General features: G+C 70.8%; 50 protein-coding genes and 1 pseudogene (1 of these 51 cut by a window edge). 26 read left to right on the forward strand and 25 right to left on the reverse strand.

Annotated features, from left to right (window positions below; all coding sequences use genetic code 11):
* Positions 1 to 83: 83 nt before the first annotated feature.
* Positions 84 to 1,349, forward strand: coding sequence for a hypothetical protein (locus AC5L36_RS29945; RefSeq protein ID WP_441219736.1), 1,266 nt, complete (start codon positions 84 to 86; stop codon positions 1,347 to 1,349).
* A gap of 19 nt (positions 1,350 to 1,368) precedes the next feature.
* Positions 1,369 to 2,442: a glycosyltransferase family 4 protein gene (locus tag AC5L36_RS29950; RefSeq protein ID WP_441219737.1), complete on the forward strand. Its 1,074-nt coding sequence runs from the start codon at positions 1,369 to 1,371 to the stop codon at positions 2,440 to 2,442.
* On the opposite strand, the gene AC5L36_RS29955 is transcribed toward AC5L36_RS29950, so the two are convergent.
* The gene (locus AC5L36_RS29955) at positions 2,429 to 3,022 is read right to left on the reverse strand and encodes an acyltransferase (protein WP_441219738.1); all 594 of its coding nucleotides are present in this window, start codon (positions 3,020 to 3,022) and stop codon (positions 2,429 to 2,431) included. The genes AC5L36_RS29950 and AC5L36_RS29955 overlap by 14 nt on opposite strands.
* A 374-nt stretch (positions 3,023 to 3,396) precedes the next feature.
* Here AC5L36_RS29955 and AC5L36_RS29960 point away from each other — a divergent pair, with 374 nt between their 5' ends.
* The 7 genes from AC5L36_RS29960 to AC5L36_RS29990 are packed head-to-tail and all read left to right on the forward strand — an operon-like array spanning position 3,397 to position 10,584.
* Positions 3,397 to 4,428 carry a Gfo/Idh/MocA family protein gene (locus AC5L36_RS29960; RefSeq protein ID WP_441219739.1) on the forward strand — a complete coding sequence of 344 codons (1,032 nt, stop codon included), beginning with the start codon at positions 3,397 to 3,399 and terminating at the stop codon, positions 4,426 to 4,428.
* Positions 4,425 to 5,396, forward strand: a complete 972-nt coding sequence (locus AC5L36_RS29965; protein ID WP_441219740.1) for an NAD-dependent epimerase/dehydratase family protein — start codon at positions 4,425 to 4,427, stop codon at positions 5,394 to 5,396. Before AC5L36_RS29960 ends, AC5L36_RS29965 begins: the two co-directional genes overlap by 4 nt.
* A complete protein-coding gene (locus AC5L36_RS29970) occupies positions 5,393 to 6,526 on the forward strand; it encodes a DegT/DnrJ/EryC1/StrS family aminotransferase (protein ID WP_441219741.1) in 1,134 nt (377 codons plus the stop codon). The genes AC5L36_RS29965 and AC5L36_RS29970 overlap by 4 nt, the downstream gene beginning before the upstream one ends.
* Positions 6,523 to 7,200 carry a NeuD/PglB/VioB family sugar acetyltransferase gene (locus AC5L36_RS29975; protein WP_441219742.1) on the forward strand — a complete coding sequence of 226 codons (678 nt, stop codon included), beginning with the start codon at positions 6,523 to 6,525 and terminating at the stop codon, positions 7,198 to 7,200. Before AC5L36_RS29970 ends, AC5L36_RS29975 begins: the two co-directional genes overlap by 4 nt.
* Positions 7,197 to 8,297, forward strand: coding sequence for a DegT/DnrJ/EryC1/StrS family aminotransferase (locus AC5L36_RS29980; RefSeq protein WP_441219743.1), 1,101 nt, complete (start codon positions 7,197 to 7,199; stop codon positions 8,295 to 8,297). Before AC5L36_RS29975 ends, AC5L36_RS29980 begins: the two co-directional genes overlap by 4 nt.
* 11 nt (positions 8,298 to 8,308) lie before the next feature.
* Positions 8,309 to 9,571, forward strand: a complete 1,263-nt coding sequence (locus tag AC5L36_RS29985) for an MFS transporter (RefSeq protein ID WP_441219744.1) — start codon at positions 8,309 to 8,311, stop codon at positions 9,569 to 9,571.
* On the forward strand, positions 9,568 to 10,584 hold the full coding sequence (locus AC5L36_RS29990; RefSeq protein WP_441219745.1) for a TolB family protein: 1,017 nt from the start codon (positions 9,568 to 9,570) through the stop codon (positions 10,582 to 10,584). The genes AC5L36_RS29985 and AC5L36_RS29990 overlap by 4 nt, the downstream gene beginning before the upstream one ends.
* Before the next feature lie 12 nt (positions 10,585 to 10,596).
* Here the strand turns inward: AC5L36_RS29990 and AC5L36_RS29995 are convergent, their stop codons facing one another.
* From AC5L36_RS29995 to AC5L36_RS30015, 5 genes are all read right to left on the reverse strand, one after another.
* On the reverse strand, positions 10,597 to 12,051 hold the full coding sequence (locus AC5L36_RS29995; RefSeq protein WP_441219746.1) for a lipopolysaccharide biosynthesis protein: 1,455 nt from the start codon (positions 12,049 to 12,051) through the stop codon (positions 10,597 to 10,599).
* The gene (locus AC5L36_RS30000) at positions 12,048 to 13,268 is read right to left on the reverse strand and encodes a glycosyltransferase family 4 protein (protein WP_441219747.1); all 1,221 of its coding nucleotides are present in this window, start codon (positions 13,266 to 13,268) and stop codon (positions 12,048 to 12,050) included. The genes AC5L36_RS29995 and AC5L36_RS30000 overlap by 4 nt, the downstream gene beginning before the upstream one ends.
* A 12-nt stretch (positions 13,269 to 13,280) precedes the next feature.
* Positions 13,281 to 17,195 (reverse strand): DUF4082 domain-containing protein, encoded by a 3,915-nt coding sequence (locus tag AC5L36_RS30005; RefSeq protein WP_441219748.1) that lies wholly within the window; start codon positions 17,193 to 17,195, stop codon positions 13,281 to 13,283.
* A 281-nt stretch (positions 17,196 to 17,476) separates the two neighbouring features.
* On the reverse strand, positions 17,477 to 18,943 hold the full coding sequence (locus AC5L36_RS30010) for an O-antigen ligase family protein (RefSeq protein WP_441219749.1): 1,467 nt from the start codon (positions 18,941 to 18,943) through the stop codon (positions 17,477 to 17,479).
* Positions 18,940 to 19,995, reverse strand: coding sequence for a GumC domain-containing protein (locus AC5L36_RS30015; protein WP_441219750.1), 1,056 nt, complete (start codon positions 19,993 to 19,995; stop codon positions 18,940 to 18,942). Before AC5L36_RS30015 ends, AC5L36_RS30010 begins: the two co-directional genes overlap by 4 nt.
* 342 nt (positions 19,996 to 20,337) lie before the next feature.
* Here AC5L36_RS30015 and AC5L36_RS30020 point away from each other — a divergent pair, with 342 nt between their 5' ends.
* A complete protein-coding gene (locus tag AC5L36_RS30020; protein WP_441219751.1) occupies positions 20,338 to 22,185 on the forward strand; it encodes an asparagine synthetase B family protein in 1,848 nt (615 codons plus the stop codon).
* A gap of 63 nt (positions 22,186 to 22,248) precedes the next feature.
* Positions 22,249 to 24,150 (forward strand): asparagine synthase (glutamine-hydrolyzing), encoded by a 1,902-nt coding sequence (gene asnB / locus AC5L36_RS30025; RefSeq protein WP_441219752.1) that lies wholly within the window; start codon positions 22,249 to 22,251, stop codon positions 24,148 to 24,150.
* A 63-nt stretch (positions 24,151 to 24,213) separates the two neighbouring features.
* On the opposite strand, the gene AC5L36_RS30030 is transcribed toward asnB, so the two are convergent.
* Positions 24,214 to 25,263 (reverse strand): hypothetical protein, encoded by a 1,050-nt coding sequence (locus tag AC5L36_RS30030; protein ID WP_441219753.1) that lies wholly within the window; start codon positions 25,261 to 25,263, stop codon positions 24,214 to 24,216.
* Positions 25,264 to 25,418: 155 nt separating this feature from the next.
* Here AC5L36_RS30030 and AC5L36_RS30035 point away from each other — a divergent pair, with 155 nt between their 5' ends.
* From AC5L36_RS30035 to AC5L36_RS30060, 6 genes are all read left to right on the forward strand, one after another.
* The gene (locus AC5L36_RS30035) at positions 25,419 to 26,693 is read left to right on the forward strand and encodes an acyltransferase family protein (protein ID WP_441219754.1); all 1,275 of its coding nucleotides are present in this window, start codon (positions 25,419 to 25,421) and stop codon (positions 26,691 to 26,693) included.
* 133 nt (positions 26,694 to 26,826) lie between these two features.
* Entirely contained in the window at positions 26,827 to 28,110 is a 1,284-nt protein-coding gene (locus AC5L36_RS30040) for a glycosyltransferase family 4 protein (RefSeq protein ID WP_441219755.1), read from the forward strand.
* Positions 28,107 to 28,961 carry a glycosyltransferase family 2 protein gene (locus tag AC5L36_RS30045; RefSeq protein ID WP_441219756.1) on the forward strand — a complete coding sequence of 285 codons (855 nt, stop codon included), beginning with the start codon at positions 28,107 to 28,109 and terminating at the stop codon, positions 28,959 to 28,961. Before AC5L36_RS30040 ends, AC5L36_RS30045 begins: the two co-directional genes overlap by 4 nt.
* A 7-nt stretch (positions 28,962 to 28,968) precedes the next feature.
* Positions 28,969 to 29,637 carry a polysaccharide deacetylase family protein gene (locus tag AC5L36_RS30050; protein WP_441219757.1) on the forward strand — a complete coding sequence of 223 codons (669 nt, stop codon included), beginning with the start codon at positions 28,969 to 28,971 and terminating at the stop codon, positions 29,635 to 29,637.
* Positions 29,634 to 30,791: a hypothetical protein gene (locus AC5L36_RS30055; protein WP_441219758.1), complete on the forward strand. Its 1,158-nt coding sequence runs from the start codon at positions 29,634 to 29,636 to the stop codon at positions 30,789 to 30,791. The genes AC5L36_RS30050 and AC5L36_RS30055 overlap by 4 nt, the downstream gene beginning before the upstream one ends.
* Entirely contained in the window at positions 30,788 to 31,534 is a 747-nt protein-coding gene (locus tag AC5L36_RS30060) for a PHP domain-containing protein (protein WP_441219759.1), read from the forward strand. The genes AC5L36_RS30055 and AC5L36_RS30060 overlap by 4 nt, the downstream gene beginning before the upstream one ends.
* Here the strand turns inward: AC5L36_RS30060 and AC5L36_RS30065 are convergent.
* On the reverse strand, positions 31,523 to 32,458 hold the full coding sequence (locus AC5L36_RS30065; RefSeq protein WP_441219760.1) for a glycosyltransferase: 936 nt from the start codon (positions 32,456 to 32,458) through the stop codon (positions 31,523 to 31,525). The genes AC5L36_RS30060 and AC5L36_RS30065 overlap by 12 nt on opposite strands.
* A 172-nt stretch (positions 32,459 to 32,630) precedes the next feature.
* Between AC5L36_RS30065 and AC5L36_RS30070 the strand changes: the two genes are divergently transcribed.
* Together AC5L36_RS30070 and AC5L36_RS30075 are read left to right on the forward strand one after the other, a co-directional pair.
* Entirely contained in the window at positions 32,631 to 33,710 is a 1,080-nt protein-coding gene (locus AC5L36_RS30070; RefSeq protein WP_441219761.1) for an LCP family protein, read from the forward strand.
* 73 nt (positions 33,711 to 33,783) lie between these two features.
* A complete protein-coding gene (locus tag AC5L36_RS30075; RefSeq protein WP_441219762.1) occupies positions 33,784 to 34,440 on the forward strand; it encodes a class I SAM-dependent methyltransferase in 657 nt (218 codons plus the stop codon).
* A gap of 111 nt (positions 34,441 to 34,551) precedes the next feature.
* On the opposite strand, the gene AC5L36_RS30080 is transcribed toward AC5L36_RS30075, so the two are convergent.
* From AC5L36_RS30080 to AC5L36_RS30125, 10 genes are all read right to left on the reverse strand, one after another.
* Positions 34,552 to 35,361, reverse strand: coding sequence for an alpha/beta hydrolase (locus AC5L36_RS30080; protein WP_441219763.1), 810 nt, complete (start codon positions 35,359 to 35,361; stop codon positions 34,552 to 34,554).
* 48 nt (positions 35,362 to 35,409) lie between these two features.
* Entirely contained in the window at positions 35,410 to 35,691 is a 282-nt protein-coding gene (locus tag AC5L36_RS30085) for an Rv1322 family protein (protein ID WP_441219764.1), read from the reverse strand.
* Positions 35,692 to 35,696: 5 nt separating this feature from the next.
* Positions 35,697 to 36,440 (reverse strand): FkbM family methyltransferase, encoded by a 744-nt coding sequence (locus AC5L36_RS30090; protein ID WP_441219765.1) that lies wholly within the window; start codon positions 36,438 to 36,440, stop codon positions 35,697 to 35,699.
* 149 nt (positions 36,441 to 36,589) lie between these two features.
* Positions 36,590 to 37,732: a glycoside hydrolase family 113 gene (locus AC5L36_RS30095; protein ID WP_441219766.1), complete on the reverse strand. Its 1,143-nt coding sequence runs from the start codon at positions 37,730 to 37,732 to the stop codon at positions 36,590 to 36,592.
* Complete coding sequence (locus AC5L36_RS30100) at positions 37,729 to 39,267, reverse strand: glycosyltransferase family 2 protein (RefSeq protein ID WP_441219767.1); 1,539 nt, start codon at positions 39,265 to 39,267, stop codon at positions 37,729 to 37,731. The genes AC5L36_RS30095 and AC5L36_RS30100 overlap by 4 nt, the downstream gene beginning before the upstream one ends.
* Positions 39,264 to 40,850 carry a glycosyltransferase family 39 protein gene (locus AC5L36_RS30105; protein WP_441219768.1) on the reverse strand — a complete coding sequence of 529 codons (1,587 nt, stop codon included), beginning with the start codon at positions 40,848 to 40,850 and terminating at the stop codon, positions 39,264 to 39,266. Before AC5L36_RS30105 ends, AC5L36_RS30100 begins: the two co-directional genes overlap by 4 nt.
* A 53-nt stretch (positions 40,851 to 40,903) precedes the next feature.
* A complete protein-coding gene (locus AC5L36_RS30110; protein ID WP_441219769.1) occupies positions 40,904 to 41,437 on the reverse strand; it encodes a hypothetical protein in 534 nt (177 codons plus the stop codon).
* Positions 41,434 to 43,527, reverse strand: coding sequence for a galactose oxidase early set domain-containing protein (locus AC5L36_RS30115; RefSeq protein ID WP_441219770.1), 2,094 nt, complete (start codon positions 43,525 to 43,527; stop codon positions 41,434 to 41,436). Before AC5L36_RS30115 ends, AC5L36_RS30110 begins: the two co-directional genes overlap by 4 nt.
* Before the next feature lie 87 nt (positions 43,528 to 43,614).
* The gene (locus AC5L36_RS30120; RefSeq protein ID WP_441219771.1) at positions 43,615 to 44,475 is read right to left on the reverse strand and encodes a sigma-70 family RNA polymerase sigma factor; all 861 of its coding nucleotides are present in this window, start codon (positions 44,473 to 44,475) and stop codon (positions 43,615 to 43,617) included.
* Between the two features lie 97 nt (positions 44,476 to 44,572).
* Positions 44,573 to 46,318, reverse strand: coding sequence for a 3-hydroxyacyl-CoA dehydrogenase family protein (locus AC5L36_RS30125; RefSeq protein WP_441219980.1), 1,746 nt, complete (start codon positions 46,316 to 46,318; stop codon positions 44,573 to 44,575).
* Between the two features lie 205 nt (positions 46,319 to 46,523).
* Here AC5L36_RS30125 and AC5L36_RS30130 point away from each other — a divergent pair.
* Positions 46,524 to 46,707: pseudogene (locus tag AC5L36_RS30130) on the forward strand (TGS domain-containing protein); the annotation flags it as partial.
* On the opposite strand, the gene AC5L36_RS30135 reads toward AC5L36_RS30130, so the two are convergent.
* Positions 46,697 to 47,893 carry a GOLPH3/VPS74 family protein gene (locus AC5L36_RS30135; protein WP_441219772.1) on the reverse strand — a complete coding sequence of 399 codons (1,197 nt, stop codon included), beginning with the start codon at positions 47,891 to 47,893 and terminating at the stop codon, positions 46,697 to 46,699. The pseudogene AC5L36_RS30130 and the gene AC5L36_RS30135 sit on opposite strands and share 11 nt — an antisense overlap.
* 95 nt (positions 47,894 to 47,988) lie before the next feature.
* On the opposite strand from AC5L36_RS30135, the gene AC5L36_RS30140 reads away from it, so the two are divergent.
* Entirely contained in the window at positions 47,989 to 48,294 is a 306-nt protein-coding gene (locus tag AC5L36_RS30140) for a CPBP family intramembrane glutamic endopeptidase (RefSeq protein WP_441219773.1), read from the forward strand.
* 51 nt (positions 48,295 to 48,345) lie between these two features.
* On the opposite strand, the gene AC5L36_RS30145 is transcribed toward AC5L36_RS30140, so the two are convergent.
* Both AC5L36_RS30145 and AC5L36_RS30150 read right to left on the reverse strand, forming a co-directional pair.
* Positions 48,346 to 49,920, reverse strand: coding sequence for a DUF4142 domain-containing protein (locus AC5L36_RS30145; RefSeq protein ID WP_441219774.1), 1,575 nt, complete (start codon positions 49,918 to 49,920; stop codon positions 48,346 to 48,348).
* Between the two features lie 302 nt (positions 49,921 to 50,222).
* Entirely contained in the window at positions 50,223 to 50,723 is a 501-nt protein-coding gene (locus AC5L36_RS30150; RefSeq protein ID WP_441219775.1) for a MarR family winged helix-turn-helix transcriptional regulator, read from the reverse strand.
* 67 nt (positions 50,724 to 50,790) lie between these two features.
* Here AC5L36_RS30150 and AC5L36_RS30155 point away from each other — a divergent pair, with 67 nt between their 5' ends.
* Both AC5L36_RS30155 and AC5L36_RS30160 read left to right on the forward strand, forming a co-directional pair.
* Entirely contained in the window at positions 50,791 to 52,296 is a 1,506-nt protein-coding gene (locus AC5L36_RS30155) for an aldehyde dehydrogenase family protein (protein ID WP_441219776.1), read from the forward strand.
* A gap of 41 nt (positions 52,297 to 52,337) precedes the next feature.
* Complete coding sequence (locus tag AC5L36_RS30160) at positions 52,338 to 52,748, forward strand: DUF6174 domain-containing protein (protein ID WP_441219777.1); 411 nt, start codon at positions 52,338 to 52,340, stop codon at positions 52,746 to 52,748.
* Here the strand turns inward: AC5L36_RS30160 and AC5L36_RS30165 are convergent.
* The 3 genes from AC5L36_RS30165 to AC5L36_RS30175 are packed head-to-tail and all read right to left on the reverse strand — an operon-like array spanning position 52,745 to position 54,945.
* Complete coding sequence (locus AC5L36_RS30165) at positions 52,745 to 53,167, reverse strand: DUF5130 family protein (RefSeq protein WP_441219778.1); 423 nt, start codon at positions 53,165 to 53,167, stop codon at positions 52,745 to 52,747. The genes AC5L36_RS30160 and AC5L36_RS30165 overlap by 4 nt on opposite strands.
* A complete protein-coding gene (ctaJ, locus tag AC5L36_RS30170; protein ID WP_441219779.1) occupies positions 53,154 to 53,489 on the reverse strand; it encodes an aa3-type cytochrome oxidase subunit CtaJ in 336 nt (111 codons plus the stop codon). Before ctaJ ends, AC5L36_RS30165 begins: the two co-directional genes overlap by 14 nt.
* Before the next feature lie 16 nt (positions 53,490 to 53,505).
* Entirely contained in the window at positions 53,506 to 54,945 is a 1,440-nt protein-coding gene (locus AC5L36_RS30175) for an amidase (protein WP_441219780.1), read from the reverse strand.
* Between the two features lie 19 nt (positions 54,946 to 54,964).
* On the opposite strand from AC5L36_RS30175, the gene kynU reads away from it, so the two are divergent.
* Genes kynU through AC5L36_RS30190 form a run of 3 tightly spaced genes read left to right on the forward strand, consistent with a single transcriptional unit; the run spans position 54,965 to position 57,349 of the window.
* The gene (kynU, locus tag AC5L36_RS30180) at positions 54,965 to 56,203 is read left to right on the forward strand and encodes a kynureninase (protein WP_441219781.1); all 1,239 of its coding nucleotides are present in this window, start codon (positions 54,965 to 54,967) and stop codon (positions 56,201 to 56,203) included.
* 45 nt (positions 56,204 to 56,248) lie between these two features.
* Entirely contained in the window at positions 56,249 to 56,734 is a 486-nt protein-coding gene (locus AC5L36_RS30185; protein WP_441219782.1) for a GVDTG sorting domain-containing protein, read from the forward strand.
* A 15-nt stretch (positions 56,735 to 56,749) separates the two neighbouring features.
* Positions 56,750 to 57,349 (forward strand): class F sortase, encoded by a 600-nt coding sequence (locus AC5L36_RS30190; protein ID WP_441219783.1) that lies wholly within the window; start codon positions 56,750 to 56,752, stop codon positions 57,347 to 57,349.
* A gap of 29 nt (positions 57,350 to 57,378) precedes the next feature.
* Here AC5L36_RS30190 and AC5L36_RS30195 read toward each other — a convergent pair whose 3' ends face one another.
* Positions 57,379 to 57,484 carry the final stretch of an HNH endonuclease gene (locus AC5L36_RS30195; RefSeq protein ID WP_441219784.1) on the reverse strand. It continues 422 nt past the right edge of the window, so the window shows 106 of its 528 coding nt (coding positions 423–528); its start codon lies beyond the right edge, outside the window — the gene reads right to left on this strand; it ends in the stop codon at positions 57,379 to 57,381.

Below are 57,484 nucleotides of genomic sequence, written 5' to 3' on the forward strand. Positions count from 1 at the left end.
GGCTTCGAAGCGACCACCAGCCTGGACACGATGCTCGACGAGGTCGTCCCATGGGTGACCCAGGCCGTACACGACGGACGGCTGTGACGACCCTCTTCGCCGAGCCGGTGCGGGTCGCGCAGACCCGCACCGGCCGCTGGCGGACCGTCGCGCTCGGCGTCGCAGCCGTCGCCCTGGGCACCGCGCTCGGTCTCCTGCGCCAGCCCGGCGCCGGCGCGCTCGACACGATCTGGGCCGAAGACGGCGACGTCTTCCTCGGCGAGGCCGTACGCCAGGGCCCGCTCGACGCGCTCGTCACGTCGTATGCCGGCTACTTCCACGCCGTACCCCGCCTGATGGCCGCGGTCGCGTCGCTCTTCCCGGCCGGCGCCGCCTCGGCGGTCCTGGCGCTGGAGGCGGCGCTCGCGGTGTCCCTGCTGGCCCTGCTTGTGTACACGGCCAGCGGCAGCCACCTCACCGGGCAACTCTCCCGCGTGCTCGTCTCGGCCGTCGTCGTGGTCGTCCCGCTCGCGCAAGGCGACGTGCTCAACTCCATCGCCAACTTCCACTGGTACGGCCTGTACGCACTCTTCTGGGTGCTGATCTGGACACCGTCGCGGCCGGCCGGTCGCGCGGTGGCCGTGGCGGTGACGTTCCTCGTGGCGGCCAGCGACATCATCGCCGTCGTCTTCGTCCCGCTCGCCCTGTGGCGTGCGCTGCGCCGCTCACCCGGCCGCGACCGGCACGGCATCGCGCTGGCCGGCGGGCTCGCGGTGGGGCTGCTGGTCCAGTTCGCCGGCCTGCTGGGCGGTTCGAGCGAACGCGACCTCGCCCCCGACCCCGTGCTCGCGGTCACCGGCTTCCTGCTGCGCGCGGTGCCCGCGCCACTGATCGGCGAACGCTGGCTCGGCGACAGCGTCGACACCCGCTGGGTGGCCCTGGCCGCGGTCGCCTGGCTCGTCGTGGCGGCCGCGCTGCTCGTCGCATACACCCGGCGCACCCGCCCGGCCTGGACGCTCGCCGTCGTGGCCGGACTGCACGCCGCCGCGCTCTACATGGTGCCCGTGCTGCTGGCCGGCACGGCCACCCCGCGCTACGCCGTCGCGCCCGCGATGCTCGTGGTCACCGCGCTCGTGGCACTGCTACAGCCGGCCGGCTCACGGCTGCCGCTGTACGCGCTCACCGCCCTACTCACGCTGATCGCCGCGGTAAACCTCCGCGTCGACAACCTCCGTGCGGATGGTCCACAATGGAGTGACGAGCTGGACGTCGTCCGTCAGGAGTGCCAGCGGGTACCCGGGCAGAATGTCGAGGTGGCCATACCGCCCGACTGGACCACCTCGCTTCCGTGTTCGTACCTGTCCCGTTGACCACCGCACCGGAGATGTCGTGATCTCGCGCCTTGCTGGAAAAGCCAACCAAAGGCTGGAGGCCTTCCGGCTCCAGCGCGAGCTACGCCGCCGCCAGCCACCGGCGTTGCACACCGCACCCGAGTCCAGGACGCCCACCGTCTACTACCTCGGGCCCGACCTCGACCTGCCGATCGGCGGCATCCGGGTCATCTACCGGCATGTCGACGCGCTACGGCGGATGGGCGTCGAAGCCACCGTGCTGCACGGCACCGACGGCTTCCGCAGCACGTGGTTCGAAAACCAGACCCGCATCGAGTACACGTCGCAGACCCGGATCGGCCCGGAGGACCTGCTCGTGGTCCCGGAGTGGTACGGGCCGACCCTCGACCGGATCCCGCGCGACATCCGGGTCGTCATTTTCAACCAGCGGGCGTACGACACCTGGGACTACGTTCCGTACGGCGAGACCGGCCCGGGCGCCCCATACGCGGGGCACGACAACATCCGCGCGATCCTCACCGTCTCGCGGGACAACGCCGACCTCCTCGAGTATGCGTTTCCGCAACTGCCCGTGCACCTCACCCGCAACGCCATCGACCCGGCACTCTTCCACCCGGGTGAAGGCCCGCCCGGACGGCGGATCTCGTTCACCACGACCCGCCGGGCACGCGAGCGCGCGCAACTCCTGCACATCCTCCGCTCCCGCGACGCACTGCGCGGCTGGGAGGTCGTGCCGATCGAAAACCGCACCGAGCGGGAGACCGCGGAGATCATGCGGGGCAGCGCGATCCATCTCAGCTTCAGCGACCGCGAGGGCTTCGGCCTGCCGCCGGCCGAGGCGATGGCGAGCGGCGCCTACGTCGTCGGCTACCACGGGCTGGCCGGCCGCGAGTTCTTCGACCCGGATTACAGCACCGCGGTCGACGACGGTGACCTCGTCGGCTTCGCCCGTGCCACCACCGAGGCCTGCGCGTCGTACGACGCCGATCCGGAAGGGTTCAGCAAGCTCGGCCGGACCGCCTCCGAGCGGGTGCTGGCCCGATACTCCGCGGAAGGGCTGGCCGAAGACCTGCGCGCCTTCTACACCGCGATGGGCTTCAGCCCTCGGTGAGCGTGCCGTCGACCTCGGTATAAACGCTGCCGGAGCGGGGGCACACAAACTGGCCGTCGCCCTTGGCCACCAGCGGCTCGCCGGCTCGCCCGACCCAACCCACCCGCCGCGCCGGGACACCGACGACGAGCGCGAAGTCAGGCACGTCTTTGGTCACGACCGCACCGGCGGCGACGAGGGCCCACCGGCCGATCCGCACCGGCGCCACACACACCGCCCGGGCGCCGATCGCGGCGCCCTCGCCCACCACCACGCCGACCGCCGTCCAGTCGTCGCCCCCCTTGAGACGGCCCTCCGGAGTGACCGCCCGCGGGTACTCGTCGTTGGTCAGCACCGCTGCGGGCCCGATGAACACCCCGTCGGCGAGCTCTGCCGGCTCGTACACGAGCGCGTAGTTCTGAAGCTTGACGTTGTCGCCCAGCCGGACGCCGGGCCCCACGTACGCCCCCCGGCCGATGACGCAGCTCCGCCCCACGACCGCGTCTTCGCGCACCTGGGCCAGATGCCAGACCCGGGTGCCGGCCCCCACCTGGGACCGCGGGTCTACGTCCGCAGTCGGCGCGACGACGGCGTCGGTCATGTCGGATCCTCCCGTGCCTGCTGCTTGTCCGGCGTGAGCCTACTGTCGGAGGTGATATACGCGGAGTCGCCAACCCGACGCGGCGTCGGGACCGACCGGACCGGGCGCACTGCCGACCGCGCGGAAGCGCCGCCGAGTGTGCGAGTGGCATCGGCCGACAGGTTCGACCGAGCCGCCAAACATACCGGTGACCTGCTTTTCTCTGCCGGATTTCCGTCAGTGCGCTGGCCCGTGCGGGCGCCGGGACGATAGCTTGCCGGAGCGGATCACGGTCCGCCATGCCACGGCGCAGGTGGTTCGTGGCACAAATCCTTCTCACGGACCGAAACGGGACATCTGTGACCTCACCTGTCACGGCCACCGAGCCAATTGGCGTGGCTGTCATCGGCGCCGGCTACTGGGGGCCCAATCTCGTACGCAACTTCCAGTCCTCGAGTGCCTTCCGGCTGCGGTGGCTGTGCGACCTCGACGTGGAGCGGGCCCGCCGGGTCCTGGGTGGATACTCCACGATCCAGGCGACCGCCAACCTGACCGAGGTGCTCGCCGACGAGAGCGTCCAAGCGGTGGCGATCGCCACACCCGCCGCTACCCACCTCGACGTGGCGATGGCCGCGCTCCGCGCCGGCAAGCACGTGCTGGTGGAAAAGCCACTGGCCGCCAGCCACGCCGAGGGGCGCCAGCTGGTCACTGAGGCGGAGCAGCGCGGGCTCACGCTGATGTGCGACCACACCTACTGCTACACGCCGGCGGTCCTGCGCATCCGCGAGCTTGTGCACGGCGGCGAGCTGGGCGACGTGCACTTCCTCGACTCGGTCCGGATCAACCTGGGGCTCGTGCAGCGCGACATCGACGTGCTGTGGGATCTCGCGCCGCATGACCTTTCCATCCTCGACTTCGTGCTGCCGCCGGGCGTGCGCCCGGTGTCCGTCGCGGCACACGGTGCCGATGGGATCGGCGCCGGCCGGGCCTGCGTCGCCTACCTCACGCTGCACCTCAACACGGGCGCTATCGCGCACATCCACGTCAACTGGCTCTCGCCGGTCAAGGTGCGCACCACGATCGTCGGCGGCTCGAAGCGGACGCTGGTGTGGGACGACCTCAACCCGTCCCAGCGGCTCTCCCTCTACGACCGCGGGGTCGACGTGGCCGGGCCGGACGAGCTCGCCGACGACCAGCGGCGAGACATGCTGATCTCCTACCGCTCCGGCGACATGATCGCTCCGGCGCTCGGCGAGCGTGAGGCGCTGCGCACGATGGTCGAGGAGTACGCGCGGGCGATCCACAGCGGCACTCCGGCGTTGACCGACGGGCGGGCCGGCCTGCGGGTGCTGAGCATCCTCGAGGCCGCGTCGCGTAGCCTCGCCAGCGGCGGCACCATGATCGACCTTGACGAGGAGGACCTGTGACTTCCGCGGTGCAGATCGAGGGGACGCGGGCGCTGGTCACCGGCGGTGCCGGCACGATCGGCTCGCACGTGGTCGACGAGCTCGTGCGCGGTGGCGCGGCAGACGTGGTCGTGCTCGACAACTTCGTGCGCGGCCGCAAGGACAACCTCGCCTGGGCGCTGGAGCACGGCCCGGTGCGGATCGTCGAGGGCGACATCCGCGACGCCGCGCTGGTGCGCGAGCTGACCAAGGGCAACGACCTCGTCTTCCACCTCGCCGCGATCCGCATCACGCAGTGCGCCGAGGAGCCGCGCCTGGCCAACGAGGTGCTCGTCGACGGCACGTTCAACGTGCTGGAGGCGGCCGCGGCGGAGCAGGTGCGCAAGGTGATCGCCTCGTCGTCCGCCTCCGTGTACGGGCTGGCCGAGGAGTTTCCGACCACCGAGCGCCACCACCCGTACAACAACGACACGTTCTACGGCGCGGCGAAGGCGTTCAACGAGGGCACGCTGCGCAGCTTCCACAGCATGTACGGGCTGGACTACGTGGCGCTGCGCTACTTCAACGTGTACGGCCCGCGGATGGACATCTACGGCCTCTACACCGAGGTGCTGATCCGCTGGATGGAGCGGATCGAGTCGGGCACTCCCCCGCTGATCCTCGGCGACGGCCTCCAGACGATGGACTTCGTGCACGTGGCCGACATCGCCCGCGCCAACGTGCTCGCGGCCCGCGCCGACGTGACCGACACCGTGTACAACGTGGCCAGCGGCACCGAGACGAGCCTCAAGGAGCTGGCGGCGGCGCTGACCGAGGTGATGAAGTCCGACCTCGCGCCGGAGCACGGCCCGGCCCGCGCGGTCAACGGCGTGACCCGGCGGCTCGCGGACACCTCGGCGGCGCTGGACGAGATCGGCTTCAAGGCGGAGATCGGCCTGCGCGAGGGCCTTCAGGGCCTGGTCGACTGGTGGCGGGGGACGAAGTCGTGAGCGCGAAGATCCCCGTGATGATCCCCATGCTCGGCGAGGAGGAGGCGCAGGCGGCGGCCGAGGCCGTCCGTTCCGGCTGGGTCGCGCAGGGCCCGCGGGTCGCCGAGTTCGAGCGGCGGTTCGCCACGCTCGTCGGCGCCGAGCACGGCGTCGCGGTCAGCTCCTGCACCACCGCGCTGCACCTGGCGCTCGTGCTGCTGGAGATCGGCCCCGGCGACGAGGTGATCGTGCCGTCGCTGTCGTTCATCGCGACCGCCAACGCCGTGCGGTACGTCGGCGCCACCCCGGTCTTCGCGGACGTCGAGCTGGCCACCGGCAACCTCACCGTCGAGACCGTCGACGCGGCACGCACCCCGCGCACCCGGGCGGTCATCGCGGTACACCAGGGCGGCGTGCCGTTCGACGTCGAGGCGCTGCGGAGCGCGGCCGACTCGTGGGGCGTGGCGCTGGTGGAAGACGCGGCCTGCGCGGCCGGCTCCACGGCGTACGGCAAGCCGGTCGGCGCCGGCGCGAAGGTGGCCGCGTGGTCGTTCCACCCGCGCAAGGTGATCACCACCGGCGAGGGCGGCATGCTCACCGTCGACGACGGCGACTGGGCGGTCCGGCTGCGCCGGCTGCGCGAACACGGCATGAACGTCTCGGCCGCCGACCGCCACGCGAGCACACAGCCGGTCCTCGAGGCCTACCTGGAGACCGCCTACAACTACCGCATGACCGACATCCAGGCCGCCGTCGGGCTCGTACAGCTGGGCCGGCTGGCCGGTCTGGTCGCCCAGCGCCGCGAGCTCGCCGCGCGCTACCAGGAGCTGCTCGCCGACCTCGACGGCCTCGTGCCGGTGCGCGACCCGGCGTACGGCGAGACCAACTACCAGTCGTTCTGGGTGCTGCTGGAGTCGTTCCCGGTCGGGCGCGACGAGGTCCTGTCCGAGCTGGCCGCGGCCCGCGTATCGGCGCGGCGCGGCATCATGGCCGCTCACCTGGAGCCGGCGTACGCGGACGTCACCCCGGCGCCCCTGCCGGTGACCGAGCGGCTCACCCGCGACTCGCTGATCCTGCCCCTGCACCACGCGCTCACCGAAACCGACCAAGACCACGTCGTCAGCGTGCTGCGCAAGCTGGCCGGAAGATGAGGGATCTGGTCATCGTCGGCGCGGGCGGCTTCGCCCGTGAAACGGTGGCCGCCGTTCGCGCCATCAACGAGGTCCGGCCCGCGTGGCGGCTGCGCGGCCTGCTCGACGACAACCCGGCCCTGCACAGCACCACGCGCCTGGGGGTGCCCGTGCTCGGTCCCCTGGACGCCGCCGCGGAGACCGACGCCGCCGTCGTGGTGTGCGTCGGCAACCCGCGTGACCCCGGCGTGCGGGAGCGGGTGGTCGACCGGCTCGGGCTCGCCGCGGACCGGTACGCGACGCTGGTGCACCCGGCCGCACAGATTGGCGCCGGCAGCCTCATCGGGCCTGGCACCGTACTGCTGGCCGGGGTCGTGCTCACCGCCGATGTGACCGTCGACGCGCACGTCGCCGTCATGCCACACACCGTGCTCACCCACGACGACCGGGTGGCCGCCTTCGCCACCATCGCCTCCGGTGTGCGGGTCGGCGGCGGGGTCACCGTCGGCCGCGGCGCCTACCTCGGCGCCGGCGCGCTGATTCGGGAGTCCGTTACTGTCGGCGCGCACTCGCTTGTTGGCATGGGCTCGGTCGTGCTCGCCGACATCCCGCCTGGCGAGGTCTGGGTCGGCAACCCGGCCCGACACCTGCGCCCGGCGCATGCCGCATCGCTCTTCAAGGAGAAGACGCAATGAGCAACATCCCGCTGGTCGACCTGGCCGCCGCGCATGCCGAGGTCGCGGAGGAGGTCGAGGCCGGCTTCAAGCGGATCATCGGAGGCACCGCCTTCATCGGTGGCGCCGAGGTGGCCTCCTTCGAGGAGGAGTACGCGGCGTTCACCGGGGTGCCGCACTGTGTCGGCGTGGCAAACGGCACCGACGCGATCGAGCTAGCGCTGCGGGCGGTCGGGGCGGGCCCCGGCAGCGAGGTGATCCTGCCGGCCAACACGTTCATCGCGACGGCGGAGGCGGTGGCCCGGGCCGGCGCCCGCCCGGTGCTTGTCGACTGCGACCCGGACACTTACCTGATCGACGTCGACGCGGCGCTGGCGGCCGTCACTCCGGCGACCCGCGCGATCGTCCCGGTCCACCTGTACGGCCAGCTCGCGCCGGTCGAGCGGATCCGGGCCCGGCTCGGCGGCAGCGACGTGGCGATCGTGGAGGACGCGGCCCAGTCCCAGGGCGCGACCCGCTTCGGGCGCGGCGCCGGCGCGGACGGCATCGCCGCGACGAGCTTCTACCCGGGCAAGAACCTCGGCGCGTACGGTGACGCCGGCGCGGTTGTGGCGGCCGATGCGGAGCTCGCGAAGGCGGTGCGGACGATCGCCAACCACGGCGGGCTGGCCAAATACACGCACGACGTGGTCGGCGTCAACAGCCGGCTCGACGCGCTCCAGGCGGTGGTGCTGCGGGCCAAGCTGACCCGGCTGGCCAGTTGGAACGAGGCCCGGCGGGCGGCCGCCGCCCGGTACCACGCGCTGCTGGAAGGGCTCGACGTCGTGCGCCCCACGACGCTCGAGGGCAACGAGCACGTGTGGCACATCTACTGCGTGCGCGTACCCCGCCGGGAAGAGGTGCTGGCCAAGCTCCACGCGGCCGGCGTCGGCGCGGCGATCCACTACCCGGTGCCCGTGCACCGCACCGGCGCCTTCGCCGGGCTGGGCCTCGGCAAGGGCTCATTCCCGCACGCCGAGCGCATCGCGCCCGAGCTGCTCTCGCTGCCCATCTACCCGCAGATCACCCCGGCACAGCAGGAGCGCGTGGTCCGGGAGCTGGCCGCCGCACTCGGCTGAGGCAGGACTCCGTGTACGTATCGGTCCGGGATCGACCCGCCGGAGAGTCGCAGACAGGGGGCGCCGTCGCGCGTCGGGTCTCGTCGACCGTGATCCTGCTCGGCGTCGTCAGCCTCCTCACCGACGTCTCCTCGGAGATGGTCGCGTCGGTGATGCCGCTCTACCTGACGGCGGTGGTCGGGCTCAGCCCTGCCGCGTACGGCTTTTGGGACGGCATCTACCAGGGCGTGAGCGCGGTCGTCCGGATCGCCGGCGGATACGCGGCCGACCGGCGGGAGCACCCGAAGCTCGTCGCGCTGGTGGGGTACGGCGTCTCCGCGCTGAGCCGGATCGCGCTGCTGCCGGCGCAGGGGTTCGCCGCGATCACCGCCGTCACCAGTGCCGACCGGCTCGGCAAGGGTCTGCGTACCGCGCCCCGCGACGCGCTCATCGCCGCCTCGTCCGACCCGGCCACGCTCGGGCGCTCATTCGGCGTGCACCGGACGCTGGATACGCTCGGCGCGGCGCTCGGGCCCCTGCTCGCGTTCACGCTGCTCTGGCAGGTGGCCGACAGCTACGACTCGGTCTTCGTGGTCTCGTTCGGCTTCGCCACCGCGGGCGTCGCGGTACTCCTGCTCCTGGTCCCCAACCTCCGCACGGCGGCCAGCGCGACCCGGGTCGGGCTGCGGCGCGTGGCCCGCGAGCTGGCAGGGCGCTCGCTGCGCCGCCCGCTGATCGCCGCCGGCCTGCTCGGCCTGCTCACCGTCGGCGACGGCTTCATCTACCTCTCGCTTCAGGACCGGGACGACTTCGCCGCGCTCTACTTCCCGCTGCTTTACATCGGCACCAACGTCGCCTACCTCGCGCTGGCCGTGCCGTTCGGCCGCCTCGCCGACCGCGTGGGCCGCGCGCGCGTCTTCGTCGCCGGCCACCTCGCGCTGGTGGTCGGTTACCTGCTTGCCGCCCGCCCGGCCGGTGGGGTCGCCGCGACGCTGGCCGTGCTGGCGCTGCTCGGCACGTTTTACGCGGCTACCGACGGGGTGCTGCCCGCGCTGGTGAGCCGGCTCGTGGCAGCGGAAACCAGGGGCAGCGGCATCGCCGCCGCGCAGACCGTCGTGGCGCTCTCCCGCTTCGCGGCATCGCTCGGCTTCGGCATCCTGTGGCAGTTCGCGGGCCGCGGCGCCGCGCTGGTCATCGTCTCCGTCGCCCTGTCCGCCGCCATCCCGGCCGCCGTCATGCTGCTTCGCGGCATCGACCGGCGCCCACCGCTAGTGGATTCGATGGTGAAATCATGAGCCAGCGCTGGCGGATCGCCGTCCTGGTCGCCGTCCTCCTCGTCACCGCCGCTGGCGCGAGCGGCTTCGTGCTTAGCGAGCATCGCGCGCAGGAGCGGAAGGAGGCGGCCGCGCCGGATGTGGCAGTCCGCGACGACGTCGACGCCCTGCGCGGCGAGCCGCACCTGGTGTTCCGCAACACCGCGCTGGGCAACGGATACGGCGAGGTGGCGATGGTGCCGCTGCGGGCACCGGACGGGTCGCGCGCGCTCACCGGCGCCACCTGCGACCGGGTGTACGCGACGGCGGCAGAGGCGGTCTGTCTCACCGCCGACCGCGGGATCGTCACTACCTACCAGGCGAAGCTGCTCGGTCCGGACTGGAAGCCCACACAGGATCTCCCGCTGACCGGGATACCGAGCCGGGCCCGGCTGTCCCGGGACGGCAGCCTGGTCGCGACGACCGCTTTCGTTTTCGGCGACTCTTACGCCAACCCGGGCCAGTTCTCCACCCGGACCGTGGTCACCCGGGCCGGCGGAGACGTCGTAGGTGACATCGAGACGTTCCGGCTGACCGTCGGCGGGAAGACCGTCACGGCGATCGACAAGAACCTCTGGGGCGTCACGTTCGTCGACGACGACACCTTCTACGCCACCGCGGCCTCCGGCAAGAAGACCTGGCTCGTCCGCGGCAGCCTTTCCGCGCGTACGGTCACCGCGCTGCGCGAGGACGCCGAGTGTCCCTCCCTGTCGCCGGACGGCACCCGGATCGCGTTCAAGCGCCACGGCGACCTGCCCGCCGGGCAGTGGCGACTCGCGGTGTACGACCTCGCGAGCGGCCGCGAGACGGTGCTGGCCGAGACCCGGAGCGTCGACGACCAGGCCGAGTGGCTCGACGACAGGACGATCCTCTACGGCCTGCCCCGCGGCGGCGCGTCCTCGGCCAGTAGCGACATCTGGCAGGTGCCCGCGGACGGCACCGGCGCGCCGCGGCTGCTGGTCAAGGACGCCTGGTCACCGGCCGTCGTGCGCTGACGGCACCGCGCCTCAATCGGCCGTCGCGCCGACCGTGCGCAGGGATCGCAGCACGTGACGCATCCGGTAGCCGAGTAGCGCGATCGTCGCTACCGCAGCCACTCCGGCGATCGCCAGCACGACCACGTCGATCGAACTGAGCCGCCCGGCGACCAGCGACACCGCGGCCACCGCCAGCGCGCCGGCCACCGGCAGCGCCAGCCGCCAGGTGAACGCGCCAGGCGGTATGCCCACCCGGCGCATCTCGAACAGGTAGATCGGCAGCACGACGAGCAACGCGACCGCCACCTGGGCGGCGCCGGCGCCCCAGAGCCCGCCCGCATTCGCGCCCAGCCAAAGCGCTGGTACGAGCGCTACCAGCCAGATCACCTGGACGGTGAAGACAACCCGGGTGTTCGCGATGACGACGAAGTAGTCGTAGATCAGCTCGAACACGATGCGGGCGGCGGCCAGGACGGCCAGCCACACGAGCACGGGGGCGGACGGCTGCCACACACCGCCGTACACGAACCGGATGAGCGGGTCGGCGACCGCGGCGAGCAGCACGCACGCGGGCAACGTCACAGAGGCGAGGAGCCCGGCGGTGGAAAGGAACGCGGTGCGCATAGCGGGCGCGTCCCCTTGCAGCCGCGCCAGGGCCGCCGGCGCCACCGCGCGTACCGGCTGGGAGAAGATGCTGATCGGCCAGTTGGAGAGGTTGACGGCGAGCACGTAGTAACCAAGCGCCACCGGACCGAGCAGCGCACCGACCATGAGCCGGTCAACGTTGGTCGCGGCGAAGACCACGATGCTCGAACCCGCCAGCGGTAACCCGAAGCGCAGCAGCTCGCGTGCCTTGCGGCGGTCGAAGCCGAAGCGCAGCCCTTCCGGCGCGAAGCGGAAGAACAGGATCGCGCCGGCGATCGCGCCGGTGAGCTGGCCGATCGCCAGGCTCATCGCGCCGAGGCCGGCCAGTGCGCAGCCGATCGAGGTCAGCGCGCTCGACCAGTTGGTGGTCAGGTCGGCGACCGTCTTGCGGTCTTGCCGAAAGCCCCGCTGAAGCAGCGCCACCGGCGTCGCGACCAGCCCGCTCACGATCACGCTGAGCGCCAGTACGCGGACCACCGGGGTGGCGGTGGGGTCGCCCATCGCGGAGGCGAAGAATGGTGCGCCGAAGAAGCAGCCGGCGTACACGAGGCAGCTGGCCACCACCGAGACCGTGGCCACGGTCGGGGCGATCTCCTTGGGCTCCCCCGGCCACCGCACGATCGCGAGGCTCACGCCGAGCTCGTTGAAGCTGAGCACGGCGAGTAGCGCCACCATCGCGACCGCGAACGTGCCGAACGCCTCCGGACCCAGGATGCGGGCCAGCGCGATGCCGATGACCAGGGTGCTCAGCCGGCCGAACGCGGTGCTGGCGAAACTCCAGCCGAGCGCGCGACCAGCCTTGGCGAAAAGCGACGCGTCCTCGGCGACCTTGAGGCTCACCGCGCCCGCCGGAGCCGCTGACGGACCGACTCGGGCATCATGTCGGCGGCCGCCTTGTGCGCCGCGACCCGGGCCGCCTCACCGATCCGGCGAGTGGGCGGCTGATGCTGCGCCAGCGCCCGGGCGTACACCTCGGCGAGCTTGTCGGCCGCCGCCTTGAGGCTGAACCGCTCGAGCACAAGGCGCCGCGACCACCCACCGAGGCGACCGCGAAGCGTGGGATCGGCGGCCAGCACGCGGATCTGCTCGGCAAGCGGGCCGGCGTCGAGATCACCGTCGCCGATGCCCCAGAAGCCAGCGCTGAGGAAGTGGTCGAGCGTCTCCGGGGTGCACTCCCGGGAAAAGCCCTCGATGCCGAGCACGACCAGCGGGTGGCCGAACGACATGGCCCGCAGCGCCGAACCGCCCATGCCGAGCGCGATGTCCATCGCGGCGTACGCGGGTCGCGGGTCCTCCAGCGCGCCGGGCAGCAGCACGGCCGGGCGGCCGAGCGCTTCGTTGACCTTCGCCGCCTCGGCTCGCAGCTCGCCGGCGGACGGCCCGGTGCCGACCACCACCAGCCGCAGCCGCTCGTCGTCTAGCCGGCTCAGCGCGGCCATGGCCCGCAGGATGCCCTCGGCCTTCATGTCCGGCTCAAGCCGGGAGACGACGCCGAGCAGCAGCTCGTCATCGCGGATGCCGAGCGTGTCCCGGAAAGCCTGGCCGTCGACCGCTGTGACGTCGTCGGCGTCGGTGTTGACGGGTGGCTCGATCAGCGTCGGCCGCGCCCGGAACGCCGCCGCCTCGTCCACCAGCTCCTGGGTGCCGACGATCAGCTCGGGATAGCGGGGCAGCCAGCGCGGCACCGCCATGCCGTAGATGGTCACCACGACCGGGAGGCCGAGCCGCAGGTGTGGCCCGTCGAACGCGTCGAGGGCGAGCGGGAACTCATACACGTGCACCAGGTCCGCGCGGTGTGCCTTGGCCGCGGCGGTAAGGCCGCGGGAGACCGCCCGACGGTACGGCACCACGGCTCTGTGCCGCTCCACCGGATGCCGCACCAGGCTCAACGGCAGGCCGGCTGACCTGACCATCTCGGCCATCGGCCCGGGCACTCCGGTGTGGACGCCGAACACGGCCACATCGTGGCCGTGTTCGCGCATCGTGAGTGCGAAGTCGAGGGCGTTCAGCTGGCTGCCCCCCAGCTCGAGATGGTGCAAGCCGACGAGCAGCCGCATGTCACTCTCCCGCTAGGAACCGGTGGGTTTGAAGATGACGTCGACCCAGTAGTTGTGGTTGGAGGCGGCGCTCGGGTGACCGCCGCCGGAGCCGTACAGGTAACCTGCCGCCGTCATGGGCGCGTGCAACGGTACGTTGTCGACGCCACCGGCTTGGAATGTGTTGACGTCCACGGCGTACCAGCCGGATGGCGTGTAGTAGGACACCGTGTACGCGGTGTTGGGCGTGATCGTCACCGGCTCGTCGAAGATCAGGTTTTGCCAGCCGGAGGCGGTCTCGCCGACGAACGTCCCGGTGGCGCGCCGGGTGCCGGTGGCGTCCCACAGCGAACCGGTGTGGGTTCCGGTGTTCTGCGGGCCCTTGTAGAACCGTACGCCCAGCACCTGTCCCGCCACCTCCGACCGGAACGTCATCCCCAGCTCGATGGGGCTCCGGTCATCCCACTCCACGTTCTGCGGCGTGGCGTTGGTCGGGAAGAGCGTGAGCGCGCCTTCGGGCAGCGGCACCGGCGGCACGGTCGGCGTCGGGCTCGGCGAGGGCGTCGGGCTGCCGGTCGGGCTCGGGCTGGCCGTAGGGCTGGTGGTCGGGCTTGGCGACGGACTGCTCGTGGGAGAGGCGCTCGTGCTCGGGGTCGGCGTCGCCGACGGCGTCGGCTCGGGGTTGCCACCGCCCGAGGGCATGAACAGCGGGTCGACCCAGTAGTTCGACGAGTTGTACGAATTTTCCGGGAACGTGTCGCCGCCGTAGGCGTACACGCCGTTGGCGCCGCCGGGCGCGCTCAGCGGCCCGTTGGTCCATGTGGAGCCGAAGAAGTTTGTGTTGATCGCGTACCGGCCGTTCGGCGCGAAGTACGACACAACGTACTCCGTGCCGGCGGTGACGTTCAGCGGGTCGAAGAGCGCCGTTTGCCAGCCGGAGCCGCTCCCCTCCCCGAACGTCACCTGCCGTAGGCGGCTGCCCGTCGAACTCCAGATGCTGCCGGTGTGCGTGCCGGTGTTGCCCGGGCCCTGGTAGAACCGCAGGCCGATGAGCTGGCCGTTTTGCGACGGCGTGAACCGGACACCGAGCGTCACCGCCGAGCCGTCGCTCGCCGCCGCTGTGGCGGGCGTGGCGTCGGCCGCGAAGAGCCGCGCGACGCTCGGGTCCACGTCGGTCGTGAACGACCAGGTCTCACTGACGTCGTTGCTCTGGGTGTCGCTGGCGGAGACGGTCGCGGTGTACTCGGTCGCGTGCGCCAGCGGCGCCGACGGCGTGAACGTCACCGTCTTGGTGCTGTCGTTGTACGCCTTCGTGCCGGCGATCGTCTGGTTGGCCGGGTTTTTGAGCGTGAACTGGACCGACGCCGAGACCACCGACTTGGAGAACGTGGCGGACGGCTTGACGCTCGCCGCCACGCCGGAGGCGCCGCCGAGCGGGGTGGTCGACACCACGACCGGCGCCGAGCTGCCGCTGTCGGTGAAAAGCACGTCGACGTAGTAGTTGGTGTCCTGGTACGTCTCGGTCGGGAAGCCCGCGCCAAGGCCGTAGACGCCGTTGCCGCCCTCCACATCGGACGCCCGCGGGGCCACGAGCGGGCCGGCGGAGTGCGCGTTGAATGTGAAGAAGTACGGATCCGCCGCGTAGTGGCCGTTCGGCGCGTAGTACGAGGCGACGTAGGTGCGCCCCTCGATGACCGGCACCGCGGGCGAGAAGTTGAGCGTCTGCCAGCCGGTCGAGGTCTCGTTGCCGAACGTGCCGGTGGCGAGCAGCCCGCCGGTGGCGTTCCACAGCGTGCCGGTGTGCGTGCCGGTGTTACCGGCGCCCTTGTAGAAGCGGATGCCGGAAATGTAGCCGCTGGTCTGCGGCACGACCTTGACGCCTACCTCGACCGGCGAAGTGTCGCCGACCGCCGGGTTCTCCGGCACGCGGGCGCCGAAGAGCGTCGACTTGCCGGTCAGGTTGATCTGGCGGGTGGCCGGCACCGGCTGGATGTTGGCGCTGTCGTCGATCGCCCGGATCTTCAGGGTCTGGGTCGTCACACCGCTGGTGTAGAACGCGTACGACCACGAAGTGGTGCCGTTCGCCGGGTGCCAGGTCGTGCCGCCGTCGGTGGAGACCTCCACGCCGGCGACCCGCCCCCCGGTGTCGGCGGCGGTGCCCTGCACGGTCACCTGTGCGCCGTTGGCGAACGTGGCTCCCTGGGCCGGCGCGGATACCGTCACGGTCGGGGCGGTGGTGTCGGTGGAGGTGGTCGCCGCGTCCAGCTCAGGCATCCGGGTGGCGGGCAGCGCGCCCATGTCGGCGAGCAGGTTGACGGTCGCCTGCTGCATCCGCTCGTCGGGCGGCGACTGCACGCCGTCGTGCAGCTCGTCGAGGCCCCAGGCCCACTGGATGCTGCCGGCGGAGAAGACCAGAGCGCCGCTCTGCGCCCGGTACAGCGTCAGGTTGTGCGTCGTGGTGCCGGGCGTGACGACGCTGCCGAAGTCGCGCAGGTACTCCGGCGTCTCCCCCACCGTCTTGGAGAGCTTGACGAGACCCTCCGGACGGAAGCCGTTGTCGATGTCCTCATTGGACTCGTAGCCGACCGTGTTCGGCGCGAGCGTGGCCACCTGGTTGCCGGTGAGGGCGTCCAACCCGGTGTTGCGCCAGAGCCGCATGTCGCCCTGTTCGGCCGGCACCTGGAGCGACAGGCTGGCGTTGTTGGACTGGAACATCGTGCCGGTGAGCGCGTTTTCCGGCTTGCCACCGTTGGACGGCGGGCTGAACCGCGGGTCCCGCCACGTGCCGGTCCACTCGGACGACGGGTCGATCTTGTCGTTTGCCCATGTTTCCTTGTAGCAGACCAGCGTCCGGTACGCGTTGCCCGCGCCGTCCACACTGGACTCCCAACGGGTCTTCCAGTAAACCTCGTTACCGCTGAAGAACGCGAGGCTCACACCCGCGTCGCGGGCCGCCTCCACGTTGGCCCGCTGCTGGCCCGACCAGTACTCGTCGTGGCCCACGGACAGGAAGACCTGGTGGTTTTGGATCAGATTGCCGCGACGGTCGGAGTCGACGCCGGTGGTGTAGCTGATGTCGTACCCGTTGCGCTCGAGGAAGCGGATCATCGGATACTCGTTGCTGAACAGGTAGTCGCGCGAGGTCACGCCGCCCCGGGTCGCGAAGGGCCGGTTGTAGCTGAGCTTGTAGGCCCGCCCGTTGTCCCCACCGCTGTAGAAGTTGGCGCCGCCGTAGCTGTTGTAGGCCTGCCAAGTGGTGTCGGAGGTCTGGAAGAACAGCGCCGAGTTGCTCGCGTCGTTGCGCACCACGAAGGGGATGTGGCTGCCGTCGCTGGCGCCGGGCCGCTGGAGGCGCGCGACGTAGACGCCCGACACCATCGCCGCCGGAACGTCCCAGAACGCGGAGATCCCCCACGTGCCGCAGTCGTAGATCTCGGTCGTCGTGCTGGTCACGCAGGGCGGCTGGTTTTGCGGGAGCGATGCCGACACGGTGACGTTGTCCGCCACCTTGCGGGCGCCGTCGCCGTCATACCAACCGAGCCGGTAGATGTCGACCTCGTACGAGTTGGCAGTGGTCTTGATTTTGAAGTTGACCCGCTGGCCCGCGTTGACGCTGATGTCAGTGGCGAAGCCTTGGATGGCCGCGTCGCCGACACCGTCGACGTCCCACTGGTCGCGCGGCGTGCCGTCCTTGCTGTTTTCGCAGACGATCGGATTGACCACCGGGTTGCATGGGTCGGCGGCCGCGAATGCCGCCGGCATCGCGATGAGGCCACCGCCGGTGAGCACGAGCAGCGTCGCGCTGGCGGCGAGCACGATGCGGCGCGCGGTCGGCCGGAGCCCCGCGTACCAACGGAGTGCAATCGAAGCGATCGAGAGGCCGCGCTGGCCAATGCCGACCAAGCCCTTCACGACGGACCGCACGCGATCCGCCCACACCGCCGTCATCCGGATCTTTCCGGTCCCCCCAGACCGTATGTCCGTCCCATCACCGTGCTTGGTGCCCACGCAAGCTCACTCTCCACGATTTAGCTGGCAGCCGGATCATGATCCCCCGCGGCCTCTGCGGACGTTAACGGCGCGAAGGGGCATGGGGCAATGAGGCGACCACCCATAACGCGACACCAAGACGGCGTGGAGAACTCAACCTTAGAGACAGACCTGGGTGGGCGAGCGACAGGTTTCCGACAAACGCGGGCGCGCGGCTTTCTGACGATACCAATAAAGCGTTACGGCCGTCGATACACCGGCGCGATCCTGATCACAGCGTCAGCGACCCGCTCCGCATTGTGCGTGTCATCCCGCTCCGGCCGTTCGGTGAACGACACGACCGTCGAGGTCCGCACGGTGCGCGCGGGATGTGTGAGTCGCCACACGGCGCCACAGACGCCCATGAGGAGGAATACCGTCAAAGCGAATGTGGTGAACCACAGGGAGTCGACGGTGGCGGCCACGAGCAGCGAGACGACCTGCGCCGAGATCAGTGCCGCGCACAGGTGCCGGTCTTCCTCGATCGTTGAGCGCCGCCAAGCGATCGCGGCCAGGACGATGGCGGTCAGGTGCATCAGCGCGAAGACGGTGACACCGATCAGGCCGCCAGTGACGAGCGTGTAGAGCCACTGGTTGTCGAGGACGAGTCCGTCGTAGAGCTCCGGCACGAGGGTATTGGGCCCGCGCCCCAGCCAGGGCCGCTGGGAGAACCAGTGACCGACGAGCTCGTAGTCGTCGGTGCGGCCGGAGATGCTCGGGTCTTCCTCGGCGCCGGTGAACATGTAGCTGACCGTGCCGAGCAGGCCGGGCCGGACCACCATCATGCCGGCCATCGTCGCGACCGCAAGCAGGAGCATGTTGTATCGCACTCGCCAGTTCCAGGCGATCATCATGACGACGAGAACGGCGGCAAGCGCCACGACACCCGTGCGGGAAATCGACATCGGCACCGCGACCGCGGTCAGCAGAGCCACCAACCCGGCGAGGTAGCGGTGCCGCTTCAGCGCGGCGTACCGCGCGAAGTGGATGGCGAAGGGCAGGGCGACCGCCATGAGCGCGCTGAACTCGATGTAGTGCGCGGCGGTCGAGGCGACCCGGAAGAACTCGCCGGTGCCGCGCTGGGACAGGCCGATGATGCCGCCCTTGACCTCCAGGCCCGGCACCACAAGGTATTCGGCGATGTTGATTTGGGTGGTCGACTGGATGATCCCGATCGCCGCCATGTAGCCAGCACACCAGACGAAGACGCGGAGGACGCCTTTGAGCCGGTCCCAGTTGGGAATGCCGTCGGCGACGACGAGCGCCACGCCGAGAAACTGGAAGAGTTGGAGCATCGCGAAGTTTTGTGCGTTTGCCTCCAGCGCAGGCAGGCCGCGCAGCAGGCCGGCCAGATAGGAACCCATCGTGCCGGCCAGGTAGAAAAACGCGGCCCAGCGGATCGGCTGCGGTCCGGTCATCACCAGCCGACGGTTAAGCCGGGTCAGCGCCCACCACACGAAGAGGGCAAACGCTACGAGCAGGGCGGGACGCCCGGCGAACGACATGTTGGGCACGATCAGCGTGCCTGGAATCAGGTAGAGCAAGCAGATCATCACGCTGACCACGGCGGCCACGTCGATCCGGGCACGGCGCCGCCGCGTCGCGTATGTGCTTTCGGCGACCAGCGACGGCTCGAGGTCGACCGGGTGGAAAGCGTAAGCGGTCAACGTTCCTTGTTCTTGTCTTGACCGGTGCGCCACGAGACCTGGGACAGCGGAAGGACGATCGTGCTGTCGACCTCCTCAGCCGGCTGCTGGATGCGGACCGTCTCCCCGCCCACCGAGCCGTTGGGCACCTTCGCCCCATTGCTGCCATTGGTGCTGCCATTGGTGCCGTTGGTCCCGTTGAATACCTTCGCCCCCTTGGCGGCCGCGCTCTCCGCGGCGGCCGCGCTCTCGTGGGTGCGCCCAGTGCCGTTGCTCTGCCGCACGCGGGTGAACAGACTGCTCCGCGCGGCGCCTGACTCGCCAACTGTCGCGTTGCCCATCGAGATGACCATCGTGGAGTCACCGCCGGAGTCGACGGATCCGGGGCGGGCCGGACCGGCGCCGCTCGCCGAGTCGTCCGGCTTCCTGGTCTTGGCGCCATTCTTCGTACGGCGGCGCAGGAGCGCGTCGAGGCCGATCGAGACGCCGACACTGATCATCAGGGCGATGCCGAGGCCCACGATCATCACACGCTTCTTCTTCGACGTGATGGCCACGACCTTGTCGCCGTTGTCGAGCGGGAGGGTGGTGATGGACGTGGCGCGGGTCGCGCCGAACTGCTGCTGCTGTGCCACCACGAACTCGTCGAGGAGTTTCATCAGCCGCTGCACCGTCGCGGTCGCCTGGGCCGGCGTCGAACCGACCGCCTCGATGGTGAAGTAGGTCGTGCCGTACTCGACGGCGATGGTGAAACTGTCCGTATAGCCATCTTCCACAAGCTGTTCGAGCACAGGCTCGTCCTGCGCTTGGAGGATGACCGCGGAGCCCAGGGCGGCGAACCCGAGGTCGAGCCAAGGGTTGGTGGGCTTCTTCACCGCGCCTTCGCCGGTCGTCGAATTGGGCGGCGGGATCATCTGGAGGTGACCGACGGCACTGTAGTCCGGCTTGATGTTCTTCGTCATGAGGAAGACGGCCAGAAGCGAAACGACCAGCAGTGGGGTGAACACATACCAGCGCCGGAACAGCATCCTGGTCAGATCCCAGAGATCCACAGTGTCCTCTCGATTCGCCACAGCACACACATCTAGAGCCCGTAACCCTGCGCGAATGCACGATTACCCGGCCGCCTGGTCCGACAGGCTAGAGACAGGGTACGCGGCCAGGGAAGGGCTGCCCAGAGCCTCGATACGAGGGGGTCGGACACCCGACGCTTGGCTTGACCCGCCAGACCAGGCCCATAAGATAGATGCTCATCGTTGAGATCTGGTCGTCACCACCCGTACAGATATCCAACCAGATAGTCCGGTGCGGGCGGAACGTGTGTCGGTTAGCCGTCACCGCTTGGCCGGTCCCGCCGCTTGCCCACGCGTCTACAGTGAGCCCCATGTGCCTGAACCCGCCGCCGGCCTGCTGAGATGCGCGGCTTCCTGGCCGTCTCGGTGAGCCCCGGCGGGCCTGTGGCGGCGCGCGTCCCGCACCCCGGCGCGCTCGCCCTCATGGCCGGCCCGCACGCCGGCGCCACGACCGCTCCGACGCCAGACGGCTGGCTCGCGTTCACCGCCGCCGAGCCGGACGACCGCCTCGGCACCGATCCGGCATCCGGCTTCACCGTGCGGCTCACCCGCTCGATCCGCGACCGCGAGGGCGACCTCGACACCGGCCGTCTCGCCGCACTGCTCGGCGGCGAGGTCTCCACGACCGGCGAGGCGCTGGCCGCCATCCTGCCGCCGTTCGCGGGCGCGCACCTGGCCCACACCGGCGCGCCCGTGCGCCTGGCCGGCGACTGGCTCGGCCTCCGCCAGCTCTTCTGGTGGCAGGGCGAGGGCGTCGCCGCGGTCTCCACCAGCGCCCTGGCCTTGGGCGCGCTGGCCGGCGACGGCCTGCACGCCGGCGCGCTCGGCGTGCAGAGCCTGATGGGCTGGCAAGTCGGCCTGGAGACGGTTTTCACGGGCGTCACCAAGCTCGGCCCCGCCGCCGTCGCGGAGCTCCGCGACGGGCGGGTCACGGTCGAGCGGTACGCGACCGAAGACCTCGGTCTGGACGCCGCGCCCAGTCTCGACGCGGCGGTCGACGAGATGGCCGAGATCCTCCGCGCGTTCCACCGTGCCTACCTGACCGACCACCCCGATACGGTGCTACAGCTCAGCGGCGGCCAGGATTCCCGGCTTCTGCTCGGCGCTGTGCCGCCGGAGCTGCGCCGCGGGATGGCAGCGTTCACTTTGGACACCCGCGGCGGCGTCGAGTCTCGGGTGGCCGTCCGTCTCGCCGCGCAGTGCGGCCTCGCGCACACCGTCCACCGGACCGACGAGCGGCCACCGGTCGACGCGGCGGCCGGGCACCGCGCGGCACGGGCCGCCGCCGCCGCACTGGATGCCATGGCCAGCCCGATGGCCCTCGCCCCGCTCGCGCTCATCGAGGCTGACCTCGATCAGGGGCACCGGCTCTCCGGCGCCGGTGGCGAGCTGGCTCGCGGCTTCTACTACCCGGGCCAGCCCCGACACGCCGAGACCGACGAGCGGATGGTCCGGCGGCTCGCTGAGTGGCGACTGTTCACCAACGAGACCGCCGAGCCGGACGCGCTCGACCCCGACTTCGTCGCCGCCGCCCGGACCTACGCGCTGGCCGCCGTGACTCAGCGATTCACGGCGTACCACCGGGACTGGCTGCGTGCCACCGACGACTTCTACCTCTGGGACCGGATGGCGCGGTGGGCGGGCGCGCAGGGCACGCCGGCAGCGGTCGACCGTTTCTTCGTCAATCCCTTGCTGGACCGGCGCTTCGTGCAGCTGGCGCTGGCGGTCGCGCCGGATGACAAGCGCGACTCGCGGCTCACCGGGCGGCTCATGCACCGCCTCGACCCGGGGCTCGCGGCGGTGCCGCTCGACTCTGGGCTGGTGCCGGCGCGGCTGGGCCGGCCAGGGTTCGCCACCAGCGTGGCCGTCGCCCGGGTGACCGCCCGCAAGACGGTCGGCAAGGTACGGCAGCGGCTGGCCGGCGCGCGCCGCACCCAGCTCGGTGCCGCCGACGTCGCCGCGCGGGTGGTGGCGCACTGGCGTGCCGCGCCCGATGCCACCGCGCCGCTGCGCCGGGCCGGCATGGTGCGCGAGGCGTGGCTCGACGAGCTGCTCGACGGTCGCCGCGACGCCCTGCCGGCGACCGTCGCGTTCCTGATGAACACGCTCGTGGCGACGGAAGCCGTCGAGCTGAGCCGGGTCTCCGGCACCAATACGGCCGGTGACCCGGCGGTATCGCACTTCGGATAGTTCGCGCACGCCGGTGCGGCCCGGCGGGCGCGCGGTTGATGCCGCTCGATAGAGGGAGGACACGTGTGCGGTCTGGTGGGTAGATGCGCCCGGGCCACGGCCACCGTCTCCGCGGACGAGATCCTGCGCGCGCTCGCACCGATCCGGCACCGCGGCCCGGACGGCGACGGCGTGTGGACAGATCCGGGCATCGGGCTGGGGCATGTGCGCCTGTCGATCCTCGACCTGAGCACCGCGGCCTCGCAACCGATGGTCTCCTTCGACGGCCGGTACGCGCTCGCCTTCAACGGGGAGATCTACAACTTTCGCGAGCTGCGTGACGAGCTGATCGCGCAAGGTGTGGAGGTGCACTCCACCGGTGACACCGAGGTGCTGCTGTCGCACATCGCGCTGCACGGCTGCGCCACCACTTTCGCCAAGCTGGAGGGAGACTGGGCGGTCGCCGTCTGGGACACCCGCGACGAGTTGCTGACGCTCGGCCGGGACGTGCACGGCGTCAAGCCCCTCTACTACGCGCCGGGCCCGGACGGCAGCCTGCGCTTCGGCTCCGAGCTCAAGGCGCTCATCGAGGTCGGCTCGACCGCCAGCGAGCCGAGCCCTGCCGCGGTCAACGCCGCCCTGCTCGGCTATTCGGTCACCTGGGGCGACCGCACGCTCTACCGCGGTGTACGCGCCGTGCGCCCGGGCGAGCAGCTCACGTTCGACCGGTCCACGGGGCGGATCGAGCGGCGCTTCTTCGCCCGCGTGGTCGACTGGGTCGACGACGACCTGTACCGCGAGCTGCGCGCCGCGCCGGCATCCGAGGTGGTCCAGCGGGTCGAAGACGCGATCACCGCGGGCGTCCGCTCCCGCCTTGTCAGCGACGCCCCGCTCGCCTGCCTCGCCAGCGGTGGTGTCGACTCCAGCCTGATCGCCACGCTGGCTAGCCGGGAGCGGTCCGACCTGCCGCTTTACCACGCCGACGTAGCCAACGACAGTGAGCGACCGGCCGCTGAGGCGCTGGCCGCGGCCCTCGGGCTCAAGCTGCACACCGTGCGGGTCACCGACGCCGACATCATCACCGCGATCCCGGACGTGACCTGGTACAACGACGGGCCGCTCATCTACCACCTCAACGCGCTTCCCTTCTACGCGGTCTGCGAGCTCGCCGCCGCCGACGGGATCAAGGTGCTCCTGACCGGTGAGGGCAGCGACGAATATCTGATCGGCTACCCCAACGAGGCCCTCAAGCCCGTGCTCGACCTGATCGACCGGGTCAAGGCGGTGCCGCGCTCGTGGCTCAAGGCGCTCTCGCCGAAGGCTGCCCAGCTCTTCTGGCCGAAGTCGGACGACACCTTCGAACACCGCCTCCTCGAGCTCAACTCGGCCTTCGAGGCGGGCATCGTGGCCGATCGCAGCGCCGCCGCGCTGGGCACCGCTATGGGCCGCCGCGACCGCCGCTCGCGCATCACCTCGCTCAACCTCGCACAGTCACACCTGGTCTCGCTGCTGCACCGCAACGACCGGCTGGGCATGGCGTGGGGTCTGGAGGCGCGGTTCCCGTTCCTCGCACCGGAGTTCGCCAAGCTGGCCGTCAACCTGCCCGACCGGTACAAGCTGCGCCGCACGCTCCGCGCGCACGACAAGCGCCACCCGTTCATCATCGACAAATGGGCGATCCGCGAGGTGGCTGCCCGCCGCCTGCCATCGGCGCTCTCCGCCCGGCCCAAGCGCGGCTTCCCGGTTTCCATCAACCGCCGGCTCTCGGTCTCGCCGAAGTTCTTCGCCGACGGGTTTCTGGCCGACCTGTACGCGCTGGACGAGGACGCGATCGCCACCGCGATCAGCGACGGCCCGAGCGACTGGCTGACCCGGCTGATCCTGCTTGAGGTCTGGGGGCAGATCTTCTTCCGGGGCGCCAGCCGGGACGCGATGCGGGAGACGCTCCTCGCGCACACGCAGACCGCGGTGCCCGCGGGTCACTGAGCGGGTCACTCGGCGAAACAAGCCGGCCGGGCCTTCGCCCGGCCGGCTTTCCGCTGTGCGAGATCAGGACTGTGGCTTGACCGGGCCGGAGCCGTCCTGCCAGGAGTTGCCGCTCCACACGTTTCCCTGGTGGAACTCGAACGTGGCCACCGGCCCGTAGTAGCCGCACTTCGGACCGTACTTCTTCCCGAACAGATTGTTGACGTACCGGATGTCGGTGCCGATCGGGAACGGCTTGGCCGAGGTTGAGCCGCCGTAGGTGCAGTAGCCACCGTTGGTATTAAAAAGGTTGCGCTCGATCAGTGCGTTTTTGATCGGCTCGAAGTCGCCGTAGAGCGAGAGGGCGGCCGAGCAGCCCTCGCTGTCACAGACCAGGTTGTTGTGGATGATCTTGTAGTTGCTGCCACCATTGGAGCCGATCGCGGTCTGGTGGGCGCCGTCCACGTACACCCAGCCGTGCAGGTATGAGTCTTCTATATGCACGTTTTTGCGCATGTTTGCACCGCGACCGGTGCCGTGGATGTGACAACGTATGCACGTGTAGTCGTCGTTGCCGATGGCAGCCTCGCCGTTGGGGTCGACCTTCCCGCCACCGTCGATCTCGACGTCGATCAGCTTCAGCCCAACCAGGCTCCAGTCGGTCTTGTACGTGCCGCCGACCTTTCCCTTGACGAGCGAGCGGGTGATCGTAACGTTCTTACCTTCGATCGTCAGTCCATTGGTGAATCGGCAACCGTCCAACTTGATATTGCTTTTCGTCACGTTGTTGGCACAGTCGCGCAACTTTACGCCCGTGTGCTTGTAACCGGTGCAGTTTTCGTCTGGGAAACGCGGAAAGCGAGGACAGGCCGAATTGCCGCCGGACGACTCCGTCTTCCCGGCCGACGAGGCAGACGGGCTCGCTGACGCCGACGCGCTGGGGGCGGCGGCGAACCTTCCCTGACCGTCCGGCACCGGCGTGGCGGTGGAGACCTGCCCTTCCTCCTGCGGCGACGTCGCACCGGCCGTCGGCTCTCCACTGCTGGCGGGCGCCTCGAAAACCCTGACGGTCAAACGGACCAGGCCAAACGTGACCGCCAGCGCGATGACCGTGCCCAAAACCGCAAGCATCACGTTTCTGGACCTACTACGCGATGAGCGATGATTCGGTCGTGGGTCCGGCGCCATATGGCGCGTTTTGTCGGAGGGATCTGGCACTGGTGCTCCCTACTCGAACCTGCACCGCTCGGCATCACAGGCACGGCGGATCCCTGGTCGGGCGTCGCATTATGGTCATTCGCGATGAGCGCGCTAATGCTAGCACCGTAGGCAACGGTCATTTGGGCGTACGGACAGGAAGTGCGGCGCCTCGTCGGCGGTGTCGTGATCGCGACACCCCGGTCCGATCACGGCCCGCGTATGGTGACGCGGTGACCACGGTCCGACCGGCTGCCGCGCCTCCGGCCAGCCCAGATACCACCGCGGGCCGGCTTCCGTCGCTGACCGGGCTCCGCTTCGTCGCCGCCTTCTTGGTCTTCGGTTTCCACGTGCACATTGAGCATCTAATGGCGCCCGGGGCCGTACGGACCACAATGGAATGGCTGTTCGGCCAAGGCGCGGTCGGTGTGTCGTTTTTCTTTATCCTGAGCGGATTCGTCCTCACCTGGTCGGCACGCAAAGGCGACACAGCGGTGCGCTTCTGGCGCCGGCGCATCGCGAAGATCTATCCCAACCACGTCGCGACCTGGCTCGTGGCGCTCGCCGTCGCGGTGGTCACCGGCGCCGGCGTAAGCCTCGCCGTCGCCCTCCCCAACCTCGTTCTCGCTCAGGCCTGGTCGCCGGACATCGACGTCTTCTTCGGCCTCAACACCGTCAGCTGGTCGCTGGCCTGCGAGGCATTCTTCTACGCGGTGTTTCCGCTGCTCTTCGCCGGGCTCATACGCCTGCCCGGCCGCATGCTGTGGCCGGCGGCGACGATCGCGCTCCTCGCGGTGTGGGCCGTGCCGCTGCTGGCCCAGATCCTCCCCGCGGAGCACCGCTACTGGGCCATCTGGATATTTCCACTTGCCCGGACGCCCGAGTTCCTCGCCGGCATGCTGCTCGCCCGGATCGTCCGGGAGGGCCGGTGGCCCCGCCTCGGCGTCTGGCCGGCCACCGCGCTCGCCGTCGTGGCCTACCTGACCTCCCGCTTCCTCCCCGACGACTTCCGGCTCGTCGCCGGCACCGCGATTCCCCTGGCGCTGCTCGTGGCGGCGGTCGGCGCGGCCGACGCGGCCGGGCTGGCGACGCCGTGGCGCTCGCGCTGGATGATCTGGCTGGGCGAGATCTCGTTCGCGTTCTACCTGGTGCACCAGCTCGCGCTCCGCGTCGTACTCAAGGGCTCCGGGGTCGAGCACTCGTCGCTGGCCGCGATCGGCGTCGCCCTCGGCGCGCTGGTGTTCGCGGTGGCGGGCAGCTGGCTGCTCTACCGCTGCGTGGAGCTGCCCGGGATGCGCCTGCTGCGGCCGAAGTCTGCCGGCCGGATGGCGTACCCTGCCACGCCCGTCCGCCCGGAGCAGGTGTAAGACATTCGACACCCACTCCCACCACGTGGCCCATTGTCCGGGCCGAGGGATTCCAGGAAGGTTCGGTAGGCGTGTCCATACGCTCGGCATCGCCGAGGCGCATTCCGCACGGAGTCGACGAGGTAACCGCCTGATGAAGAACCGCCGGGCCCACATCACCATCCTCATCGCCAACCTCCCGGCCGAACGGGATCGCCGGGTCATCCGCGAGTGCCTGACCCTGGAGGAAGCGGGCTACGAGGTCACGGTCATCGCGCCCCGCGGCGACAAGAGCCTCAAAGTCCTGCCGGGCAGCCGGAGCACGCGGCTGCGGCCGTACCCGGTCTTCGTTTACGGCTCCGGGGTACTGTCGTTCGCGGCGGAGTTCGTCTGGTCGTTCCTCTGCATCGCGGTGCGCCTGCTCGGCGAGGTCTTCGCCGGCCGGGCCCAGGCGGTGCAGGTGTGCAACCCGCCAGACGTCTACTGGCCGCTCGCCCTGATGATGCGGGCGATGGGACGCCCGTGGGTCTTCGACCACCACGACCTGTGCCCCGAGGTCTACGCGACCCGCTCCGGCGGCCAGCCCAACCGGTGGGTCTACCGGGCGCTCGAGCTGATGGAGTGGCTCACGCTGCGCACCGCCTCCGCGGTGTTAGCGACCAACGAGTCGTTCCGCGACAACGCGGTGCGCCGGGGCGTACCGGAGGACAAGGTCACCGTGGTGCGAAACGGGCCGGCGCTTGACGAGGTCGCGCCGCCCGGTGACGATGACGGCGGCGAGGGGCGGCACGGCGAGCACCACCTCGTTTACCTGGGCGTGCTAGGCCCCCAGGACAACGTGGAGGGCACAGTGCTCGCCGCCGAGCAGCTGATCCGGATCCGTGGGCGCGCGGGCTGGCGGCTCAGCATCGCCGGCGACGGCGAGAGCCTGCCCGCCCTGCGCAAGCTGGTCGCTGACCGAGGGCTCGGCGACATGGTGGATTTCACCGGGTGGCTCGACGGCCCTGCGGTCGACGCGCTGCTGCGTTCGGCCACGGTGGCGATCCAGCCCGACCTGCCCACGACCATGAACAACCTGTCCACGATGGCCAAGACCGTGGAGTACGTGGCACGCGGTCTCCCGGTAGTCGCCGCCGACCTGGTCGAGACCCGGCGCACGGCGGGAGAGGCGGCCGTCTACGTGCCCAACGGCACCCCCTCGGAGTACGCGAACGCGATCGACGAGCTGCTCCGCGACCGGGAGCGGCGGGCGAAGATGCGCGAGGTGGGGCTGGCTCGGTTCACCGGCCAGCTGGCCTGGGACCACCAGGCCCGCGCGTACGTGCGGGTGTGGCACCAGCTTCTCGCCCGGCGGCGGCCTGCCGACCCGGCCGTGCCCCGGCCGCGCGCCGGCGGTCCGGGATCCTCAAAGATCGCTGAGCCGGCGGGCCGCGAATGACGAGTGTCGTCATCGCCGCGCACAACGAGGCGGCGGTCATCGGGCGCTGCCTGGACGCGCTGCTGGCCAGCGATCCAGGGCTCGACGTGACCGTGGTCGCCAACGGCTGCACCGACGACACGGCCGCGGTCGCGGCGGCTCGGCCGGGCGTGCGGGTGGTCGACCGGCCCGAGCCGGGCAAGGCCGGCGCGCTCAACGCCGGCGACGCGGTCGCGCGGGGCTTTCCCCGGCTCTATCTGGACGCCGACATCGTGCTGACGCCCGGTGGCGTGCACGCCCTGGCGGCGGCGGTGTCCGATGGCAGCCCAGCGCCGCTTGCCGCGGTGCCCCGGCGAAAGCTCGACCTGTCCGGGCGCCCACTGCTCGTGCGGGCCTTCTTCGCGGTCAACTCCCGCCTTCCGGCGTACGACCGCGCGCTTTTCGGGCGAGGGGCGATCGCGCTGTCGGCCGAGGGGCGCGCCCGGTTCGACGAGTTTCCGTCGGTGATCGCGGACGACCTCTACCTGGACTCGCTCTTCGCGTACGAGGAGAAGCGGGAGGTGGCCGCCGTGGTCTCCACGGTCGCGACGCCCCGGCGCACCCGCGACCTCGTGCGGCGCCTGGTCCGGGTGCGGGCCGGCAACGCCGCGATGCGGGCGGCGTCCGCGGCTGGCGACGCCCCGCCCGCGGTACGCTCCAGCGCGCGCTCCTCCTGGCTGCGCGACGTGGTGCTCCCGCGCCCATGGCTGTGGCCGGCCGGCGCGTGCTACGCCGCGATCACGGTCATCGCCGCCGTCACCGCCAAGCGGCGGCGGGGGACGGTCGCCTGGGGCCACGACGAGTCGAGCCGGCAGCCGGCCGCTCAGAAATAGGAGAAAGATGGCGACCGACGGTGTCGTGAACGTGTGCTTCCACGGGGTGGGCACGCCGCAGCGCGAGCTCGAGCCGGGCGAAGACGTTTACTGGGTCGACGTCGACCGCTTCCGGCGGATCCTCGACGAGGTCGCCACCTGGCCGGCGGTACGGATCAGCTTCGACGACGGCAACGCGTCCGATGTCGAGATCGGCTTGCCCGAGCTCGCCGAGCGCGGGCTGTCCGCCGACTTCTTCGTGGTGGCCGGTCGGCTCGACAAGCCCGGCTCGCTCGGCGCCGACCACGTACGCGAGCTGCGCGACCGCGGCATGGGGATCGGCACGCACGGCATGTGGCACCGCTCTTGGCGCGGCCTCGACACGACCGAGGCGCACGACGAGCTGGTAACCGCCCGCGTGCGGCTCGCCGAGGTGGTCGGCCGCCCGGTCGACACCGCGGCACTGCCGCTCGGTCAGTACGACCGCGCGGTGCTGAGTGCCTTGCGCCGCAACGGATACCGGCGTGTCTTCACCAGCGACCGGCGCACCGCGCGGCGCGGCTCCTGGCTACAGCCGCGCTACAGCGTGCGCCACCTGGACACCCCCGAGGGTCTGCGCGCCGAGATCCTCACCGCCCCGCCGCTGGCTCGCCGGGTCCGCGCCACCGCCGTGGGAGTGGTAAAGCGGTGGCGGTGAAGGTCCTCATCGGCTTCGCCGAGTCGCTCGCCGCGATCGAGTCGGCCTGGTGCCTACGCGACGCCGGATACGAGGTGGTCGCGTTCACACGGGCCGGGAGGCGGCCGCCGCTCGCCGCCGCGCGTGGTGTCACGGTGCGCCCCGTGCCAGCGCCCGAGGCGGGCGTCGCGGCCACCGTCGCGGCGATCCGGTCGCTGGTCGCCACCGAGCGCCCGGCGGCGGTGCTCCCGCTCGACGACGCCGCGCTGCTCGCCTGCGACCGTGCGGTCGACGCCGTCGACGGGCGCATCCTGGGTGTGCCGCTGGCCGGCGCGACCGGCGCGGCGGCCCGCCTCGCGCTGGACAAAAGCGAGCAGATCGCCCTGGCGGAAAAGGCTGGCATCCCAGTGCCGCCGACCGGCTCCGCCGAGCCGCCGCCGGGCCCCGGGCCGTGGATGGTCAAGTCGGCGCTCGCCGCCGTGGAGGCGGACGGGCGGCTGGGACGGCCGGCCGGTGCGATCGCCCGCGAGCCCGGCGACGTACCGGCGATCGTGGCCAAGCTGGGCGGCCCCGCGCTTGTGCAGCCCGTGATCGACGGGACCGGCGAAGGCGTCTTCGGCATCGCGGTCGGCGGCGAGGCGTACGCGCTCTCGGCACACCGGCGGGTCCGCATGATGAACCCGCGGGGCTCCGGCTCCAGCGCCTGCCGCTCGATTCCCGTGGATCCCGAGCTGGTCGGGCCGGTGCGGCGGTTCGTCGCCGAGGCCGGCTGGCAGGGCATCTTCATGATCGAGCTGTTGCGCGACGCGAGCGGGCAGCCGTGGTTCATGGAGCTCAACGGGCGCACCTGGGGCAGCATGGCGCTGGCTCGGCACCGCGGCCTGCCGTACCCCGCCTGGGCGGTCCAGACCGCGCTCGACCCTGCCTGGCGTCCGCCCGCGGCGGCCGAGGCACCGCACCTGCTCTGCCGGCACGCCGGCCGCGAGCTCGTACACCTGCTGGCGGTCATGCGCGGCGGCAAAGGCGCGGACGCCGGGCGCTGGCCCTCTCGCACCGCCACGCTGCGGGCGATGTTGCGGCGCGAGCGCGGCAACAGGTGGTACCACGCGGACGAATGGGGTGTCTTCCTGCGGGACACCTGGCACACCGTGGCCGACCAGCTGCGCCGCCGATGACCACCACCCGGGCGGCGGCCCACGTGCACTCGGAGTGGTCCGACGACGCGACCTGGAAGCTCGCCGACATCGCCGCCGCCTTCGCGGCCCGCGGATACGACGTGGTGCTCCTCGCCGACCACTGCCGCGAGTTCGTCGCCACGCGGTGGGCGGAGTACCGCGCCGCCTGCGCCGAGGCGAGCACCAGCGAGATCCTGCTGGTGCCCGGGATCGAATACAACGACCTGGACAACACCGTGCATGTGCCGGTCTGGGGCGACGTCCCGTTCTACGGGCAGGAGGTGCCGGACATCGGCGCCCTCCTCGCCGGCGTCGCGGCCGACGGCGGCACCAGCGTGCTGGCCCACCCGTGGCGGCGCGACGCGTGGCGCCGGTACCAGCCCGCGTGGGGCGCGCACCTGGCCGCCGTCGAAGTATGGAACCGCAAGTACGACGGCATCGCGCCCAACCGGCACGCGGCCGAGCTCGCGCGGCGGGAAGGGCTGCGGCACTTCGTCGCCGTCGACTTCCACACCAGCCGGCAGTTCTTCCCGCTGGCGATGCGGCTCCAACTGGCCGGCGACACGGTCGACCTGCCGGCGGTGCACCGCGCGCTGCGGGAGGGCGAGTTCGAGCCCGCGTTTCGGGAGCGCCCGGTCGAGTCGATGCTGCGCGGCCCGGCTCTGCGGGCCGCCGTAGCGGCCGAAACGGCCCGCCGCGCGGTGCGGCCCGCGGTCAACCGGCTGCGCCGCCTACGCGGCTAGCGCGGCGACCAACTCGGGGCTCGGGGTCGCCCGCAGCCGCGACGGACTGGCGAGCGCCCGGGCGGCGGCACGGCTGGCCTTGTTGCCGAGCACCGCGCGGCTTGTCTCGCGGAGCAGCAGCGCCGCCCAATACGCCGCCGTGAGCACCTGGCCGTGGCGGCGGCGGTAGAGGCGCACGCGATTGAGGTTGAGCAGCGCCCACAGGCCGGGCGACTGCTTGGACTCCCCCTCCAGGTGGACGGCGAGCGCGGACGGCGCCAGCCGGGTCGGCAGCCCGGCGTCGCGAGCCCGGAGCGCGAAGTCGGTCTCCTCGGAGTACAAGAAGAACGACTCGTCCCACGGGCCGACCCGTGCCCAGCACTCCGCGCTTAGCAGCATCGCCGAACCGGCCGCCCAATCGGCCTCGGTCTGCGCGCCGTAAAGGTGGTCGTCGACCACGAGCTCGCCGAACGGCTTGAAGCGCCCGGCCCGGTGCGCTCCCAGCACCGCGTCGCCCAGGGCGCGCAGCGGGCTCGGTTCGCGCCGCAGCACGTGGATGACCGAGCCGTCGCCGCGCTCGAGCCGGGGCACGACGATGCCCGCGTCGCTGCCGCGCAACACCGCGAGCAGCTCACGCCCGCACTTCGGCGCGAGCCGGATGTCCGGGTTGAGCACGAGAACGGCCGTGTGCGGGCGGGCGGCCGCTACCGCGGCGTTGATGCCCGCGGCGTAGCCGGCATTGCGCCCCATTTCCACGACGATGCTGCCCGGCGCGACCCGCTTGACCGCCGCCGCGCTCCCGTCGGCGGAGGCGTTGTCGGCCACGGTGAGGTGCCAGGCGATGCCCTCCAGACCGGGCCCGAGCGAGGCGACGAGGTCGTCGAGGAGACGCTTGCTGTTGTAGGTGACGACGACGACCGCGATCGTCTCCTCGGCCTGCCTCAACACCGCTCCTCGCCTTCGTTCGCGACCGGCGGCCGCGCCACGGACCATCCTGCCCTCCCGTCCCGCCGGCCCGGTTCCGCTGTCCGGGTGAGAGAAGTGTCGGTAACCCGTCGTTGTTGTTCCGCCTTTAGCTGATTCGTCGCTCAGGATGATCGGCGTAGCGTCGAGCGTCATGGCCGACACATCGCCGCCCGTGCCTTCGCAGGAGGCGTCCCCGGAGCGCCCGCTCGACGTGCTGGAGCAGACCCCAGACAAGGCACCGGCGCCGAGCCGCAAGCGGCGGTGGTGGCGGCTGATCGCACTGGTGCTCGGGCTGTCGCTCGTCCTCGGCGCGGCCGGGAGCGGCGGCGCGCTCTGGCTCTACGCGCGCTCCGTCGAGGGCGACATCGAGCGGGTGGACGCGTTCGCGGGCGTGCCCGAGGGTGCTCGCCCGCCCGTCGTCGCTGAGAAAGCGCACAACTACCTCGTCGTGGGCAGCGACTCCCGAGCTCCGGACAGCACCGACGGGTCCCGCACCGACGCCATCCTCCTCTTCCATGTCGCGGCCGATCGAAAAAGCGCCCAGATGATCTCGATCCCGCGGGACACTTGGGTCCAAGTGCCGAAGTCCGCGGACGGCCGCCACGGCGGCACCGAAGCGAAGATCAACGCGAGCTTCGCGTGGGGCGGCGTGCCACTGCTGGTGCGGACGGTGGAGGGCTTCACCGGCGTACGCATGGACAGCGTCGTCCTCATCGACTTCGCCGGCTTCGAACGCATCGTCGACACGCTGGGCGGCGTGGACCTCACCGTTGACAAGGACTTCACCTCTATACACCCGCCGCACCGCAAGTTCGCGACCGGCGATCAGCACATGGACGGGGCGACCGCGCTGGACTACGCGAGGCAGCGCTACCAGTTCAAGGACGGCGACTTCACCCGCATACGCCACCAGCAACAACTGGTCCGCGCCGTGGTCGCCAAGGCGACCCAGAGGGGCCTGATGCGGGATCCGGGGCGGCTCAACGGCTTTCTCCGCGCGACGGCCAAGGCGGTCAGCGTCGACAAGGACCTCGATCTCTTCGGGACCGCCTGGTCGATGCGCGACCTGCGCGAGGAAGCCATCACCTCGATCACGAGCCCGTCGAGCTCCACCGGCATGATCGGCGGCCAGAGCGTCGTCCTCTCGGACGAACAGGCAGCGGCCGGCCTCTACAAAGCCGTCCGCGAAGACGACATGGACACCTGGCTCATGGAGAACCCGCAAGACTGAGTGTCGGATAGCTGATGGAAGGGTGAACCGGACGGACCTGCCGCTGGGCAGCCTGGCCTAATACCCTCCCTGCGTGGGTCTTCATTCGATTCGCCGGCGGCTGGTCGACTCGCCGGACTCGTGGGGCGCGAAGCGCCGTGCACGGCGGGCGCAGTGGCTGAGCGAGACCTTCCCCGACCTCGCCCAGATGTCCGTCATCGACCTCGGCGGGCGGGTCGACACGTGGGAGCGCGCACCGGTGCGCCCCAAGCACGTGCACGTCGTCAACCTGGAGCCACTCCCCGGCGAGCTGCCCGAGTGGGCCGAGCTCGACTACGGCGACGCCTGCGCGCTGCCGCCGCAGATCGCCAAGCGCCGCTACGACCTCGTCTTCTCCAACTCGGTGATCGAGCACGTCGGCGGCCACGAGCGCCGCGTCCGCTTCGCCGAGTCGATCCACGCGCTCGCCGACGCGCACTGGGTGCAGACGCCCTACCGCTACTTCCCGATCGAGCCGCACTGGGTGGCGCCAGGCATGCAGTTCCTGCCGGTCGCCCTCCGCTCCCGGATGGCGTACAAGTGGCCGCTGGCGCACACCCCGGCGTCCAGCCTCGCGGAGGCACGCCAGGCCGTGCTGTGGACCGAGCTGATCGACAAGACCCAGATGCGCCACTACTTTCCACAGTCGACGATCCGCAGCGAGCGCATCGTCGGGCTCACCAAGTCGCTGATCGCCTACAAGCTCCCCTGACCAGCCAGGCCCCGCTCACCCCTCCCGCCCGGCTCTCAAGAGGGCAGCCCTGTCACTGTCTGGGCGGGCATACGGGACCCCTGCTGCGAAGGAAGCCTGAGACACGTGCCTCTAGGTCTGGGTGTCCGGTTTCGGGGCGGCTACGGGGACGTCGGCGAAGGCGGCTACCGTGCGGTCGGCGTAGGCGCTGGCGTCGCCGGTCTCCATTGGACCGTCCCATGTGGAGGGCAGGGGCGTCGGTACGTCCGGTGCGACGCGGGTGACGATCTCGTCGAGCACGCGTTCGGCGTCGCCGACCCACAGGTGCTTCGCGCCGTCTACGCCGATGACCTCGGCCTGCGGGATGGCGGCGAAGCGCTGGCGTGCCTCCGCCGGCCGCAGGTAGTCGTCGAGCTCGGGCACGAGCGCGGTCACCGGCTTGCCGGACGCGGCCCACGCCGCCAGATCCTCCTCCGCGGCGAAGCGCAGCGGGGGCGACAGCAGGATGGCGCCCGCGACGGACGGGTCGCAGCCGTACTTCAGGACCAGGTCGGTGCCGAACGACCAGCCGACCAGCCAGACGTTGGACAGCGAGGCGAACTCCGCGTACTCGATGGCCGCCGCCACGTCGAAGCGTTCGCCGACCGCCTTGTCGAACTCTCCCTCGCTCGTGCCGCGCACGCTGCTCGTGCCGCGCGTGTTGAACCGCAGCACCGCCAGCCCGGCCAGCGCGGGCAACCGCCACGCCGCCTTGCGGAAGAGGTGGCTGTCCATCATGCCGCCGTGGGTGGGCAGCGGGTGGACGCAGACGAGGGCGCCGACCGGGTCGCGGTCGGCCGGGAGGGCCAGCTCGCCGACGAGCTTGAGGCCGTCGGCGGTGTGCAGCTCGATGTCCTCCCGCCGGCCCGGCAGGATCGAGTTGGCGCGGATCTTCTCACTCACGGCGCAAGTCTTTCACCGCCGCCGGTCGACGGCAGCCGGGCCGCTTCTTTAGCGGCGCCGCTCACGCGCCCCCCAGCAGCCGGCGTGCCAGTGCCGGCGGTCGCTCTCGTCGCCGCGGCCGTCGACCGGCCAGGCCACCACGTGCGGGGTGCCTGGGCGGATCTCCTGGTTGCAGCCGGGGCACCGGTACGTCTTCGTGGACGCCCCGCCGGAGATCGTGCGCACAGCCCACTCGCCGTCGCTCCACCGCTGCACCCGTTGGACGCCCTGCCGGGCGCGTTCCAGGTCGAGCGGCGGGACGTCGTCGCGGTCGGGGTTGCGGCGGGGCATCGACGTCAGGGCAGGCGGGCGTACACGTCACCCGACCGGCCCGCCGGCCGGAGCCGCTCCAGCAGCGCGGTCAGGCCCGCCATGTCGAGCCACTCGTCGCTCACCATGCGCGCGGTCTCGACGAGCGAGTAGTTGTAGCGGTATCCGCCGGCCGCCGCGCCGAGCTTGTCGACCATGTGGAGCATGGCCATGGATGCGTCGTGCACGGACGGCAGGTACTCGACGGAGAGGGCGCGCACCGGGCGGGAGAGGCCGGCCAGCACCTGTGCCTCGAAGCCCTCGACGTCGATCTTGCAGAAGGCGGGCTCGCCGTGGCGCGCGATGAGGTCGTCGAGCGTGACGACCTCGACCTCGACCGAGCGGTCCCAGCGCACGCCCTGGAAGAGGCTCGACACCGAGTCGCGCCACTCCGGAGACATCGAGGAGACCGTCGGGTTGGTCGTGGAGAGCGCCAGCGAAGCCTTGCCCGGCCGCTCACCGACGGCCACCGGCACCAGCGTGACGCCCTTGTCGCGCCCGAAGAGGAAGCGCAGGACGCGGAGGCAGTCGGGCTGCGGCTCGACCGCGACCACCCGGGCGCCGAGCTTTCGCCACTGGCGCACCCGGCCGCCCACGTGCGCGCCGATGTCGAACCCGATGTCGCCGGGGCCGAGGAACTGGCTGTAGAGCCGCCGCAACCGCCGGTGCTTGGTCGGCTGGCCGTGATAGATGACCAGGGAGCGGGCGATCCCCCAGACGCGGTCGAGCATGGTGCGACGCTACTCCCTCTCAGCCGGCCCACTGGGCTTTCTGGTTCGTTCGCTCGCGCGGCGCTGAAGGCGACGTCTTCCTCCGCCACCCCGAAACCCCGACTTCGTCGGCGGGGCGGCTACGTCCAGACGCCGCCGCGCCAGCTCGCTCACTTACGTGGATCCTTGGCGAAGCAGCGGGCGATGTTTTGCTCGCCCGGCCGGCCCAGGAAGTCCATCGGTGACTTGCCCGGCTGCTTCGCCTTCGGGTCGGTGTCCAGGTTGATCATCCAGAAGTAGATGCCGCCGAGGTCGCGCTCGCGCATCACCTGGCACGCGGCGTCGAACCAGCGCTGCTGGATCTCCGGCTTGATCGTGCCCTTCGAGTGCGGCGACCACGGCTCCTGGTACGCACCTGAGCGCGCGCCGATCGCCACCTCGGCCAGCACCAGGTCGGGGAGCGTGGCGGCGGTCCGGTTGTCGTCGAGCCACTCGTTCCACCCGTCGACAAGGCGGCTCACCGAGGCGCTGTCGCCCACCTCCAGCGGCGGGTACGCGTCGACGGAGAGCGTGATGCCCGGCGCCGGGCCGCTGTCGCGGAGCCGGTCGTAGTTGGCGCTGTAGTCGATCTCGCCGGTGTAGACGCCCTTGACGCCGGTCGCGACCGTGCGCCAGCCGGTGGTACTGCTCTCCATGGAGTTGAGCTCGGTGCCGACGACGAACGTGGCCACCTTCGCCGTCTCGGCCACCTTCGCGTACTGGACGAGCATGTCCCGGTAGGAGGCGAACCACTTGGTGCGGCTCTCCGGGCGGATCGAGCCGCGCCACATGTCGGGGTCGTCCTTGGTCAGGTTGCGCTCGTTGAGCATCGGGCGCACCGCCGTGCGCAGGCCGCGCTTGTTGGCCTCGTCGAGCACGATCTCCAGGCGCGCCGGCGTCGGCGTGATCGGGTGGTCCATCCGCACCGCGTTCGCGTACGCCGAGTCCATGACGAACGAGAACGAGATGGAGACCGAGTTGGCGCCGAGCTCGACCACGTGGTCGAGGACCTTCTGCGCCTTGGCACGGACGATCTGGTCGGTGTCGTTGCCGTTGTTTTCCCAGTAGACCGCGATGCCGTACTGCCGCATGCCGGGCTGCCACGGCTGGCGCACCTTGGCGACCTGCGGCTCGGACGACGCGCTCGCGCTCGCCGTGGGATCGCCGCCGCCACCGGGTGGCCCCTCGGAGAGCCGGGTCAGCGGGTCGCCCTCACCCGACGAGCAGCCGGCTGCCAGCAACACCGCGAGCGCGGCGACGACCGCGCGCCTCATATCGGCTTGGCGATGACGACGAACTGCTGCTGGCCGCCACGCAGGTAGCGGATCAGCCCGCGGACGGCGCCGATCCCCTCCATCAGCGAGAAGACGGGGACGAGCAGGATCACCGCTATCCCCTCCCACCACCGGTATTTCGCGCGGCGGGAGACGCTCACGTTGATGCGCAGGCCCTCGGAGTAGAGCCAGATCGCGTACGCCATGTTGAGCGCCCAGATCGGCAGCACGGCCAGCGTGATCGGCACCGTGTCGAAGGAGCCGAGCACCCAGCCCAGCAAGAGGATCGTGCCGAGGTGCTGGAGTGGGCTGATCACCCAGGTGAACGTCGAGTATCCAATGTAGAGCCTGTCGCGCAGCGGGATGCGCTCGTCGAGCGAGAGCCCGATCAGGCCCCACGCCCACCGCTCCCGCTGGCGGAAGAAGTCGCGCACGGTGGCCGGCGAGGCGCCGTAGCAGCGGCCCGCGAACCAGGCGCTGCGCCCGGGGTAGCGGCGGCTGAAGACGAGCGCGAACTGGGCGTCTTCGACGATCGCCTCGGGCCCGAAGTCCCAGCCGATCTCGGCCTCCACCGAGGCGCGGACGAGCAGGAGCTCACCGTGTACCCCGGCAAGCGGGTGGCCGCCACCGGTGAACGCCGAGTAGACCGTCACGTCGGCGATCGGCCGGCTCGCGTCGGCCAGCCAGGTGAGCCTGTTGCGGGCGTGCTCGCGCGGGTAGGTGAGGATGCCCTGCGCGAGGTGGCACGCCTCGTCGCCGAGCTCGCGCTGCTGCTCGATCAGGCGGGCCACCGCGATCGCCGTGTCGAGCCCGACGCCGGTGTCGTCGTCCATGTGCAGGACCCACACGTCGTCGCGGTCTTCGTGCTGGGCGATGCGCAGCTCGTGGGCGTAGTTGTTGGCGCGCGACTTGAACTTGGTGCGGTTGACCGTGTGGTAGCTCTGCGGCACCGTGATGATCCGGATGTACCGGCTGATCTCGCCGAGCTTGTGGATCTTTTCCGCCGCCTCGCAGCCCTCTTCGATGACGACGTCGACGCGCAGCTTGGGAAAGCACTCCGGCAGGTAGGTGATGTACGAGTGCACGACCCGGTCGAGCGCCGGATACGTGTCGTGGCGCCCGATCGTCGGCACCACCACCACGAGGCGGTCGTTGCACCGGATGATCTTGTCGTCGGCGGCGGTGAGCCGGTCACGGCGGAGCCGGCGGCGGGTGACGAACGCGCCCACCAGCCCGACGACCGTGCCGATCACCGGATAGGTCCACACGATGGTGACCACCGCGCCGAGCGGCCCGGTCGACTTCACGCTCAGGAACAGCGTCACCACGAGCACCGCGACGAACCACGCGAGGAGCGGCCACAGCCGGGGAAGCCAGCCGGCGTGGCGCTGCGCCATCGTGGTAGCACGCGGAGTGATCGGCATGCGGATGGCGGGCATGACGTGCGTCTCGCCGGGGTGCTCCTGCTGCCGCGGGATGATCTGTGTCCGCTCACCCGGCTCGTCGCGCCGCGAGGGAGCGACGTGCGTCGTCACACGGGTTCCTTCCGGGTCAGTAACGCGACGGTGTAGCCCGTTGTCCACCAACTGTCGGCGACATCATAACGTTCCTTAAGGACGTCCTTCTTGCTTCCATCGAGGTCGTCGAGGGGGTCCCCGTACTCGCCGAGGCGCAGCACCCACACGCGCCGGGTCTCCCCCAGCCGGACCGCCACGTCCGCGTGCTCGCTCGCCACCATCCAGCCGTCGGTGCGCATCGGCCGGTCCACGAGCAGGTCGGTCGGGCGGCGGTTTTCCGGCAGGTAGTGGGCGATCACGTCGCGGTTGAGCACGCCGGGGCCGCGGTCCTTCAGGCCGTACACGATGCCGTCGCCGGGCTGGTAGTCACGCTCGATCAGTGCCACGACCGCCTTGGTGTCCTGGTACCGGAACGCCGGCTTGCGCACCGAAGCGTGGCCGGGCAGGGCGAGCACGGTCAGCGCCGCCAGCGTCGCGACCGCCGCGATCAGGCCGCGCTTGGCGAGCAGCAGGCCGACGAGCACGACCCAGCCGACGACCGTGTAGAGCACGTACCGCTGCTGCCAGATGTGCGTGAGCGAGCCGAGGGCCATCAGCAGCCCGGCCGGCACCACGCTCAGGCTGATCGCCACGACGGCGCCCCGCTCGCGGGAGACCGCGGCGGCGCCGAGGGCGAAGATCGCGCCGCCGATCAGCGCGCCGCCGAAGAACTCCAGCCCGTACGCCTCGATCTGGTGCAGGTCGGTGAACGGGATCCAGCCGATCTGGCTGCCCTGCTGCCGCCGGCCGATCAGGATGATCGGGATGAGCGGTATCAGACCGACGAACGCGCTCGGTGTCCACCGCCACAGCAACTTGCGCTTGGTCAGCAGCACGGCCAGGCCGTGGCCGGCCAGCATCAGCAGCGCGACGAGGTGCATGGCGCCGAGCGCGGCGACGGCGACCGCGTACGCGAGCGCGATGCCGAGCGTGAACCCCTCCAGCATCCGGATGAGCAGCAGCGTGGCCACCGCCGCGGCGAGCGTCGCCAGCGCGTACGGCCGGGCCTCCTGCCCGAAGCGCGTGGTTATCGGCAGGATCGCGAAGGTGAGGCCGGCGATCAGGCCGATGCGGTGCGAGCCGAGGCGGATGCCGATCAGCCCGATCACGGCGGCGGCGCCGGCCATCGCGAGCAGGGACGGCAGGCGCAGCGAGAGGTCGGAGTCGCCGAAAACCGTTGTCCAGACCCGGATCAGCACGTAGTACGGGCCGATCGTCGCGTCGGTGCCGTCGAGCTGCTTCCACAGCTCCGACCACGAAACCGTGGTGATGCCCCACGTCGCGAGCTCGTCGGCCCACAGCCCCGGCCCGGTCAGCCCGATGACGCACAGCACGACGGTCACCAGAGCCGGTGCGCCCCAGGCGATCCGGCGCTGCCACGCCTCCCACCGCTGCTTGCGCTCGGCCTCTTCCTGGGAGGGTGACTTCGGCAACAGGATCGTCGCGTCGGCCGGGGCAGTCGGCGCCGGCGTCTCCACGACACCGACCCGGCGCGGGAGAGGGATGTGTACCTCCCCGTTGGGGGTCGCCACCGGAAGTTGCGAGCGGGCCGCCCTACTCACAGGCAAATCCCCTTTGCTGGGTACGAGTCCCCGTTACTGGGCACGAAAAACGGTCAGTCTCCGGCGCCACACGCGGTCCCGTCGCCGTTGCGATCGAGGCCGTGCCGGTCGCGCCCACCTGTGATCTTAAGGGGTTCGAATCCCCTCTCTCGAAGCCAAGCGCACTTGTCAGACACACCGGCCGGAAACTCCCACGGCACGCAAACGTCGCGATCGCCGTATGCGTGGTCGCAACCGTCCGTACCCTCGGCGATGTCGACGCCCGCGGTCGGCGACGGCTGCGGCGCGCGCGGTTTGGCGCCCGGCTGCTCGGCGAACGGCTGCACGTACGGCGGTGGCGACTCGTCCGGCCCGGCCTGCTGCTGGGCACCGCTGCCCCGCCCCGGCTCCGCGCCGCCGCCGCTCTCCGGCGCCTGCTCGCCGGCCGGCGCCGCGGCGGGCGTGCCGTCGAACCAGAGGATGTCGCGGTCGCTTCCACCGGCCACCGCCACGCCGGCGGTCGCGAGCACGAGCACGGCGGCCACCGCCGCGATCCCGTACTGCTCGCGGCGGCTGCGGGCCTTGAGCCACGCGGCCAGGCGACTCATCCGAGCTTGACCCACTTGGCGGTCGACGGTACGCCGTTGGCGTTGTGCACGAAGAGCATGTACCAGCCGGGCGGGGCCAGGTTGGGGTTGCTCGTCACGTTCAGGTCGATGGTGTTGCCGTTGACCGTCATCGGCAGCTCGACGAACCGCTGGTTGGGGTCGGACGAGTGCGTGACGGCCGCCGGACGGATCAGCGACGCCCGGGTCACCGCCGAGTTCACGGTGATCCGCTGCGTGGTGCCGTATCCCCAGTTGGTGTTGGCCACGGTCTGGATCGCCGGCCGCGCGCCCTTGAACATGTACGGCGGCGAGTAGATCGAGATGCGGTTGTCGAACGACCCGTTGCCGGGGTTGTCGCCGACCGCCATGACGCGGCCGTCGGGCAGCAGGAACGCCGACGAGTGGTACGTGCGCGGCACCGGGTCGGTCGCCATGCCCTCGCGGAACTTGTTGGTCTGCGGGTCGAAGATGGACGCCTCGAAGACCGGGTCGGCCCTGTTGTGCAGCCCGCCACCGGTCTCGAAGACCGTGCCGTCGGGCAGCAGCACCAGCGAGACGTACATCTTGCCCTGCTCGCCGGTCTGTGCCGCGCCACCGGTCAGCGTGCCCTGCGGCAGCAGCGGACCCGGCTGGTACTGAGGGTTGGCCGCCTTGAGGTCGATGAGGTCGGTGAGCCGGTTGGCGGTCTTGCCCTCGTCGCCGTTGCCACCGCCGACGGTGAAGACCCGCTGCGCCTGCGCCGGCGGGAGCAGCACGCTCATCGACTGGTCGCGCTCGTCCTTGCGCTGGAGGCCGGGCACGTCGGTGATGGCCTTGGTGCCGTAGTTGTAGATGGACGCCCCGGTGCCCGGCAGGCCGCTGCCGAACGTGTGGCTGCCGGTGTAGAAGAGCCGGCCGTCCTGCATCAGCACCATCGCGGGGTACAGGCCCCACCACGACCAGGTCTGCTGCACGTCGCCCAGCCACTTGCCCTGTGCGGCGCTGTAGTAGTCGGTGGTCGTGGTGCCGGTGGAGTCTTCGCCGAGGCCGCCGAGCGAGAGCACGTCACCGTTGCCGAGGATGGTCGCGGACGGGTACCAGTGGCCGGCGAGCATGTCGTTGGTGGCCGTGTACGTGTTGGTGACCGGGTCGAAGACGTAGGAGTTCTTCAAGCCCTTGTAGCCGACCGTGCCGTCCGCCTTGGCGTAGTCCTTGGTGCCGCCCATCACCAGCACCTTGCCGTCCTTCAGCTGCACGTGACCGGCGCAGAAGAGGTCCTTGGGCGTGGGCACGTTGGTGAAGGCGCCGCTCGCCGGGTCGTACACGGCGGTCTTGAAGGTGCCCGCGGCGAAGGCGTTGGGGTCGTTGCCGGAGCCCGCGACGAGCAGCACCTTGCCGTTGTGGAGCATCACGGCGTGGACGCCGCGCACCGTCGACTCGTACGGCATGACCTGCCACTTGCCCTTGGTGCAGCCGGCCGCGTCGGTGCACCCGCTGGGCGTGGGCGCCGGCGCGCTCGCGTCGACCATCGAGTAGTCGTCGGTGGTGAGGGTGCCCACGCCGTAGATGCTGACGCCCCACGTGATCCGGTCGGTGTTCGGCGGGACCGGCGGCGTGCGCACCACCTTGCGCTGCCACGTGGCGGTGGCCGGGAGCGTGGCCGGATCCATCCAGTACTGCCAGCCGAGCTTGGTGTCGCGGCGGAAGAGCGTCAGCGCGTTGGCCGCGGTCGTCGACTTGTAGTACACGGAGAGGTCGTATTGGTGACCGTCAGTGACACGAGGAGCACACTGCGCGTTTTCCAGCATCATCGCCTTGCGGTCGCCGGACACGAGCCGCGTGACGTTGACCCGCATGGCCCGCTTGCCGGTGCGCGCGTCGGTGGTGACACCCGTCGTATACGTGTTGTCGCCCTGGCCCGACCGCTCCCAGCAGACCGGGAAACCGTTGGCGTCCAACGACTCCAGGCCCGGATTCTGCACCAGGTTGGCCGCGGCCTGTGCCGGTGAGGCGACCAGGCCGACGGTCACCAGCAGCGCGAGGGCGAGCAGCCGGCCGAGTCCTCGGCGGAGCTCCGGGCTGAACATCGGGACGGCTTTCGCGGCAGGCACAAGGTCTCCTGTCGGGGTGAGGTCTACCTGGGCCGTCCCGCAGGTTACCGGTCATTCCCAACATGGCCAATACGGGTTTGTCCGTCACTACCCGAGTGGGCTGATGTCCAGTCTGGCAAGGCGATCCGGGTCCACGAGAATGTCCAATGCGGTTACCTTCCCGCCACGGATAGTGAACGCCATGACGGACCTGACCCGCTCGCCGTCCATCGCGATGAGCCCCGGGACACCGTTGATGAGCGCCAGCCGGCCCGCGCTCGCGTACCGGGCGAAGGTGATGGCGTTGGTGGCGAGCGCCCTGGCGCCGTGCACCACCGCACCGGTGTCCGGCCGGGCGACCACGTCGGGGTCGAGGATCGCGAGCAGGCCCTCCATGTCGCCGCCGCGAGCCGCCGTCAGGAACGCCTCCACCACCGCGCGCTGGCTCGCCAGGTCACCGTCCGACGTGGGCTCCGCGCCGCGCACCCGCCGGCGGGCCCGGCTGGCGAGCTGCTTGGCGGCGGCCGGCGTACGGCCGAGGATCGGGCCGATCTCCTCGAACGGCACGGCGAACGTGTCGTGCAGCACGAACGCCAGCCGCTCCGCGGGCGCCAGCTGCTCCAGCACGACGAGCAGCGCCAGCCCCACCGAGTCGGCCAGCAGCGCCTCCTGCTCCGGGTCGAGGCCGTCCGCGCTACTGATGATCGGGTCAGGGACGTGCACGCCGAGCGGCTCCTCACGCCGCGCCCTGCGGGAGCGGAGCATGTCCAGGCACACACGCCCCACCACGGTCGTCAGCCAGCCGCCCAGGTTGGTGACGTCGCTCGTGTCGGCGCGGGTCAGCTTGAGCCACGCCTCCTGCACCGCGTCGTCCGCCTCGCTGAGGGAGCCGAGCATCCGGTACGCCACCGCGCGCAGGTGACCGCGGTGCGCCTCGAAGCGCTCGGCCATCCAGTCGTACTCGTTCATGACTCCATGACGAACCAGGGCGGGAAAAGGTAACAGCTACGTTCGCCGTGATCAAAGGTCCTCTCAAGCAGTTAGAACGGCTTGAGAGGACCTTTGATCACGGCGAGGTGTGGTCGCGGAAGCCGCGGCCGGCCTTGCGGCCCAGGTAGCCGGCGGTGACAAGGTGCTCCAGCAGCGGCGAGGGTGCGAAGCCGGGCTCGCGCAGCTCCAGGTAGAGCTCTCGCTGGATGGCCAGCGCCACGTCGAGCCCCACGACGTCGAGCAGCTCGAAGGGCCCCATCGGGTAGCCGCACCCCAGCTTCATCGCGTGGTCGATGTCGTCGGCCGTCGAGTAGCTGGCCTCGAGCATCCGGACCGCGTCGTTGAGGTACGGGAAGAGCAGCGCGTTGACCACGAAGCCGGCCCGGTCGGCGCAGACCACGGCGGTCTTGCCCAGCGCCGCGACCACCGCGCGGGCGGTGGCGAGCGCCTCCGGCGAGGTGCGGATGGTGTGCACCACCTCGACCAGCGACATGACCGGCGCCGGGTTGAAGAAGTGCAGCCCCACCACGTCGGCCGGCCGCTGGGTGGCCATCGCGCACTGGATGACCGGCAGCGACGACGTCGTGGTCGCGAGCACCACGCCGGGCTTGCAGATCTCGTCGAGCGAGGCGAAGAGCGCCTGCTTCACGCTGAGCTCCTCGACCACCGCCTCGACCACCAGGTCGACGTCGGCGAGGTGCTCCAGCGTTGCCGACCAGTTGACCCGGCCCAGCGCCGCGTCACGCTCCGCCTCGGTCAGCTTCGCCCGCACCACACCCTTGTCGAGCGAACGCTTGACCGCCTCGCACACCCGCGCCGACTTCTCCGCGCCGCGCGTGACGGACACCACCTCGTACCCGGCCCTCGCGAACACCTCGATGATCCCGGTGGCCATGGTCCCGGACCCCACGACGCCGACCTTCGCGATCCCACGCGCGCCGTCGGCCGTCGCCGACGCCGTCGCGGTCGGCGTTTGCTTATCTGGTACGAGCACCGGGGAGCCCGGCTTCTCGTAGGTGTAGAAGCCGCGCCCGGATTTCCGGCCGAGCAGCCCGGCGGTGACCATCTGCTTGATGAGCGGGGCCGGTGCGTGCCGCCGGTCCCGTCCGCCCCGCCGGTACATCGTGTCGAGGATCTCGTAGGCCGTGTCGAGCCCGATCAGGTCCATCAGCGCCAGCGGCCCCATCGGCAGCCCGCAGCCGAGCTTCATGGCCGCGTCGATGTCCTCCCGGCTGGCGTACCGGGCCTCGTACATCGTCACCGCGTGGTTGAGGTAGCCGAAGAGCAACGCGTTGGCGATAAACCCAGCCCGGTCGTTGATGGTCACGTCGACCTTGCCCAGCCGCTCGCAGAGCGCCTCGACGTCGGCCACCACCTCTGGCGCCGTCACGACCGTACGCACGACCTCGACAAGCTTCATGATCGGCGCCGGGTTGAAGAAGTGGATGCCGACAACCTGGTTGGGCCGGTGCGTGGCCACCGAAATCTCGGTCACGCTCAGCGACGAGGTGTTGGTGGCGAGGATCGCGGTCGGCTTGCAGACCCGGTCGAGCTCCGCGAAGATCCGCTGCTTGAGGTCGAGGTGCTCAGGCACCGCCTCGATGACGAGGTCCACGTCCCGCAGGGCCCCAAGCCCGACGGCGAACCTGACCCGGCTCAGTAACGCGTCCCGGTCAGCGGGCTCCAGCTTGCCCTTGGCGACGGCCCGGTCGGTCGACCCGACCAGCGTGGTGCGCCCCCGCTCCAGCGCCGCGTCGGCCACCTCGACCGCGACGACGTCGATCCCGTTGCGCGCGAAGACCTCCACGATCCCCGCACCCATCGTGCCCAGACCGACTACGCCCACGGTGCTGATCTCACGCGCCACAGCGATGCCCCTAACGTTCGCTAAGGTTATGCGCGCGAGTCTGCCACGTCCCGCCCGCCCGACCGCGCCAGGTGGCCCATCTCACGCACCGCCGGCTCGCCTCGGTCACTTCTCCCACCCGGAGTTCCCCCACCGCAGCCCAGGCTCCAAAATTCACGAGTCCCCAGTCGACTTCGCGTACGCGATGCACACGAGATCGGCCACAAGTGCATCGGCGCCCGGGTCAACGGCAAGCCGGTGCCGCTGGAGTCGACGCTCTCCAACGGAGACGTTATCGAAATCTTCAGTCCAAGTCGGAGACGGCCGGCCCTTCGCAAGACTGGCTCGGCTTCGTCAAGAGCCCCGACGAGGGCGCAGCAGACGCGGCCCGGAAGTCTCCGGCATCAGCACGCCGACGGCACCGATTAGACCGACCACTATCAATGCCCCGCCGGCCAGAATCGCCATGTCGCTTCTCGGCGACACGTCGGTGAACTCGCCCCACTCGGTCAGAAAGACGCGCGGTTGTGAGGTGTCGACCATGATGCGGGTCTGGTCGCCCTGCGCCGGGCAAGTTCCGATGCATGCGATCTGTGTCCGGTACGGCTTGTCGGCATACCGGTACACGAGCGTCAGTTTCGACTCGACGAGAGATTCGTACCGGCCTTGGGGGTGGTCGCTGCGGCTGACGACGTCGGCCATCATGGGCGTGCCCTGATCACGCAGGGCTTTGGCGTTCGCCTCCTGGCGGCTCTGCTCGACAAGCGCGACGGTCGCGATCCCAGCACCGATCAGGAGGAGGACGAAACAAACTGCCATCCGCTTTCCTCGTAGCCGCTTGCCCACGGACTCCGCAGGAGCATAGACACGGTTGGTGGTGCCGAGGGCCACGTTGATGAGGTAGCCCTCGTAGCTGCGCATCGACACCGCCAGCCAGTCGTCTTTGGCCAAGCGGCGCAGCTGGCGCTTCGTACCGAACGACGCCACCACACCCGCCAGGCCAACACCCGCCAACAGTGTGCCCAGAACAACCACGCTGGCGTGCACGTCACCATCGCGCAGCGCCGAGGTGAGCGCTTCCCGAGTGGGGCGGCGGAGGTCCTTTTCGACATCGAGCCCCGTCCAGCGCACGTCGAGCGGCCCGTCGGCTTCACACAGGCCCCGTTCGCGCAGCCGCGCCAGGACGGCGGCAGTCACGGAGGGTGCGAGCTCTCCCAGCCACTCGACCGGCGAACGGGCATTGGAGCCAGTGATGCGGGCGACTACCTCGTCGAGCACCGGGTCGCCGGATGGTGCCGACGATCGAACCTTCAGGGTCACGCCGTCCGGGTCGAGTTCGATCCGCTCGCCGAGATAAAGCTCCGCCAGGGCAGCGGCACCGACCAGGACCTCGACAGTGGACCAGCGTGGGTGACGCCATCCGGACGAAGGATGAGCGAGAACGAACGCGGCCTCCGGCAATGTCAAGTCGGGCACAATCTCATGATCGCTCACTCCGTCAACGCAGCACCCCCGGTCCGTCCGGACCGGGGTTCTTCTGCCGATTCGCATTGAACGTATTCACCAAAGAATGGGTCGACCAGCTGCGCTACGTCCGCGCGGTGCTTATCTACCGAGCCGGCCCCCCGCGATAGCGCCAGCCTGCTGTGCCAACTCGCGCTGGGAAGTGTCAACTATGGCTGGTAGTCACATACACCTTCTGCTTCGGCGTGTGTATGTACCTGGCGATGCGGGTCACCGGCACGGTCTGGGCCGCGATCGTGCTGCATGCGCTCACCGACCCGTCGACGTTCCTGTCCACCGGCGGCGTCGACCAGGCGGTCGACACCCAGCAGGCCAACGGCTGGTCAACGCTGGCCGCTCTAGCCACGATCGTGTTCATCGTCTTCGCCGCGGTCGCGGTGTTCCTCGTCCGCGGGAAGGCGAGCGGCAGGCCCTCCGCCAGGACATAGCCGCCGTCGGGGCTGGGCCGCTGGCAGCCTTTGCCACCATCCGGCAGGCGGTCACCAGTGCCGGTAGGTCCGGCGGCGGTTATCCGTCCGGCGGCGGTTGCCGATTAGGCGGCTTGTCGCGAAACCGCCGACGAGCAGACCGCCGACGAGCACGCCGAGGATCACGGGCAGGTTCGTCGTCGACAACCGGCTGTCGTTGGCTACGGCCACCACCTGATTCGCCGCCGCCGGCGCGTTCACGTTGGGGTTCGGGTTGGGGGCGGTGGGCAGGGCCTTGAAGTCGACGATGTTGCTGCTCTCCAGCAGAGTCAGGTGGGTGGCGACGAACTGGTTCGCCTGCTGCGCGAGCTTGCGCACCGTGTCGTTGCGGGTCGTCGCCCGTACCGTGGCGATCGCTGGGAAGATCTTGCCGTGCGCCGCCCGCAGCCGGTCGATGTAGATCTGGTCGAACTGCTCGCCGTCCGCGGCGCGCATCTCGTCCAGCCAGCCCCGCTGGTCACTGTTCGGCTCGTCGGGCAGGTCGATGCCCAGCTTCTGCGCGGCGTTACGGGCGAGCTGGTCAAGCACCTCGTGCTGGTCGGCGATGTTGCGGCCGATCTGCTGGATCCGCGGATTGTTCGACTTCTCCTGCGCCATCTGTCCGGCCGGGATCTCCCACAGGCCAGCGAGCCGGACCTTGACAACCAGGTCCTCGTCCGCGGCCGCGACCGTGCCCTTGGCCTTGTCGGGGATGAGCTCGCTGGGCGGCACCGGAACACCCGGTTCAGCCCGCGCCGCCTGCGGCACGAGAAAGATCAACGCCAGGGAGGCGAGAGCGGCACCCGACACGCGGCGCCCCAAGAGCCCCAGACGGACGACCTGCACAAAACCTCCCTGACATCGCGTGTCCCGTCGCCGCCCTACCGGGCAGGGCAGCTGGGGCCCTGTCGTCGACAACTTGTCGACGACAGCAAATACGCGGCGGCGACCCGATCGGATGAACGTCGACCCGAAATCCAGAGCGATCGCGGCCCACAGTCCGGTGGCGGGAAGGATAGGCGGCGCAGAGGCTGTGACGGCGGCGGCAGCCGCGTCGGTGGCGATGGCGACCCCGCTGGGGTCGAGGTCTCCCCAGTACCAGACGCGGCCGGTGACCGGTCCGCGGCCCGCCAGGTCGACACCGAGCACGGCGACCTGAGATGGGAACGCGTTGCCGCTCCCCCACGCGACGGCGCCGACCGGGTGGTCGGATCGGTCGGCGAGGGCGTCTACCGCGACCCAGTAGGTGTCGCTGTTTTCGACTACCAGCACGTCGGGTCCTTCGCCGACCACGACTGCCGGTAGGGGCGCGGGTTTGCGTACGCAGGCCAGCAGCGGCAGGGTGAGCCGGCCCGGTCCGAAGAGATTGGTGCGGGCCATGCTGTCCAGGCGTTTCTCGTCGCCGAACAGTTCCGCCGACCGGTAACGGACCGGAACCACGGGGGCTTGACCGCCGTCGGTGCGGGTCAGCCAGTCGTTGATGGCGATGAGGTCACGCAGCCGCTCGTTGGACAGGGCGGGCAGGGACGCGACCCAGCCCAGTTCGTGGCGCCAGGGAGATTTGATCCATTCCCGGATAACGGCCGCTCGCCGGGCGGCCGGAACCACGATCGATCGGGGTAGCCGAACGTGCGCTCGACCCAGGTCAGCGTGGTGTGCCGCAGCCAGTGGGTGCTTATTTGTTGGGTGGCAACCTGCTTCCCGCGTCCGCGGGGAGCACCCGGTCAAGCTACGTGAAGAAGATCGCCCCGCTGCCGGCAATTCCTTGATCGCCATTAGCGCGACTGCAATCGTTGGAAATGGTGCCAGTGCGGCCTGGGCGGGTGTGCGGTCGCGCAGCCCAGCGTCAGCCAGGCGTTGGGCCGGCTCCGGCGCGGCGATCCGGTGCGGCGTCTCCGCGGCCGGGGTGCCTACCCGCCGCGGGTCCGCCGCCAACCTCGGGGCCGATCTTGACCTAGCTCGCCCCGCGCGTATCCCTCCAGTCCAAAGAGGATGATCGCGTCGTCTAGCGCCTGCGCCAGGCGGCGCAGGGTCGTGCGGTCGGCCGGCTGGTAGCGCAGGCGCACCGGGCCGGCGAGCGGGGCCGCCTCGACGAGCCGCTCCCCCTCCCCGGTGAGGCGGACCAGCCGGCGGCGGCGGTCACCCGGATCGGGCGAGACGTCGACCAGGCCGCGGGCTCCCAGCCGGTCGAGGAGCTGGCCCAGCGTCGCGGGGTGCATCACGAGGCGCTCGCGGATGGCCGAGAGCGCCACCCCGTCGCCGCCACTCGACCACTCCCGGACCATGCGCAGGATCGCCAGCTGGGCGCCGGTGACGCCGTGCTCCCGCTCCAGCCGCCGGTTGAAGGCGCCGATCGCCGTGTCCAGCCGCGTCCAGGCCTGGATCGCGGCCAACGCTTCGGGGTCCGTCACGAGATTATTATGTATCGCATAGCAATGCCCTTACCGGCGGGTAAGTTTGGGTCTAGACTGCCGAGACATGACCGCTGTGCACACGCCCGGTGCTCCCTGGATCGAAGACGGCGAGCTCGTCTCCACCAATCCGGCGACCGGCGCGGAGGCCGGCCGCTTTCCCGTGGCCAGCCCCGACGACGTGGTCAGCACGGTCGAGCGGGCGCGTGAGGCCGGGCGCTGGTGGGCCGGCCTCGGCTTCGCCGGGCGCAAGGAGCGGCTGCTGCGCTGGCGCGCCCTCCTCGCCCAGCAGATCACCGAGCTGGCCGACCTTGTCAACAGCGAGTCCGGCAAGCCGGTCGCCGAGGCGATCGTCGAGGCGGTCGCGGCCATCGACCACGTCGACTGGTCCGCGCGCAACGCCCGCCGCGTGCTCGGCCCGCGCAGGGTGCGCACCCGGCTGGTCCTCGCCGAGTTCTCCGCCCACCTTGAGTACCAGCCGTTCGGCGTCGTCGGCGTCATCGGCCCGTGGAACTATCCGGTCGTGACGCCGCTCGGCTCCATCGCCTACGCGCTGGCCGCCGGCAACACGGTGGTCTACAAGCCCAGCGAGTACACGCCGGCGGTCGGTCAGTGGCTCGTCGACTCGTTCGCGCGGGTGGTGCCCGAGCACCCGGTGTTCCAGATCGTCCACGGGCTGGGTGACGTGGGCGCGGCGCTCTGCCGCTCCGGGGTGGGCAAGGTGGCGTTCACCGGCTCGTCGGCCACCGCCCGCAAGGTGATGGCCGCCTGCGCCGAGACGCTGACGCCGGTGCTGATGGAGGCCGGCGGCAAAGACGCGATGATCGTCGACAGCGACGCCGACCTCGACAAGGCCGCCGAAGCGGCGGTGTGGGGCGGGCTCACCAACGCCGGGCAGACCTGCATCGGCATCGAGCGGGTGTACGCGGTGGAGCCGGTCTACGACGCCTTCGTCGCCAAGGTGGTGGAGCGCGCCGAAAAGCTCACCGTGGGCCCGGGCGGTGGCGCGGACATCGGCCCGATCACGATGCCCGCCCAGCTCGACATCATCCGCCGCCATATCGACGACGCGCTGGCCCGCGGCGGCCGGGCGGTGCTCGGCGGCCCCGAGTCGGTCCAGCCGCCCTACGTAAAGCCGACCATCCTCGTCGACGTGCCCGAAGACTCGGCGGCCGTGCGGGAGGAGACCTTCGGCCCGACGCTCACCATCCGCCGCGTGCGCGACGCGGACGAGGCGGTCGAGCTCGCCAACGCGGTGTCGTACGGCCTCGGCGGCTCGGTCTTCGGCCGGCGGCGTGCGGTGGCCATCGCGCGGCGGCTGCGCTCCGGCATGAGCGCCATCAACTCGACGCTCACCTTCGTCGGCATGTCCACGCTGCCGTTCGGCGGCGTCGGCAACTCCGGCTTCGGGCGGATCCACGGCGACGACGGGCTGCGCGAGTTCGGCCGGGCCAAGGCGATCACCCGGCGCCGCGGGCCGTCGCTGCTGCCCGCGCAGACCTTCGAGCGCACCCCCAAAGACGTCGACCGCATCGTCAAGGTCGTCAAGCTGCTCTACGGCCGCACCCGCTAGCCGTACGGAACTCCCCGCGTGCCGGCGGCGTCGAAGGGGCCATGAGGATAGTGGTGGCCCTGCTGGGCGTGCTCACCGTCGCTGGATGCGCCGAGACGTCCAAAGCCACGCCACCGTGGCAGGAGCCGGGTAGCTATACGTACGTGCTCCAGTCGAGCTGCGGCGAGCGGCCACTGATCGGGCGCTTCCGGATCACGGTCGAAGACGGCAAGGTCACCAAGGCCGAGGGGATCGGCGAATCCGACAAGCGGTCGCTGGAGAGCACCGAGCTGACCCCACCGACGCTGGGCCAGCTCCTCGACGAACTCGAGGAAGCCCGCCGAAACGACGCGGACCTCGCCGAGCTGACCAGCGACCCAGCCGACGGCCACCCGACGAAGATCACGATCGACCACGTCAAAGAGGCGCTCGACGACGAGGCTTGCTACGCGATTTCGGAGTATCGCGGCTAGTCGCGGCCGCTGCGGCCGGCGTGGGTGGCCAGCTGGTCGAGGCCGCTGATCACGCCACCGGCCAGGTCGCCACCGCCGAAGGCGGCCACCATCGACAGCGCCGCCAGCTTGGCCTCGCGGTCGAGGATGCGCTTGCGGGCCACGGCACCGGTGACGATCTCCAGCACGCGCTGGTTGGGCGACACGGCGACGAGCACCGAGCGGTCCGGGTCGGCGAGCTGCGCGTGCAGCTTTTCCGCGTGTCCGCGCACCGGCTCGTCGAGGTCTCCGATGTAGACGCTGAAGGTCAGCCCCGTGGAACGGTCGGCCACGCGCAGCGCCTCGTCGAGGCGCAACAGCTGCCGGGTGTTGAACGGCCCGTCGAGCACGCCGGTCCGCACGGCCGTGCCGCCCTCGGCCGGCTTGTCACCACCGGTCACTTGCGCCTCCCGTCGCTCCGATCCGCGTGGGCGCCGCGACGAGCTCGCCGCCCTGCTCTACCGCGGAGCCCGCGGGAAGCGCCGCCTGGGACGACGATGTGCCGGCGGGCAGCTCCCCGTGCGAGGCGTGGGAGCCAGAAGCCTGGGCACCGGCCAGCTGCTCCGGCGCGGAAAGAAACCACACCGGGGCGAACTCGAACGGGCGCCCCGGCCGGTAGCGCTTGGCTGCGTGACCGCCACCGAGCGCGGCCAGCCCGGAGATCACGAGCACGATCGCCAGCGGTATGCCGGCGAAGACGAGCACCGTCTCGGTAACAGACACGGACAACACTCCTGACTCAGACGCCGTTCACGGTAGCGGAGGGCGTTGCCCGCCATATCTCGGGGTGCCGATCGCCCCATCCGACGGACGACTCGAGCTCGGCGGCGGCCGCGAGCAGCGTGCCGTCGGCGCCGGGCCGGCCGGTCAGCAGCACACCCACGGGCATCCCGCCGGCCTGCGTCACCGGCAGCGAGACCGAGGGCTGGCCGGTGACATTGAACACCGCGCAGTACGGCGAGAACCGCCGCTGCATGTCGAAGTCGAGCGCCGGGTCACCGGACTCGGTGAACGAGCCGACCCGGGCCTGCGGCGCCGCGAGCGTGGGGCAGAGCAGCAGGTCGTACCCGGCGGTCGCACGCATCCCCCGGCGCACCTGGACCTGGAGCGCGGAAAGCGTGGTCATCAGCTGGGGCACGGTGACCGCCGCCCCCCGCTCGCGCATCAGCCGGGTCAGCGGGAGCAGCTCGGACTCCTGCTCGGGCGGCACGGGGGCGAGCGCCAGCACGTACCAGATGATCTCGAAGAGCGGCCAGACCTCCGGGCCGAGCGGCGAGGCCACCTCGACCACCTCGTGGCCGGCCGCGGCCAGCGCGGCGGCCGCGATGTCGACGGCGCCCGCGCAGGCGGGGTCGACGGGCTGGTCGCCGGCGAGCATCGGGGTGGTGAAGCGGCCCACCCGCAGCCGCGGGCCGGTGCGCCGGGCCGCGGCGAGGTAGCCGCCCTCGGGCGGTGGCGGGGCGAGGTAGGGCTCGCCGGGCATCGGGACGGCCATCGCGTCGAGCATCGCCGCGGCGTCGGCCACCGTGCGCGCGATCGGGCCCGGCGTCGGCAGACCGAACGCGCCGAAGCCGAGCGGGCCGCCGGAGACCACGCCGCGGCTGGGCTTGAACCCGACGAGCCCGCACAGCGCCGCCGGGATGCGCACCGAGCCGCCGCCGTCGGAGCCCTGGGCGAACGGCACGAGCCCGGCCGCCACCGCCGCGGCCGCGCCGCCGCTGGAGCCGCCGGCCGTGTAGTCGAGGCCCCACGGGTTGCGGGCCGGTGGGGCGACCTTGCCCTCCGAGTAGAGCGAGACGCCCAGCTCCGAGGTGGTGGTCTTGCCAAGGCTGACCGTGCCGGCCGCGCGGAGCAGGGCCACCACGTCGTTGTCCAGCGGCGGCACGAAGTCGACGAACGCGGCCGATCCGAACGTCGTGCGCACGCCCGCCGTCATCGTCAGGTCCTTGATCGCGGTGGGCACGCCGTGCAGCGCCGGCCGTCCCTCGTCCGGCGCCTCGTCGGCCGCCTTGGCCTGGGTACGCGCCAGATCGGCGGTAACCGTGACGAACGCACCGACCGTGTCGCCGTGCGCCTCGATCCGGGCGAGGTAGTGCTCGACGAGCTCGGCGCTGGACAGCTCGCGCCGGCGGATCGCACCGGCCTGCTCGAGGGCGGTGAGGTCGTGAAGATCAGCCATGTCCCTTAGTTTCTACCGGGTGACGGACTTTCTCGCGCGTGCCCGCGAACTCGATGCCGCCGACGCGCTGGCGCCCTTCCGCGAACGGTTCGTCATCCCGGACGAGGAGCTCGTGTACCTCGACGGCAACTCGCTCGGGCGCCTCCCCGTGTCCACAAGGGAACGTCTGCACCGGGCGATCGACGAGTGGGGCGCCGACCTGATCCGCGGCTGGGACCGGTGGATCACGCTGTCTCGCGAGGTGGGCGACGTGCTGGCCACCGGCGTGCTGGAGGCCGCGCCGGGCGAGGTGGTGCTCTCCGACTCGACGAGCGTCAACCTGTACAAGCTCGCCGTCGCCGCCTGCGCCGCCCGCCCCGGCCGGCGCGTGATCGTCACCGACGACGACAACTTCCCCAGCGACCGGTACATCCTCCAGGGCTTGGCCGACGAGCTGCGGGTGGTGAAGACCGACATCGACCTCGGCGTCTCCACCGAGGCGGTGCGGGAGGTGCTCGACGACGACGTGGCACTGGTCTCGCTCTCGCATGTCGCGTACCGCTCGGGCGCGCTCGCCGACATGGCGGCCGTCACGGCGGCAGTCCACGAGGTGGGCGCGCTCGTCCTCTGGGACCTCAGCCACTCGGCGGGCGCGGTCCGGGTGCCGTTGCGCTCCGCCCGGGTCGATCTCGCCGTCGGGTGTACCTACAAGCACCTCAACGCCGGCCCCGGCGCGCCCGCGTTCCTCTACGTGCGGAGCGACCTCCAGCGCGACCTGCGGCAGCCGATCTGGGGCTGGTTCGGGCAGCGCGACCAGTTCGACATGGGCGCCGTGTACGACCCGGTGGACTCGATCGACCGCTTCCAGGTGGGTACCCCGCCGGTGCTGGGCGCGTACGCGGCGCTGGAGGGTGCCCGGCTCACCGCCGAGGCGGGCATCGGGGCGATCGCGGAGAAGGGCACGGCGCTCGGTGCGTTCGCGATCGAGATGAGCGACGCCTGGCTGGCGCCGCACGGCTTCGCGCTCGCGTCGCCGCGCGCGGGCATCCGCCGCGGCGGGCACGTGACGCTCCACCACTCGCGGGCGTGGCAGCTGAGCCAGGCGCTGCGCGCGGCCGGCGTGGTGCCCGACTTCCGCACGCCCGACCGACTGCGGCTGGGCTTCGGCGCGCTCTACACCCGCTTCGTCGACGTGTACGCCGGGCTGACCCGCCTGCGGGAGATCGCGGCGAGCGGTTCGCACCTCGAATTTCCGGAGAAGCACGCAAGGGTAACTTGACCGGTTTTCCCCAATTTGTCGCGGACCGGTGCGAAGATCCTTCTCATGAGGGCTTACACGCTGGGTCGCTCCGCCGCGGCCCTGGGCATGGTGGCCATGGCTTGCCTGGCCCTGCCCGCACCCGCCTATGCCGACGGCGCCTGGGTCGAAGTCAACCCGAGCAGCATCCAGCCCGGCTACCGGGTCGGCGTCCGCGGCAGCTGCCAGGAGAACCTGAACGACGCGGTCGCCAAGTCGAAGGCCTTCGGCGAGGTGAAGATGGCGCCCGAGCACGGGTTCGTCGTGGCCGCGGTGACGATCCCCACCGGCACCAAGCCCGGCGACTACGACGTCAAGCTCTCCTGCGCGAACGGCAGCACCGCCACCACCACCATGTACGTCCTCGGCATGGACAACCCCACCAAGGGTCCGGCCACGGGCGGCGGCGGTACGGCCGGTGGCACGAGCACCCCCTTGGTCCTCACCGGCGGCGGGATCGCCGCCGTGGTGGCCGGGGTCGGGCTGCTCGCACTGCGCCGCCGCCGCGCGTAGCCCAGGGCCTGTCCGGTGGGCACCCGGCTCGCCGCCGGGGCGCTCGTCGCGGTCGGGGTGTTCACGATCGGGCTGGGGCTCGGCCAGATCGAGCTGCCGTCGTGGTGGGAGCCGGAGGGCAAGCCGCCGCCCCGGGCCTTTCCGGTGCTGGAGCCGAGCCGCCCGACCCGCATCGTGATCCCCTCGCTCCGGCTGCGGGCGCCGGTACACGGCGTGGGCCTGGCCGACGACGGCACCATCGCCGTGCCGGCGGCGACCCGGCGGCACGAGGCCGGCTGGTACGACGAGAGCCCCACGCCGGGACAGTTCGGTCCGGCGATCATCGTGGGGCACGTCGACACGCGCACCGGGCCGGCCGTCTTCCACGACCTGCGCCGGCTGCGGCCGGGCGCGACCATCGAGATCACGCGGCGAGACCGCTCGGTGGCCGTCTTCGAGGTGAACACCGTGGAGCGCTTCGGCAAGACCAAGCTGCCGGTCCGCCGCATCTACGCCGACTTCAGCCGCCCCGGCCTCCGCCTGATCACCTGCGGCGGGCGATGGGTCGGCGGCGAGACAGGCTACGAGGACAACGTGGTCGTCTTCGCGTCCCTGGTGCGCGCGAAGAAGGCGTAAAGCGCGGGCACAGACAACAAAAGCGGCGTCTACGCCGCTTCAGGGATGTCGAGCCAGTTGGCCCAGCGTGGGTCCGGGGCGCGGTGCCCCAGTACTCGCCAGGCCATGCCTTTCGGCGCGGAGGGGAGCGCGTGC

The organism is Phytohabitans sp. LZ39, assembly GCF_059359075.1.

What these genes read in the sequence shown, in the direction of transcription:
- AC5L36_RS29955 (WP_441219738.1), bottom strand. Translation starts at nt 3,022, where the DNA reads ATGACCGACGCCGTCGTCGCGCCGACTGCGGACGTAGACCCGCGGTCC.
- AC5L36_RS29975 (WP_441219742.1), top strand. Translation starts at nt 6,523, where the DNA reads ATGAGGGATCTGGTCATCGTCGGCGCGGGCGGCTTCGCCCGTGAAACG.
- AC5L36_RS29980 (WP_441219743.1), top strand. Translation starts at nt 7,197, where the DNA reads ATGAGCAACATCCCGCTGGTCGACCTGGCCGCCGCGCATGCCGAGGTC.
- AC5L36_RS29990 (WP_441219745.1), top strand. Translation starts at nt 9,568, where the DNA reads ATGAGCCAGCGCTGGCGGATCGCCGTCCTGGTCGCCGTCCTCCTCGTC.
- AC5L36_RS30000 (WP_441219747.1), bottom strand. Translation starts at nt 13,268, where the DNA reads ATGCGGCTGCTCGTCGGCTTGCACCATCTCGAGCTGGGGGGCAGCCAG.
- AC5L36_RS30005 (WP_441219748.1), bottom strand. Translation starts at nt 17,195, where the DNA reads ATGACGGCGGTGTGGGCGGATCGCGTGCGGTCCGTCGTGAAGGGCTTG.
- AC5L36_RS30020 (WP_441219751.1), top strand. Translation starts at nt 20,338, where the DNA reads ATGCGCGGCTTCCTGGCCGTCTCGGTGAGCCCCGGCGGGCCTGTGGCG.
- AC5L36_RS30035 (WP_441219754.1), top strand. Translation starts at nt 25,419, where the DNA reads ATGGTCATTCGCGATGAGCGCGCTAATGCTAGCACCGTAGGCAACGGT.
- AC5L36_RS30040 (WP_441219755.1), top strand. Translation starts at nt 26,827, where the DNA reads ATGAAGAACCGCCGGGCCCACATCACCATCCTCATCGCCAACCTCCCG.
- AC5L36_RS30045 (WP_441219756.1), top strand. Translation starts at nt 28,107, where the DNA reads ATGACGAGTGTCGTCATCGCCGCGCACAACGAGGCGGCGGTCATCGGG.
- AC5L36_RS30050 (WP_441219757.1), top strand. Translation starts at nt 28,969, where the DNA reads ATGGCGACCGACGGTGTCGTGAACGTGTGCTTCCACGGGGTGGGCACG.
- AC5L36_RS30060 (WP_441219759.1), top strand. Translation starts at nt 30,788, where the DNA reads ATGACCACCACCCGGGCGGCGGCCCACGTGCACTCGGAGTGGTCCGAC.
- AC5L36_RS30070 (WP_441219761.1), top strand. Translation starts at nt 32,631, where the DNA reads ATGGCCGACACATCGCCGCCCGTGCCTTCGCAGGAGGCGTCCCCGGAG.
- AC5L36_RS30085 (WP_441219764.1), bottom strand. Translation starts at nt 35,691, where the DNA reads ATGCCCCGCCGCAACCCCGACCGCGACGACGTCCCGCCGCTCGACCTG.
- AC5L36_RS30090 (WP_441219765.1), bottom strand. Translation starts at nt 36,440, where the DNA reads ATGCTCGACCGCGTCTGGGGGATCGCCCGCTCCCTGGTCATCTATCAC.
- AC5L36_RS30095 (WP_441219766.1), bottom strand. Translation starts at nt 37,732, where the DNA reads ATGAGGCGCGCGGTCGTCGCCGCGCTCGCGGTGTTGCTGGCAGCCGGC.
- AC5L36_RS30110 (WP_441219769.1), bottom strand. Translation starts at nt 41,437, where the DNA reads ATGAGTCGCCTGGCCGCGTGGCTCAAGGCCCGCAGCCGCCGCGAGCAG.
- AC5L36_RS30120 (WP_441219771.1), bottom strand. Translation starts at nt 44,475, where the DNA reads ATGAACGAGTACGACTGGATGGCCGAGCGCTTCGAGGCGCACCGCGGT.
- AC5L36_RS30125 (WP_441219980.1), bottom strand. Translation starts at nt 46,318, where the DNA reads ATGGGTGCGGGGATCGTGGAGGTCTTCGCGCGCAACGGGATCGACGTC.
- AC5L36_RS30135 (WP_441219772.1), bottom strand. Translation starts at nt 47,893, where the DNA reads ATGCGAATCGGCAGAAGAACCCCGGTCCGGACGGACCGGGGGTGCTGC.
- AC5L36_RS30155 (WP_441219776.1), top strand. Translation starts at nt 50,791, where the DNA reads ATGACCGCTGTGCACACGCCCGGTGCTCCCTGGATCGAAGACGGCGAG.
- AC5L36_RS30160 (WP_441219777.1), top strand. Translation starts at nt 52,338, where the DNA reads ATGAGGATAGTGGTGGCCCTGCTGGGCGTGCTCACCGTCGCTGGATGC.
- AC5L36_RS30175 (WP_441219780.1), bottom strand. Translation starts at nt 54,945, where the DNA reads ATGGCTGATCTTCACGACCTCACCGCCCTCGAGCAGGCCGGTGCGATC.
- AC5L36_RS30185 (WP_441219782.1), top strand. Translation starts at nt 56,249, where the DNA reads ATGAGGGCTTACACGCTGGGTCGCTCCGCCGCGGCCCTGGGCATGGTG.